At 67.4% G+C, this 57,671-nt stretch carries 45 protein-coding genes (2 of these 45 cut by a window edge); 28 read left to right on the top strand and 17 right to left on the bottom strand.

All coding sequences use genetic code 11. From position 1 onward, the window contains the following. Positions 1–778 carry the 5' portion of a TIGR01777 family oxidoreductase gene (locus tag DC347_RS19010; protein ID WP_109864056.1) on the bottom strand. 125 nt of this gene lie to the left of the window's left edge, so 778 of the gene's 903 nt are visible here — the first part of the coding sequence; the start codon lies at positions 776–778; its stop codon lies beyond the left edge, outside the window. A 73-nt stretch (positions 779–851) separates the two neighbouring features. Between DC347_RS19010 and DC347_RS19005 the strand changes: the two genes are divergently transcribed. Continuing rightward, positions 852–4,385 (top strand): S41 family peptidase, encoded by a 3,534-nt coding sequence (locus DC347_RS19005; protein ID WP_109864055.1) that lies wholly within the window; start codon positions 852–854, stop codon positions 4,383–4,385. An 83-nt stretch (positions 4,386–4,468) separates the two neighbouring features. On the opposite strand, the gene DC347_RS19000 is transcribed toward DC347_RS19005, so the two are convergent. From DC347_RS19000 to DC347_RS18980, 5 genes are all read right to left on the bottom strand, one after another. Next, positions 4,469–4,897: an OsmC family protein gene (locus DC347_RS19000; RefSeq protein WP_018761077.1), complete on the bottom strand. Its 429-nt coding sequence runs from the start codon at positions 4,895–4,897 to the stop codon at positions 4,469–4,471. Between the two features lie 151 nt (positions 4,898–5,048). Then, the gene (locus tag DC347_RS18995) at positions 5,049–5,402 is read right to left on the bottom strand and encodes a hypothetical protein (RefSeq protein WP_109864054.1); all 354 of its coding nucleotides are present in this window, start codon (positions 5,400–5,402) and stop codon (positions 5,049–5,051) included. Between the two features lie 155 nt (positions 5,403–5,557). Next, positions 5,558–7,306, bottom strand: a complete 1,749-nt coding sequence (gene sucB / locus DC347_RS18990) for a 2-oxoglutarate dehydrogenase, E2 component, dihydrolipoamide succinyltransferase (protein ID WP_109864053.1) — start codon at positions 7,304–7,306, stop codon at positions 5,558–5,560. Between the two features lie 114 nt (positions 7,307–7,420). Beyond that, on the bottom strand, positions 7,421–8,803 hold the full coding sequence (gene lpdA, locus DC347_RS18985) for a dihydrolipoyl dehydrogenase (protein WP_109864052.1): 1,383 nt from the start codon (positions 8,801–8,803) through the stop codon (positions 7,421–7,423). Positions 8,804–9,057: 254 nt separating this feature from the next. Beyond that, positions 9,058–10,581, bottom strand: coding sequence for a leucyl aminopeptidase (locus DC347_RS18980; protein WP_109864051.1), 1,524 nt, complete (start codon positions 10,579–10,581; stop codon positions 9,058–9,060). 255 nt (positions 10,582–10,836) lie between these two features. On the opposite strand from DC347_RS18980, the gene DC347_RS18975 reads away from it, so the two are divergent. The 4 genes from DC347_RS18975 to DC347_RS18960 all read left to right on the top strand — a co-directional run bounded on the left by DC347_RS18975 (position 10,837) and on the right by DC347_RS18960 (position 16,213). Further along, on the top strand, positions 10,837–11,775 hold the full coding sequence (locus DC347_RS18975; RefSeq protein WP_018761082.1) for a proteasome assembly chaperone family protein: 939 nt from the start codon (positions 10,837–10,839) through the stop codon (positions 11,773–11,775). Between the two features lie 51 nt (positions 11,776–11,826). After that, positions 11,827–13,173, top strand: a complete 1,347-nt coding sequence (locus DC347_RS18970) for a nitrate/nitrite transporter (RefSeq protein WP_018761083.1) — start codon at positions 11,827–11,829, stop codon at positions 13,171–13,173. A gap of 92 nt (positions 13,174–13,265) precedes the next feature. Next, entirely contained in the window at positions 13,266–14,594 is a 1,329-nt protein-coding gene (locus tag DC347_RS18965; RefSeq protein WP_043423779.1) for a DUF4192 family protein, read from the top strand. Positions 14,595–14,899: 305 nt separating this feature from the next. Next, the gene (locus DC347_RS18960) at positions 14,900–16,213 is read left to right on the top strand and encodes an RNA polymerase sigma factor (protein ID WP_018761085.1); all 1,314 of its coding nucleotides are present in this window, start codon (positions 14,900–14,902) and stop codon (positions 16,211–16,213) included. 163 nt (positions 16,214–16,376) lie between these two features. Here the strand turns inward: DC347_RS18960 and DC347_RS18955 are convergent, their stop codons facing one another. Continuing rightward, positions 16,377–16,598 carry a hypothetical protein gene (locus tag DC347_RS18955; RefSeq protein ID WP_018761086.1) on the bottom strand — a complete coding sequence of 74 codons (222 nt, stop codon included), beginning with the start codon at positions 16,596–16,598 and terminating at the stop codon, positions 16,377–16,379. Positions 16,599–16,853: 255 nt separating this feature from the next. Here DC347_RS18955 and DC347_RS18950 point away from each other — a divergent pair, with 255 nt between their 5' ends. Next, a complete protein-coding gene (locus tag DC347_RS18950) occupies positions 16,854–18,962 on the top strand; it encodes a type IIA DNA topoisomerase subunit B (protein ID WP_109864050.1) in 2,109 nt (702 codons plus the stop codon). A gap of 40 nt (positions 18,963–19,002) precedes the next feature. On the opposite strand, the gene DC347_RS18945 is transcribed toward DC347_RS18950, so the two are convergent. Both DC347_RS18945 and DC347_RS18940 read right to left on the bottom strand, forming a co-directional pair. Continuing rightward, positions 19,003–19,995 (bottom strand): M56 family metallopeptidase, encoded by a 993-nt coding sequence (locus DC347_RS18945; protein WP_018761088.1) that lies wholly within the window; start codon positions 19,993–19,995, stop codon positions 19,003–19,005. A gap of 6 nt (positions 19,996–20,001) precedes the next feature. Beyond that, positions 20,002–20,385: a BlaI/MecI/CopY family transcriptional regulator gene (locus tag DC347_RS18940; RefSeq protein ID WP_018761089.1), complete on the bottom strand. Its 384-nt coding sequence runs from the start codon at positions 20,383–20,385 to the stop codon at positions 20,002–20,004. A gap of 262 nt (positions 20,386–20,647) precedes the next feature. Here DC347_RS18940 and DC347_RS18935 point away from each other — a divergent pair, with 262 nt between their 5' ends. From DC347_RS18935 to cydD, 3 genes are read left to right on the top strand one after another with little or no spacing between them, the layout of a single operon-like run. Next, positions 20,648–22,252 carry a cytochrome ubiquinol oxidase subunit I gene (locus tag DC347_RS18935; RefSeq protein WP_109864049.1) on the top strand — a complete coding sequence of 535 codons (1,605 nt, stop codon included), beginning with the start codon at positions 20,648–20,650 and terminating at the stop codon, positions 22,250–22,252. A 44-nt stretch (positions 22,253–22,296) separates the two neighbouring features. Further along, positions 22,297–23,346, top strand: coding sequence for a cytochrome d ubiquinol oxidase subunit II (gene cydB / locus DC347_RS18930; protein ID WP_109864048.1), 1,050 nt, complete (start codon positions 22,297–22,299; stop codon positions 23,344–23,346). A gap of 1 nt (position 23,347) precedes the next feature. Next, positions 23,348–26,803, top strand: a complete 3,456-nt coding sequence (cydD, locus tag DC347_RS18925) for a thiol reductant ABC exporter subunit CydD (RefSeq protein ID WP_109864047.1) — start codon at positions 23,348–23,350, stop codon at positions 26,801–26,803. 41 nt (positions 26,804–26,844) lie between these two features. Here cydD and DC347_RS18920 read toward each other — a convergent pair whose 3' ends face one another. Continuing rightward, positions 26,845–27,363 (bottom strand): DinB family protein, encoded by a 519-nt coding sequence (locus tag DC347_RS18920; RefSeq protein ID WP_018761093.1) that lies wholly within the window; start codon positions 27,361–27,363, stop codon positions 26,845–26,847. A gap of 69 nt (positions 27,364–27,432) precedes the next feature. Between DC347_RS18920 and DC347_RS18915 the strand changes: the two genes are divergently transcribed. Both DC347_RS18915 and DC347_RS18910 read left to right on the top strand, forming a co-directional pair. Then, the gene (locus DC347_RS18915; RefSeq protein ID WP_109864046.1) at positions 27,433–28,419 is read left to right on the top strand and encodes an ABC transporter ATP-binding protein; all 987 of its coding nucleotides are present in this window, start codon (positions 27,433–27,435) and stop codon (positions 28,417–28,419) included. Beyond that, positions 28,409–29,209, top strand: a complete 801-nt coding sequence (locus DC347_RS18910; protein ID WP_109864045.1) for an ABC transporter permease subunit — start codon at positions 28,409–28,411, stop codon at positions 29,207–29,209. The genes DC347_RS18915 and DC347_RS18910 overlap by 11 nt, the downstream gene beginning before the upstream one ends. 40 nt (positions 29,210–29,249) lie before the next feature. Here DC347_RS18910 and DC347_RS18905 read toward each other — a convergent pair whose 3' ends face one another. Continuing rightward, a complete protein-coding gene (locus DC347_RS18905; protein WP_109864044.1) occupies positions 29,250–31,763 on the bottom strand; it encodes a DNA topoisomerase (ATP-hydrolyzing) subunit A in 2,514 nt (837 codons plus the stop codon). A gap of 76 nt (positions 31,764–31,839) precedes the next feature. On the opposite strand from DC347_RS18905, the gene DC347_RS18900 reads away from it, so the two are divergent. From DC347_RS18900 to DC347_RS18885, 4 genes are read left to right on the top strand one after another with little or no spacing between them, the layout of a single operon-like run. Then, positions 31,840–34,524 carry a bifunctional GNAT family N-acetyltransferase/acetate--CoA ligase family protein gene (locus DC347_RS18900; protein ID WP_109864043.1) on the top strand — a complete coding sequence of 895 codons (2,685 nt, stop codon included), beginning with the start codon at positions 31,840–31,842 and terminating at the stop codon, positions 34,522–34,524. A 41-nt stretch (positions 34,525–34,565) separates the two neighbouring features. After that, entirely contained in the window at positions 34,566–35,309 is a 744-nt protein-coding gene (locus DC347_RS18895; RefSeq protein WP_018761098.1) for a DUF5998 family protein, read from the top strand. A 1-nt stretch (position 35,310) separates the two neighbouring features. After that, positions 35,311–36,543, top strand: a complete 1,233-nt coding sequence (locus DC347_RS18890; RefSeq protein ID WP_109864042.1) for an alkaline phosphatase family protein — start codon at positions 35,311–35,313, stop codon at positions 36,541–36,543. Next, a complete protein-coding gene (locus DC347_RS18885; RefSeq protein ID WP_109864041.1) occupies positions 36,536–37,288 on the top strand; it encodes a thymidine kinase in 753 nt (250 codons plus the stop codon). The genes DC347_RS18890 and DC347_RS18885 overlap by 8 nt, the downstream gene beginning before the upstream one ends. A gap of 20 nt (positions 37,289–37,308) precedes the next feature. Here DC347_RS18885 and DC347_RS18880 read toward each other — a convergent pair whose 3' ends face one another. Further along, positions 37,309–38,268, bottom strand: coding sequence for a DMT family transporter (locus tag DC347_RS18880; protein WP_109864040.1), 960 nt, complete (start codon positions 38,266–38,268; stop codon positions 37,309–37,311). A 32-nt stretch (positions 38,269–38,300) separates the two neighbouring features. Between DC347_RS18880 and DC347_RS18875 the strand changes: the two genes are divergently transcribed. Continuing rightward, positions 38,301–38,855, top strand: coding sequence for a helix-turn-helix domain-containing protein (locus DC347_RS18875; RefSeq protein ID WP_109864039.1), 555 nt, complete (start codon positions 38,301–38,303; stop codon positions 38,853–38,855). A gap of 100 nt (positions 38,856–38,955) precedes the next feature. After that, a complete protein-coding gene (locus DC347_RS18870; protein ID WP_109864038.1) occupies positions 38,956–40,422 on the top strand; it encodes an HNH endonuclease signature motif containing protein in 1,467 nt (488 codons plus the stop codon). Here DC347_RS18870 and DC347_RS18865 read toward each other — a convergent pair. The 3 genes from DC347_RS18865 to DC347_RS18855 form a co-directional block, all read right to left on the bottom strand. Beyond that, on the bottom strand, positions 40,404–41,009 hold the full coding sequence (locus DC347_RS18865) for a dihydrofolate reductase family protein (RefSeq protein WP_109864037.1): 606 nt from the start codon (positions 41,007–41,009) through the stop codon (positions 40,404–40,406). The genes DC347_RS18870 and DC347_RS18865 overlap by 19 nt on opposite strands. 92 nt (positions 41,010–41,101) lie before the next feature. Beyond that, positions 41,102–42,409, bottom strand: a complete 1,308-nt coding sequence (gene sepH, locus DC347_RS18860; protein ID WP_109864036.1) for a septation protein SepH — start codon at positions 42,407–42,409, stop codon at positions 41,102–41,104. Between the two features lie 182 nt (positions 42,410–42,591). Continuing rightward, on the bottom strand, positions 42,592–43,080 hold the full coding sequence (locus tag DC347_RS18855) for a DUF3093 domain-containing protein (protein ID WP_018761103.1): 489 nt from the start codon (positions 43,078–43,080) through the stop codon (positions 42,592–42,594). Between the two features lie 104 nt (positions 43,081–43,184). Here DC347_RS18855 and dut point away from each other — a divergent pair, with 104 nt between their 5' ends. From dut to DC347_RS18835, 4 genes are all read left to right on the top strand, one after another. Next, positions 43,185–43,697: a dUTP diphosphatase gene (gene dut, locus DC347_RS18850; protein WP_018761104.1), complete on the top strand. Its 513-nt coding sequence runs from the start codon at positions 43,185–43,187 to the stop codon at positions 43,695–43,697. Positions 43,698–43,803: 106 nt separating this feature from the next. Continuing rightward, positions 43,804–44,517, top strand: coding sequence for a DUF3710 domain-containing protein (locus tag DC347_RS18845; RefSeq protein ID WP_018761105.1), 714 nt, complete (start codon positions 43,804–43,806; stop codon positions 44,515–44,517). 46 nt (positions 44,518–44,563) lie between these two features. Beyond that, positions 44,564–44,872 carry an OB-fold nucleic acid binding domain-containing protein gene (locus DC347_RS18840; RefSeq protein WP_109864035.1) on the top strand — a complete coding sequence of 103 codons (309 nt, stop codon included), beginning with the start codon at positions 44,564–44,566 and terminating at the stop codon, positions 44,870–44,872. Further along, the gene (locus DC347_RS18835; RefSeq protein WP_109864034.1) at positions 44,869–45,645 is read left to right on the top strand and encodes a DUF3159 domain-containing protein; all 777 of its coding nucleotides are present in this window, start codon (positions 44,869–44,871) and stop codon (positions 45,643–45,645) included. Before DC347_RS18840 ends, DC347_RS18835 begins: the two co-directional genes overlap by 4 nt. 37 nt (positions 45,646–45,682) lie before the next feature. On the opposite strand, the gene DC347_RS18830 is transcribed toward DC347_RS18835, so the two are convergent. Continuing rightward, positions 45,683–46,444, bottom strand: coding sequence for a TrkA family potassium uptake protein (locus tag DC347_RS18830; RefSeq protein ID WP_018761108.1), 762 nt, complete (start codon positions 46,442–46,444; stop codon positions 45,683–45,685). Continuing rightward, the gene (locus tag DC347_RS18825) at positions 46,441–47,115 is read right to left on the bottom strand and encodes a TrkA family potassium uptake protein (RefSeq protein WP_018761109.1); all 675 of its coding nucleotides are present in this window, start codon (positions 47,113–47,115) and stop codon (positions 46,441–46,443) included. The genes DC347_RS18830 and DC347_RS18825 overlap by 4 nt, the downstream gene beginning before the upstream one ends. Before the next feature lie 118 nt (positions 47,116–47,233). Between DC347_RS18825 and DC347_RS18820 the strand changes: the two genes are divergently transcribed. The 7 genes from DC347_RS18820 to DC347_RS18790 form a co-directional block, all read left to right on the top strand. Continuing rightward, entirely contained in the window at positions 47,234–49,210 is a 1,977-nt protein-coding gene (locus DC347_RS18820) for an APC family permease (protein WP_043423783.1), read from the top strand. Next, positions 49,207–50,595 carry a class I SAM-dependent RNA methyltransferase gene (locus DC347_RS18815; protein WP_109864033.1) on the top strand — a complete coding sequence of 463 codons (1,389 nt, stop codon included), beginning with the start codon at positions 49,207–49,209 and terminating at the stop codon, positions 50,593–50,595. Before DC347_RS18820 ends, DC347_RS18815 begins: the two co-directional genes overlap by 4 nt. Positions 50,596–50,760: 165 nt before the next feature. Beyond that, complete coding sequence (locus DC347_RS18810) at positions 50,761–53,574, top strand: aconitate hydratase (protein WP_018761112.1); 2,814 nt, start codon at positions 50,761–50,763, stop codon at positions 53,572–53,574. 129 nt (positions 53,575–53,703) lie between these two features. After that, positions 53,704–55,677, top strand: coding sequence for a 1-deoxy-D-xylulose-5-phosphate synthase (gene dxs / locus DC347_RS18805; RefSeq protein WP_109864032.1), 1,974 nt, complete (start codon positions 53,704–53,706; stop codon positions 55,675–55,677). After that, positions 55,674–56,291 (top strand): DUF402 domain-containing protein, encoded by a 618-nt coding sequence (locus DC347_RS18800; RefSeq protein WP_018761114.1) that lies wholly within the window; start codon positions 55,674–55,676, stop codon positions 56,289–56,291. The genes dxs and DC347_RS18800 overlap by 4 nt, the downstream gene beginning before the upstream one ends. Then, positions 56,288–56,848, top strand: coding sequence for a hypothetical protein (locus DC347_RS18795; RefSeq protein WP_018761115.1), 561 nt, complete (start codon positions 56,288–56,290; stop codon positions 56,846–56,848). Before DC347_RS18800 ends, DC347_RS18795 begins: the two co-directional genes overlap by 4 nt. Positions 56,849–56,857: 9 nt before the next feature. Beyond that, a protein-coding gene (locus DC347_RS18790) for an aldo/keto reductase (protein WP_109864031.1) crosses the window boundary here: on the top strand, positions 56,858–57,671 show its 5' portion. The gene runs 164 nt beyond the window's last position; only the first 814 of its 978 coding nucleotides appear in the window; its start codon is at positions 56,858–56,860; its stop codon lies off the right edge, out of view.

Raw genomic sequence — 57,671 nt, 5'->3', positions numbered from 1 at the left:
CAGCGAGCCCGGGCATCACGGTCCGCAGCACGGGCGCCGGAACCCGCAGCACGGCAGGCCGGTGCAGGGCGCGCGCCAGCGCCGCAACGATCGCATTGACGTCCGCCTGCCCGGGGGCCGCGACATTCACCGGCCCCGCCACCTGGGATTCGAGGAGGAACAGGAAGGCGGCCGAGACATCCGGAAGCGTCACCCACGGCCAGAACTGCCGGCCGTTTCCGAACGGGCCGCCCACGCCCAGCCGCAACAGCGGGAGCAGCTTGCCCAGTGCTCCGCCGGAACGGCTGAACACCACCCCGGTGCGGGGCGTCACGACGCGAACACCCTCGGGCGCCAGGTTGGCTTCGCGTTCCCACTCGATGCAGATCTGTGCCAACGTGCCTGAACCGGCAGGTGCGTCCTCGCGCAGGACCGTATTGCCGGCGTCGCCGTAATAGCCTGACGCTGATTGGCTGATGAAGGTGGCAGGCGGGGTTTCAAGCTGCGCCATGGCCTGCACCAGGGTCCTGGTGGGCGCCAGCCGCGAACTGAACAGTTCCTCGACCCTGCGCCGCGTCCAGGGCTTGTCGCCGATGCCGGCGCCGGCCAGGTTGACGACGGCGTCGGCGCCGGCAAGGGCGCCGGGGTCCAGGACGCCGGCCGCCGGATCCCACCTGATCTCTGATGCTCCCGCAGGTTGTCGGCGGACCAGTGTCACCACCGAGTGGCCGGCGTCGCGGAAGGCTGCGGACATGGAGGTGCCGATGAGCCCGGAGGCGCCGGCCATGACGATGTGCATGGTCCATCTCACCACGCCAGCGCGGCTCCGGCACCTCCCGCGGGGGCAGGCGGTGGTTGACTATGATCGAACGATGACTTCCTCGAGCTACTTCCGTTTCCCGCATCTGCACGGCGACCTGGTCACATTCGTGGCCGAGGACGACGTCTGGATCGCGCCCCTGGACGGCGGCCGGGCCTGGCGCGTCTCGTCCCTCCAATTACCCGCCCGCAACCCGCGGTTCACCCCGGACGGCAAGCGGCTGGTGTGGACGGTGGTGCAGGGCACGGCACCGGAGGTTGTCTCGGCACAGGTCGACGGCGGCGGATACCGGCAGCTCACCTACTTCGGGCACAGCAGCACCAGGGTCAAGGGGTTCACCGCCGGCGGTTCCGTGTTGGTCACCAGCGCATTCCGGCAGGCCGAAAGCCGGCACACCTACGCCTACAGTGTCCCGTTGGACGGCGGGTGGGCGCAGGAACTGCCGTACGGCCCGGTTGAATCGGTTGCGTTCGGCCCCGAGGTGGGCGACGAACGTCCGGTGGTGCTGGGGACCGTGCTGTCCCGCGAACCGGCATGGTGGAAGCGGTACCGCGGCGGTACCGCCGGAAAGCTGTGGATCGACAACGACGGCAACGGCGAATTCGAACGGCTGCTGCCCGACCTGGACGGCAATCTCGCCGACCCCCTGTGGGTGGCTGGCCGGATCGCCTTCCTCTCCGACCATGAGGGCTACGGCAACCTCTACTCGGTGCTGCCCAACGGACAGGACCTGCGCCGGCACACCGACCACCAGGACTTCTACGTCCGGCACGCCGCCACCGACGGCAAACGGGTCATCTTCGAATCCGCCGGTGAACTTTGGGTCTTGAGTGACCTCGAAGCGGAGGCGGTCAAGCTGGAGATCTCCCTGGGCTCTGCCTCGCAGACCAGGCGTCCGGCCCTCCTCGACCCGGCAAAACACCTCGGCGCCGTGGCACCAGATACCACCGGAGCCGCCAGCGCCGTCGAATCGCACGGAACCATCCACTGGGTGCGCCACAAGGACGGGCCCTCCCGCATCATCGAGGCAACCCCGGGTGTCCGCGGGCGCCTGCCCCGGCCCCTGGGCGACGGCCGCATCGCCTACATCGCCGACCACGACGGCGTCGAGGCGCTGCACATCAAGGACATCGCCGCACCTGTCCCGCACAGTGCCCAGCAGGCGACGGCACCGGGCCAGGAACCTACGGCGGACCACTCCGCCGACGCCGGACAAACGGGCACGGAGGGCCCCGAAACGCCCAACCTGCCGCAACCGGTCCCGGCCTCCGGCGCCGCAGTCCTTGCGGGCGGAAACCAACATGTTCCCGCCGACGACGACCAGCAGGCAGACGTCGCCCCGCAGGACTCGACGGCCGCCGCGGAAAACAGGGAGGACACGGCGCCCACCGGCATCACCGTCCCCACGCCGTCGCGGGCCAGTTCGCTCGAAGCCAGCCCGGACGGCCGGTGGATAGCACTGGGCACCTCGTTCGGCGACGTCCACGTGGCCGACACCCGAACCGGTAACCTCACGCGCGTTGCCAGCATCGGCGAAGGCAGCATCTCCGAGCTGGCCTGGTCCGCCGACTCGCGCTGGCTGGCGTGGTCGGAACCGGTCACGTCCTTCGGCTCACGCAGCCGCCTGCGCCTGGCCACCGTGGACCGCCTCGACGCCGATCCCGTGGAGGTCACTGACGGCCGTTTCCGCGACGCCTCGCCGTCGTTCACCCCTGACGGCAAGTTCCTGGCGTTCCTGTCCAACCGCAGCTTCGATCCGGTCTACGACGGGCACTCGTTCGACCTTTCCTTCCCCAGCCCCATCAAGCCCTACCTGGTGGCACTCGCAGCTGACACGCCGTCGCCCTTTGGCCCGTCGGTGGATCCCGCCGGCGGGGAGACCGCACCCGAAACCGTAAAGGACGGCGCGGACGCAAGCGAAGGGCAGCAAGACAGCGCGGCAGCTGTCCACGTCGACCCGGAAGGCCTGGCGCACCGCGTCATCGGGGTTCCCGTACCCCAGGGCAACTACAGCTCACTGAAGGCCGTGGACGGCGGACTCCTGTGGCTCGACTCCGTCCTGGCCGGCGTGACCGGCGACGGCAAGGCCAGCCAGGAGGACAAGGACGCCCGCCCCAGCCTGGTCCGCTACGACGTCGCCCGCCGCAAGCAAGCCACGCTGGTGGACGCCGTTGACAGCTACCGCCTGTCCGGGGACCGCAGCAAGGTGGTCCTGGTCTCGGACAAGCAGGTCACTGCCGTTCCATCCGATGCCAAGGCGGATGAGGAATCCGGCAAAGCCGTCAAAGTGGACCTGGGCAGGATCAGGGTCCTGCTGGACCCGCTTAGCGTCTGGGGACAGGCGTTCGATGAAGCCTGGCGCCTGCAGCGCGACTTCTTCTGGACCGAAGACATGGCCGGCCAGGACTGGGAATCCATCCGCGCCCGGTACCGTCCGCTGGTGGACCGCCTCGGCTCGCACGATGACCTGGTTGACCTGCTGTGGGAGCTGCACGGCGAACTCGGCACATCCCACGCCTACGTGCGCCCGGCCGCAGTGACCGAGCGGGGCAGCCGCGGGCAGGGCCGCCTCGGCGCCGACCTCACCCACACACCGCAGGGCTGGGAGATCACCCGCATCCTGGCCGGTGAGTCCTCCGATCCGCTCGCCACGTCGCCGCTAACCCGGCCGGGTGTCAGCGCCAAGGCAGGGGACATCCTCCTTGCCATCGATGGTGTCCCCTTGTCACAGGCCGTCACCCCGGCCATGCAGCTGGTGGGTGCGGCCGGACGCGCAGTGGAGCTGACCCTGCTCAACGGCCCGGGACATGGCGGCGCTGCAGGGACCCAGCGGCGGGTCGCCGTCGTGCCTGTCAAGGACGAGGAACGGCTGCGGTACCAGGAATGGGTCGCCGGCAACCGGCGCACCGTCCGCGAGGCCTCGGACGGAACATTCGGCTACCTCCACATTCCGGACATGATGGCCAACGGCTGGGCCCAGCTGCACCGGGACCTGGACACCGAAACCGCGCTGGACGGACTCATTGTCGATGTGCGCCGGAACCGTGGCGGACACACGTCCCAGCTGGTCGCTGAGCTGATCGGCCGCAAGGTCACCGGCTGGAGCATGCCGCGCGGGGAGAAGCCCCGGACGTATCCGCACCACGCTCCGCGCGGGCCGGTGATCATTCTCGCCGACGAATTCGCGGGCTCGGACGGTGACATCATCACCCAGGTCTCCAAACTGCGGGGGATCGGGCCGGTCATCGGAACGCGGACCTGGGGCGGCGTGGTGGGCATCGACAACCGCTTCTCCCTGGCCGACGGCACGGGAGTCACCCAGCCCAGGTACGCCACCTGGTTCGGCGGCGGTGTTGGGTGGAGCGTTGAAAACTACGGCGTGGACCCGGACATCGAAGTGACCTACCCGCCGCACGCCTACGCCGCCGGCCGCGATCCCCAGCTTGAGTACGGCATCGGCGCGCTCAAGGAAATGATCCAGGAACTGCCCACCGACCGTCCGCCGGCCCGCTCCGGATACCGCCGCCTGAAGCCTGCGCCGCTGCCCGCCCGCCGGCAGGCCAGCCAGGCGGAGACGCCTGCCTAGGTTTTTCCGGGTAAACCAAAAGGCCCTGCTCCGCCGGACATCCGGCGGGACAGGGCCTTTTTGGTGCTCTATGCCGGCAAGGCTCAGGCCTGAAGCGTGGCATCCAGGGTGATCTCGATCCCGGCGAGGGCCTGGGAGACCGGGCAGCCCTTCTTCGCGGCCTCGGCGATCCGCTGGAAGTCCTCCTCCGAAATGCCGGGGATGCGGGCATTCAGGGTCAGGTGGCTGCCCGTGATGCCGGTCCCCGGCTGGAAGCCGACCTCGGACTTGGTGTTGACTTCCTCAGGCGTGAAGCCGGCCTGGCTCAGTTCGTGGCTGAACGCCATGGAGAAGCATGCCGAGTGGGCGGCGGCGATCAGCTCTTCCGGGCTGGTCTTTCCGCCGGCGGCCTCGGTGCGCGCCTTCCAGGTGACATCGAAGGTGCCAAGGCCGGAGCTGTCCAGGGTGGTGTTGCCCGAACCCTCCGTCAGGCTTCCGGTCCATACAGTGTGCGCATTGCGTGTTGTCGCCATGTCTCTCCTCAGCGTCGGTTCGAATCCGGGCCGGCCACCCGCGGCCGGGCCCGCCGTTTCCCATCCTAGGGACCACGTCCGTCCGGTGCACGGGTTGTCCGCTCTCAGAGGATTATGACCGGACAGACGTTTACGGCCGGCTGGTGCGGGGCTACTGCCAGATGGTGGCGATGGCCACGTTCACCAGTGCCAGGCCGCCCACGCCGTGGGCCAGGCCGGTGGAGACAGGCTGCCCGTTCTTGACCTTGCGTGTCCCGGTGACGGCCAGGACTGCCACGACGACGGCAATGACGAATTTGATGCCCAGCTTGGCGTAGTTCGGATCCTTGTCCGGGAGGAACGGCAGGATGCCCATCATGGCAATGCCGGTGAGGAGCTGCAGGAACGCGCCATCGCGCTGGCGCGGGTGGACGGTGGGGGTCCGCATCGTGGCAATCCAGTAGCCTACGATCATGGCGGCTCCCACGACGTGCAGGAAGACCAGGATGTTGAAGAGAATAGTCATGGCACCAGCTTAGCCAGTCAGTTCTACGGCCCGTAGCAAAGCCACGCCACGGCGGTCCCGGGAGCGGCTGCGTTGGTTAAACCGCGACGGCGGCGCCGGCCGCGGGCGGTTTCCCACCTGCGCCGGCACCGCCGTCGCTGTCTTTGCTGCGGAGGCTAGAGCCCCAGATCAGCTTCGAAAGCGCCCTCTTCGAGGCGTGCCTTCAAGGTCTGGAGGAAGCGGCCGGCGTCCGCACCGTCCACCAGGCGGTGGTCGTACGTCAGGGACAGGTACATCATGGAGCGGATGGCGATCGAGTCGTCACCGTTTTCGTCAGCAACCACGACGGGCCGCTTGACGATGGCGCCGGTGCCCAGGATGCCCACCTGCGGCTGGTTGATGATCGGGGTGTCGAACAGGGCACCAACGGAACCAATGTTGGTGATACTGAAGGTGCCGCCGGAGAGTTCGTCCGGACCGATCTTGCCGTCGCGGGTGCGGGATGCGACGTCGGCGATCTTGCCGGCGAGGCCGGCAAGGTTCAGGTTGCCGGCGTCGGCGATGACTGGAACCAGCAGGCCCTTGTCGGTGTCGACGGCGATCGCCAGGTGCTCGGCGTTGTGGTAGGTGATTTCCTGCTTGTCTTCGTCGTAGGCAGCGTTGAGCTTCGGGTGCTGCTTGAGGGCCTCGGCCACAGCCTTGGCGATGAAGGGCAGGAAGGTCAGCTTGGTGCCGTTCTGGGCCTGGAAGGAGTTCTTGGCCCGGGCGCGCAGCTTGGCGACCTTGGTCATGTCCACCTCGTGGACCTGCGTCAGCTGCGTGGAGACCTCGAGGGATTCGCGCATGCGGCGGGCGATGACCTGGCGGATGCGGGGAGCCTTCTGGGTGGTGCCGCGCAGGGAGGAGGCAGCAGCGCCGGAAGCGGCCGGAGCGGACGCGGCAGGCGCTGCAGCCGGAGCTGCGGCGGGAGCGGCTTTTGCCTCTGCCGCGGCGATGACATCCTGCTTGCGGATGCGGCCGCCGACGCCGGTGCCGGACAGCGAGGAGATGTCAACGCCGTGCTGGTTGGCGAGCTTGCGGACCAGGGGAGTGACGTAGCCGGACTCGGAACCGCCGGCCGGGGCTGCCTCCTGGGCTGCGGGTGCAGCGGGTGCTGCAGCCGGGACGGGAGCCGCCGCAGGTGCCGGGGCGGGAGCCGCGGCAGGGGCAGGAGCTTCCTGCTTGGGGGCTTCCCGCTTCGGTGCCTCCTGCTTGGGGGCCTCGGGAGCAGGTGCGGCAGCCGGAGCCGGAGCCGCAGCAGCGGGAGCGCCGGAGCCAATAACGGCGAGCACGGAGCCGACCTCGGCGGTTTCGTCCTCGTTGACCCGGATTTCCTGCAGGGTGCCTGCCACCGGAGACGGAATTTCGGTGTCCACCTTGTCAGTGGAAACCTCGAGCAGCGGCTCGTCCACCTCAACGGAGTCGCCTACGGCCTTCAGCCAGCGGGTGACGGTGCCTTCGGTGACGCTTTCGCCGAGCGCGGGCAGGGTGACGTCGTGGCTTTCGCCGCCGGCCGCCGGTGCCTGCTGGGCACGAGCTTCCTGGGCCGGTGCTTCCTGGGCGGGAGCAGCCTCAGCCGGTGCGGGTGCTTCCCGGGCCGGTGCTTCCTGCGCAGGGGCTTCTTCGGCGGGTGCGGAACCGCCGCCGGAGCCGTCGCCGATGCGCACCAGGGGTGCGCCTACCTCGGCGGTCTCATCTTCAGCGACCAGGATTTCTTCAATCACGCCAGCTACGGGAGAGGGGATTTCAGTGTCTACTTTGTCGGTGGAGACTTCGAGCAGCGGCTCGTCCACCTCTACCCGGTCACCTACCTGCTTGAGCCAGCGGGTGACGGTTCCTTCGGTGACACTCTCACCGAGGGCGGGCAAGTTAACGGATTCAGACATGTCGTCCCCGTTCTCCTTATTGATCTTTAGTGCGAATGATTGCTGCCATGGTGGAAGCCTAGTGCACCCGGCCTGCGCGGCCGGGTGCACCAGGCCTGGTAATACTGTGGAAAATCAGCCGTGCAGCGGCTTGCCGGCCAGCGCCAGGTGGGCTTCGCCGAGGGCCTCGTTCTGGGTGGGGTGGGCGTGCACCAGCTGGGCGACGTCCTCCGGGTAGGCTTCCCAGTTCACGATCAGCTGGGCCTCGCCCACCTGCTCGCCCATGCGGGCTCCGATCATGTGGACGCCAACCACGGGGCCGTCCTTCTGGCGGACCAGCTTGACCAGTCCGGAGGTGCCCAGGATGGAGCTCTTGCCGTTGCCGGCCAGGTTGTACTCCTGGGTCTGGACCTGGTCGTCGCCGAACTTTTCCTTGGCAGCCTTCTCGGTGTAGCCAACCGTGGCGATTTCGGGTTCGGAGTAGGTGACCTTGGGGATGTTGATGTCCTCGACAACCACCGGCTTCAGGCCGGCGATTTCCTCGGCAACGAAGATGCCCTGCTGGTAACCACGGTGCGCCAGCTGCACGCCGGGAACGATGTCGCCCACCGCGTAGATGTTGCCGACGCCGGTGTGCAGGCGCTCATTGGTGATGACGAAGCCGCGGTCAATGGTGATCCCCGCGTCCTCGTAGCCCAGGTTGGCGGTGACGGGGCCGCGGCCAACGGCAACCAGCAGCAGGTCGGCTTCGAAGGTCTTGCCGTCCACGAGGGTGACCTTGACGCCGTCGTCATTCTGCTCGACACCCTGGAAGAACACGCCGGTGGAGAACTTGATGCCGCGCTTCTTGAAGGCACGCTCGAAGTTCTTGACGATCGTCGCGTCCTCGTTGGGAACGAGGGAGGGGAGGCCTTCGACGATGGTGACGTCCACGCCGAACGACTTCCAGACCGAGGCGAACTCGACGCCGATGACGCCGCCGCCGAGGATGATGGCGCTCTTGGGGATGTAATCCATGGTGAGGGCCTGGTCCGACGTGATGACCTTGCCGCCGATTTCCAGGCCGGGCAGGGTGCGGGAGTAGGAGCCGGTTGCCAGGACGATGTTCTTGCCCTTGTAGGCGGTGCCGTTCACGACGACGGTGTCGGTGCCCTGCAGCTTGCCTTCACCCTCGATGACGGTGATGCCCTTGGACTTGATGAGTCCCTGCAGGCCCTTGTACTTGCCGGCGATGATGCCGTCCTTGTAGGCGTTGACAGCGTTGATGTCGATGCTGTCGAGGGTGACGTTCACGCCGTACTTGGCGGAGTCACGGGCGTGGTCGGCCAGCTCAGCAGAGTGCAGCAGGGCCTTGGTGGGGATGCAGCCGTTGTGGAGGCAGGTGCCGCCCAGCTTGCCCTTCTCCACGAGGCCGACGGTAAGGCCCAGCTGTACCGCCCGCAGCGCCGCGGCGTATCCGCCGCTGCCGCCACCGAGTACCAGGATGTCGAATTCTTGCGCAGTTGCCTGATCGGCCACTAAAACGCTCCCTCGCGTGAACGATGACGCGATCAGCGCGCATCATCTGGTCTTGGAACTTGCACTGCCGTGATTATGTCAGCAGGGCAACTCTCTTGCATTTGTGACTACCGTGGTTCACCTTAGCGAACCACCTATCCATGCTCCACCTTGGCGGCACGTTTGTGGAGCGCTTGTGGCCAGTGTCACGCGGCTTTGTGGCGGAGGGATCACCCCCGCCGCAAAGCCGCGCGGCACGGCCCGTCAAGCCTTGATCAGGCCGCGGCGAGGATGTCCTCGACGTACGCGACCAGGGTCCGGACGGTGCAGCCGGTGCCCTGCTTGTGTGTGTAGCCGTACGGGCTGCCGTTGTTGAATGACGGCCCGGCAATGTCGATGTGCGCCCACGGGATCTGCGCGCCCGCCTTATCCTTACCCACGAACTCGCGCAGGAAAACGGCAGCGGTCATCATGCCGCCGTGCCGCTCTCCGATATTGGCAAGGTCCGCCACCTGGGAGTCCAGGCTGGGGCGCAGTTCTTCCGGCAGGGGCATCGGCCAGACCAGCTCGCCGGCGCGGTCCGCGGCAACCTTGAGCGCGCCGGTGACGCTGTCCGAGCCCATGATGCCCGCGGTGCGGTTGCCCAGTGCGATAAGCTGCGCGCCGGTAAGGGTGGCGACGTCAATGATGGCGTCCGGGTATTCGCCGCTCGCTGCGACGATGCCGTCCGCCATGACCAGCCGGCCTTCGGCATCCGTATTAAGTACTTCCACGGTCTTGCCGCCGTACATGGTCAGGACATCGGCGGGGCGGGAGGCGGCACCGCCGGGCATGTTTTCGGCGATGCACAGCCAGGCCGTGGCCTTGACGGGCAGGCCCAGCCCGGCGATGGCCAGGACAGTGTTAAGGACGACGGCGGCGCCCGCCATATCGCTCTTCATGTCACCCATGTTCAGGGCCGGCTTGAGGGAAATTCCGCCGGTGTCGAACGTGATGCCCTTTCCGACGAGGGCGATCTTCGACGTCGCCTTGGCGGGGGAGTATTCGACCTTCACCAGGCGCGGCTGCCGCGAGGAGCCCTTGCCAACGCCCATGATGCCGCCGAAGCCTTCCTTCTCCAGGCGCTTCTCGTCCCAAACGGTCACCTTCACCGGAAGGCCCTTGGCGAGATCCTTGGCGGCCTCTGCGAAGGATTCCGGGTACAGGTGGCTGGGCGGGGTGTTGACGAGGGACCGGGTCGCATTCACGGCCTTGGCCACCAGGCCTGCGCGCTTCAGCGCGGAGTCCACCCCGGCGGTGCCGGCCAGTTCGGTGAAGATCACGGCGTTCCGGACCGGGTCCTTCAGCCCGTCAGTCGAGGACCGGAACTCGGTGAAGGAGTAGGCGCCCAGCGCCGCGCCCTCGGCGACGGCAGCGACGTCCTGCACGGTCGCCGTCGGAAACGCCAGGGTGACTGTGGCCAGGCCCGCAAGCTGGCGGACCGCCGAGCCTGCGGCGCGGCGAAGCGACTCGCCTGCCAGCGGTTCGCCGGCCGCGACCTTGCCAACCCCGGCCAGGGCCAGGATCCCGGCTCCGGTTTCGGGCAGCCCCGGCAGGCGTACAAGCTGGTCTGCCGCGCCGGTAACGCCCAGCGCCTTGAGGGATTCCGTGAGGGCTTCCGCGGACTTTGCCGTCAACGGGTTGTCCAGGAGAACGGGCCCGTCGGTTCCCTGCCCCACCCCGATGACCACTGCCTCGCTGGCGCTCTTCTTCAAGTCCCGCGAGACGGTACTAAGGTTGATTTCAGTATTCTTGACCACAGGGATGAGTCCTCAATTCTCGAAACGTTCGGGCAGGAATGCATGTTGGGCGCTCTGCCATGGTGGCCCGGCTCCGGCCGTCGTGGACCGCTCCGGGTGCGTGCCAGCCCGCCTGGCAGGCCAGTTCCGATCGTAGCCCTTCCGTGCCACGGCGGGAGAATTTCCTGAGATGTGCGCCACACGGGGTGCCGGAATGCCCGGCCCGTCCGCCGCGTTATGCAAGATGTCCACCCGAACCCCTGAAAGGAACACGCCGTGCTTGAACGGATTTCCGGCTCCCTGCTGGACCCCGACGCGCTCTACGCCAGCAACATCGAGCTGTTCCACAGCCCCGATCTGCGGGGGTTGAACCTGGTCATGGGTTTCACCGGTTTCGCCGACGCCGGCCACGTGGTGAAGCAGATCAACGCCGAACTGCTGGACACCCTCGATGCCCAGCCGGTGGCGGTCTTCGACGCCGACCAGCTGATCGACTACCGGTCCCGCCGCCCGCACCTGAGCTTTGTGGAAGACCACATCCAGGACTACCAGGAGCCGCGGCTGGCCCTGTACCGCCTCGTCGACGGCCTCGGCAAACCGTTCCTCCTCCTGGCTGGATTCGAACCCGACCTGCAGTGGGAGCGGTTTGCCCGCGCCGTGGTCAACATCGTGGAGAAACTCGATGTCAACCTGGTCACGTGGATCCACTCGATCCCCATGCCGGTCCCGCACACCCGTCCCGTGGGCGTCACGGTGCACGGAAACCGGCCTGAGCTGATTGAAGGCATTTCGGTGTGGAAGCCCACCGTGGAAGTTCCAGCCGCCGTCGGCCACATCCTGGAATTGCGCCTCGTCGAAGCCGGACGCAATGTCGCCGGCTACGTCATCCACGTGCCGCACTACCTTGCGGAGGCAGAGTACCCCACGGCCGCCGTCGCCGGCCTCGAATACCTCGGTGCTGCGACGTCGCTCATGCTGCCCACCGACCGGCTGCGTGAATCGGGCCGTGACGTCAGCCGCCAGATCGCCGAGCAGATCGAGGCGTCCGAGGAAGTCCAGCAGGTGGTGGCCCGCCTCGAAACGCGCTACGACGAGAAGGCCGACGGCATGGTGCGGCGCTCGCTCCTGGCCAATGAAAATGACGAGCTTCCCGACGCCGACGACCTCGGCGCCGCCGTGGAGGCATACCTGGCCAGGGAGAATCCGAAGCCGTAGCGGCGCGTCACGGCTTCGGGGGAGCCTGCCGGGGCCGGGCATAATGAACTAGTGACTGCTCCCCGCGCCTGGCTGATTTGGACCGTTGGAATTTTCGGGTACCTGGTGGCCGTGGCGCAACGCACCTCCTTCGGGGTAGTGGGCCTTGAGGCCACCGAGCGCTTCCATGCCACGGCCTCGGCCATATCCTTTTTCACGGTCCTGCAACTGCTGGTCTACGCCGGGTTGCAGATCCCGGTCGGATTGCTGGTGGACAGGTTCGGCTCCCGGGCAATGATCGCCGGCGGTGCCGTGCTGATGGGGCTGGGCCAGTTGCAGCTTGCCTTTGCCGAGAGCATCCCGGGCGGGGTCCTGGGCCGCGTGCTGGTGGGAGCCGGCGATGCCATGACCTTCATCTCGGTGATCCGGCTCATCCCGCTGTGGTTTGCTCCGGTCCGCGTCCCCCTGGTGACCCAGCTGACCGGCATGTCCGGCCAGCTGGGGCAGCTGTTCAGCGTCCTTCCCTTCGCGCTCGTCCTGCACCTGTCGGGCTGGACTCCCGCCTTCCTGATGCTGGCCGGGATGTCGGCCCTCGCCGTCGTGCTGGTCCTCCTGCTGCTGCAGGACGTTCCGCCGGGCACCGAACGCCCGGACGCCCGGCAGGGGCTGAAAGCAACCGGCGTCTCGCTGGCGCGCGCCTGGCGCCAGCCCGGAACCAGGCTGGGAATGTGGAGCCACTTCACCATCCAGTTCAGCGGCACCGTGTTCGCGATGACCTGGGGCTACCCGTTCCTGATCTCCGGTCAGGGCCTGGACGCCGGTACCGTTGCAGCTCTGATGGCGCTGTATGTTGCCGCTGCCATGGCCGTGGGCCCTTTCATTGGCCGCTTCGTTTCCCGCCACCCGCTGAGACGCTCCACGATGGTCCTGCTCATTGCCGGTTTCACGGCCGCCGCCTGGGCCGCGGTGCTGTTGTTGCCCGGCAGGTCTCCGCTGTGGCTGCTGGCCATGCTGGTGGTCGTCCTCGCCATCGGCGGCCCGGGGTCGATGATCGGTTTTGACTTCGCGCGGACTTTCAACCCCGCGCACCGGATCGGGACGGCCACCGGCATCGTCAATGTTGGCGGTTTCATTGCCGCCCTGGTGTCCATCTTCCTGATCGGCCTGGTGTTGGACCTGCTCTATGCCACCGGATTCTCGCAGGGTGTCCTGTATGGCCTGGACCCGTTCCGGCTGGCCCTCAGCGTCCAGTTCCTGCTGCTCGCGATTGGATCGGCAGCGATCGTTGCCTCCAGGCGAAAGGTGCGCCGGCAGATGGCGGCGCAGGGAATCGTCGTGCCGCCCCTGCGCAGTGCCTTGGCGCGGCAGCGCCGGGAGAGCCTGGCCCGCCGCCGGCAGCCTGCACCTACCGACGACTAAGGGCGCAGGCCACTGGTCCTCCACCGCTCGGGTTTCCCACATAGCCGAACGGCCCGGTGCGCGCTGCGCGGCAGGGGGCCAATGCTGGAGCCATGACAGCTCCGGAACGATTGACAGTCCACGGCCCCGAAGACATCCTCGGCTTCATCCCGCATTCGCTGGGATACTGGCCGGCATCGAGTCTCGTGGCCATGACCTTGCGCGGCACCACGCTGGGAGCCACGCTGCGGCTTGACCTTCCCGACCTGGAGACACAGGTGGACCCGTCGGGGTTCGCCCGCGCCGTCCGCCGCTACCTGCAGTCTGACGTTGAGGCCGACGGCTCGCTGCTGGCGATTTTTACCACCGACGCCGGGGCGGCGCCGCCTACCGCCTACGACCAACTGGTCCGCGACGTGCAGGCTGTCCTGGACCAGGCGGGCATGCCTGTCCGTCACGCGTGGTTCGTGGGCGACGCGTATTGGCGGGACGCCCTGTGCCGGGACTCGTCGTGTTGCCCACCGCCCGGCCGCCCGGTCCAGCAGATCAGGGACAGCACGCTTAATGCCGAGATGGTGTACCGGGGCAGCAGCATCGAGGCAGCGCCGGGATCGGGCACTGCGCACGTGCCGGCGCTGCCGGGCAAATATGTGGCCTCCGTCCTGGCGCGGGAGGACGGCTGGATGGAAGAACTGGCCGGGCGGACCCGGAGCAGGGCCCAGTTCAGCTCCGTGCTGGACTTCTGGGAGAGGATCCTGGGCCAGCCGGCCGCGACGCCGTGGCAACCGGACGCCGAGCGCGATGCGTTCCTTCGCGCCACCATCTTCGTGCCGACTTGGCGCGATGCCGTTCTGGTCATGGCAGCAGCGGGCAGGAGTGCCGCGGAGGCAGGAGCTGAGCTTTTCGGGGCCCTTGACGATGTGGGTGCGTCTGAGGTTGCCGGCGACTCCGCCGTGTTCGCGCCGTTAGCCTCGCCGGCCGCATGCCTGGACACGGCGCCGCGGTTGCGGACGCCGGGGTTCGGGGCTGCAACAGCGCCTGCGCGGCTGGGCCGGGACCGCCGGCCACGTTTACTGAACCCCGCCGGACCTCCGGTTGCCGGTTACGGCGAGATCCTGATGGGAGTGGCGCCTGAGGTGCCCTGCTGGGCGGCCCTGGACATGTTGGACCGCGTCCTTGAACACTTGGCAGCGCCGGGCGGACGGGCCGGGGCTGCAGCCTTGGCCGGCAGGGGATGGATAGCCTGGTGCCGCGGCCGCGGATCGTACGCGGCCGCCTACCTGGGCGAGGCGCTCCGGCTTGAGCCCGGGTACAGGCTGGCGGAATTGTTGCTGGACATTGTCGCGCGGGGTGCGCTCTGCGGCTGGGCGGCGCGGAAGGACGCTGCCTGGCAGAAATTCGGGCCGGATCCCTTTGGGCCGGAGCGCGGAGGTGTGGTCTGACGCCCGGCCGTGGTGGCCCCGGGCCACGCCTCTCAGGGGCGCCGGAAGCGCTGGGGTGGTAATGGATGCCGGCAGGAGAGGCCGGATTCGGCCAAATCATGAGACAATGGATGCCGAGACCCGGTTGGGTCCGTGTATCGAGTGCTTGTAACCGTGCCCGCAAGGGAACATTACAGCCGCTCCGGGAGTTGTCTTAAGTGACTCTGCCGGCCGTGGTGGCGCTTGGTTTCCACCACGGACTTGACAGGGTCATAGTGGTGTTGCCCGTATGGTGATTCCACAGACCACCGCTAGAAAGGTTTTCTGTGACCCCGTCTTCCACGAAGAAGGATTCCGCCGCCCAGGATGTCTTGTCCCCTGAGGAGAAGCAGGCCGCGACCAACGCCAAGCGGGCAGCTACGCGGGCAGCCAACAAGGCTTCGTCCGGTGAGGCTGCAGCGGACGGCAAGCGCGAGCCGAAGAAGCGCGGGCCCAAACCGGGCGCCAAAGCTGCAGCAGAGGCTGCCGGCAAGTCCACCGGTGACGTTGACCCGGACGACGTCGAGGAGGTCGAGGAGGACATCGACGACATCGTCCTCGAAGGCCCCGACGCGGTCGAGGATGCCGACGCCGATCCCGTCAAGGGTGCCGCCGGCAGCGGCAAGGGCTTCGTCTACTCCGACGCCGACGACGACGACGCCCCGGTCCAGCAGGTCATGTCCGCCGGCGCCACCGCCGACCCCGTCAAGGACTACCTGAAGCAGATCGGCAAGGTGGCACTGCTCAACGCCGAGCAGGAAGTCGACCTGGCTCTCCGGATCGAAGCCGGACTGTTCGCCGAAGAAAAGATCGCTGCCGACGGGGACACCATGGACCCCAAGTACAAGCGCGAACTCGAATTCATCATCCACGACGGCAAGCGCGCCAAGAACCACCTCCTGGAGGCCAACCTCCGCCTCGTGGTTTCCCTGGCCAAGCGCTACACAGGCCGCGGCATGCTCTTCCTGGACCTCATCCAGGAAGGCAACCTGGGCCTGATCCGCGCCGTGGAGAAGTTCGACTACACCAAGGGCTTCAAGTTCTCCACGTACGCCACCTGGTGGATCCGGCAGGCGATCACCCGCGCCATGGCCGACCAGGCCCGTACCATCCGTATTCCGGTGCACATGGTTGAGGTCATCAACAAGCTGGCCCGTGTCCAGCGCCAGATGCTGCAGGACCTCGGCCGCGAACCCACGCCCGAGGAACTGGCGCTGGAACTGGACATGACCCCGGAAAAGGTTGTCGAGGTCCAGAAATACGGCCGCGAACCAATCTCGCTGCACACTCCCCTGGGTGAGGATGGCGATTCCGAGTTCGGTGACCTGATCGAGGACTCCGAGGCGGTGGTCCCTGCCGACGCAGTGAGCTTCACCCTGCTGCAGGAACAGCTGCACTCGGTACTGGATACCCTCTCCGAGCGCGAAGCAGGCGTCGTTGCCATGCGGTTCGGCCTCACCGACGGGCAGCCGAAGACTTTAGACGAAATCGGCAAGGTCTACGGCGTCACCCGCGAGCGGATCCGGCAGATCGAATCGAAGACGATGTCCAAGCTCCGCCACCCGTCACGGTCGCAGGTGCTGCGCGACTACCTGGACTAGATCTCCAGCGCAAAAGCCAGGCCGCCCCGACCCCACCCTGCGGTGGGCCCGGGGCGGCCTGGCTTCTTAACCCCCGTGAGGTTCCCCCTAAGGACGGTTAAACGCCGGTGGGACCCATCCATTCGGACAGGTCCCACCGGGTTCGTTGTTACCGATGCCTCATCTAGTCGATCTCGACGGGAGCCTTCTCGTGAAGCTTTCCCGTCTCGTCGTGCCAGTCGGAGCTCAACGGCTTAAGCGTCGCCTCCACTGCACGGGCGTGGTGGCCACAGAACAGCAGCTCACCGCCGGAGGACTCGAGTACAACCCGGACATATGCCTGAGCTCCGCAACGGTCGCACCGGTCCAGTGCGTTGAGCGTGCGGTCTGCCACTGCTGTTGTCATGTCGGCCTCCTTAGTAGATCAGTACATCTATATAACCAGCATTCGTATCCAATCCATCGCAAGGATGGGGCAAGTTCGCTGTGCGCGTATCCGCAAGGTTGGGTCAAGAATGTCCCACCGACTGCCGGGACCCTGCCCGTGGCGCGCCGCACAGCGGCCGGCGGGTGTGGCAGCAGGCTCCTGTCGCTGCCGCCGACTACCCTAGAGGGAGCGGTTCCAGTGCCGCTCCCACGTCCCTGAAGGAGTTCATCACCAGTGGCACCAAGCTCTGAGTACACCGCCCGGCACCTTTCCGTCCTGGAAGGGCTCGAAGCTGTCCGCAAGCGCCCGGGCATGTACATCGGCTCAACCGACTCGCGCGGCCTTATGCACTGCCTCTGGGAAATCATCGACAACTCGGTGGACGAGGCCCTGGCAGGCTTCGGCCACGACATCCGCATCATCCTTCACGCGGACAATTCCGTCGAAATCCACGACGACGGCCGCGGCATTCCCATCGACAAGGAGCCCAAGACGGGGCTCACCGGCGTCGAGGTGGTATTCACCAAGCTGCACGCAGGCGGCAAGTTCGGCGGTGGCTCCTACACCGCGTCCGGCGGCCTCCACGGCGTTGGCGCCTCAGTGGTCAACGCCCTCTCCTCACGCCTCGACGTTGAGGTGGACCGCGGCGGGAAGACCTACCGGATGTCGTTCCGCCGCGGCGAACCCGGCCGGTTCAAGGACACCGGGTCCAAGCCCGATCCGGCAGCGCCCTTCACGCCGTTCGTCAACGACTCTGTCCTGGACGTCACGGGCAAGGCCAAGCGCGGAGTAACGGGGACCCGCATCCGCTACTGGGCGGACCGGCAGATCTTCACGCCGGACGCGAAGTTCTCCTACGAGGACCTCGCAGCCCGTGCCCGGCAGACCTCGTTCCTGGTTCCCGGGCTCAAGCTCACCGTGCGCGACGAACGCAAGCTCCCGGGAACCCCCGGTGAGGCAGGCCCGCACGAAGAAATCTTCCACCACGACGGCGGCATCTCGGAGTTCGTCGAATTCCTGGCCGCCGATCCGGCCGTCACCGATGTGTGGCGGCTGCACGGTTCCGGCAAGTTCAAGGAAACCGTCCCTGTCCTGGACGAACGGGGCCACAGCCAGCTGGCGGAGGTCGAACGGGACTGCGAAGTGGACGTGGCCCTGCGCTGGGGCATTGGTTACGACAGCACCGTCCGCAGCTTCGTGAACATCATTGCCACCCCGAAAGGCGGCACCCACCAGTCCGGCTTCGAGCAAGCCCTGGTCAAGACGTTCCGCAAAGCCGTGGAAACCAATGCCCGCAAGCTCAAGGCCGGCAACGACAAGATCGACAAGGACGACATCTTCGCCGGCCTGACCGCAGTCCTGACCGTCCGGCTCGCCGAGCCGCAGTTCGAGGGGCAAACCAAGGAGATCCTCGGCACCAGCGCCGTCCGCGCCATCGTGGCGCGGGTGGTGGAACGGGAGATCACCGCCAAGCTCACCTCCAGCAACCGGAACGACAAAGCGCAGTCGGCCCTGCTGCTGGAAAAGATCGTCAACGAGATGAAGTCCCGCATCTCGGCCCGCGTGCACAAGGAGACGCAGCGGCGCAAGAATGCCCTGGAAACGTCCTCGATGCCCACCAAGCTCGCTGACTGCCGCACGGACGACGTCGAACGCTCCGAACTCTTCATCGTGGAAGGCGACTCCGCCCTCGGCACCGCCAAGCTGGCCCGCTCGTCCGATTTCCAGGCCCTGCTGCCCATCCGCGGCAAGATCCTGAACGTGCAGAAGGCATCGGTGGGGGACATGCTCTCCAACGCCGAATGCGCGGCCCTCATCCAGGTGGTGGGCGCCGGCTCCGGCCGCAGCTTTGACATCAGCGCCGCCCGGTACGGCAAGGTCATCCTCATGACGGACGCCGACGTGGACGGCGCCCACATCCGGACCCTGCTGCTGACCCTGTTCTTCCGCTACATGCGGCCCATGATCCTCGAAGGCCGGGTCTTCGCGGCGGTTCCCCCGCTGCACCGGGTGGAGGTTATCAACGCCGGCCAGAAGGCCAACGAGATGATCTACACCTACTCCGAAGCCGAGCTCCACGTGCTGCTGGCGCGCCTGGCCAAGGAGGGGAAGCGGTACAAGGAACCCATCCAGCGGTACAAGGGCTTGGGGGAGATGGACGCCGAGCAACTGGCCGAGACCACCATGGACCCACGCCACCGGACCCTTCGGAAGGTGGGCATCGAGAATGCCCAGCAGGCGGAGGAGATCTTCGACCTCCTGATGGGTTCGGATGTCTCCCCGCGCAAGGACTTCATCATCGCCGGGGCGTCCAGCCTTGACCGGGAGCGCATCGACGCCTGAGGGTGCCGGCCTTCGGCAGGTCAACCACCGCGGCGGCAGGTCAGCCGAGCAGCCCCGGAACCACGAGCAAAGCGGTTGGCAGCGCGAGCAGCAGGATGCAGCCGGCCAGGACGGCACTGCGGGCCGCGGCCGGCAGTTGGGGCTGGGGTGTCAGCAGGCGGCTGACCCTGGACGCTGCAGTCCGGACCGCGTCCGAGCCCGGTCCCATGGAGGCCGCCTCCAGCCCTGAAAGCGCCAGGCTGGGTGAGGACGGCCGGATGCCACCAGCTTCGGGGTTCGCTGCCGAGCCGCTGGCGACGATGGCGATGGCCTTGATCAGGGTCGCCTTGCTCTCGGTCCGCAGGGCGACGTCGTCAGCCAGCATCTCGATGAGTGAGTTGACCGATTCCTGGGCAAGGCGGGTGGTGGGCAGCCAGGGCAGCGCCTGCCGCCAGGCGGCAAACGCCCAGAGCAGCAGGTGGTGCCGTTGGCTCAGGTGGGCGTTCTCATGGATGAGGACGGCGCGGAGTTCAGCCGGCTCGAGGGCGGCCATCAGGCCGTCCGACAGGACGGTCACAGAGCGGGCCCCACCCGGCAGGCAGTAGGCCACCGGGGAATCATGGCTGATGACCAGGGTTCCGGTGTCCTGTCCGGACGGTGAGGCCAGCAGGGCCAGGAGTTCACGGTGCCGCCGCCGCTGCCGCTGGATCTTGTAGTAGGTGAGCAGCAGGGTGAAGACCAGGTGAGCGGTCAGCAGGGCCGCGGCGGACAGGGCGAAGATGTGCCAGAACCCCAATGCCGTGGTGGGAGCGCTGAAAAGTACCATGCCGGCGAGGGCCCGAAGGCCGGCCACCAGGTTGTCGCCAATCGGCTCCAGGCCATAGACCAGCATGGCGCCGATCATGGACAAGCCACCTGCGAGGGCGATCGCCTGCCAGAGCAGCATCGCGGTGAAGGGCGACCTGGCCGGCCATTGTGCCTTCGAAAGGAGGATCGGCACCGGCCACGCAAGGACTATCGCAAGGACCGCCAGCAGGTACGAGGCCCAGAACATGGTTTGCTAGAGGTGGCCAAGCAGTTTGCGCAGCGTAGCGGCTTCACCTTCGGAGACCGATCCTATGAAGCGGGCGAGGACTGCCTCGCGGTCGGGTGCTGACCCGAGGACCTCATGCATGAGTTCGGCAGTGTGGTCGGCGCGGCTGGAAACAGCCTGGTAGCGGTGCGGGCGGGTGCCCCGTTCGCGTTCCACCAGCCCTTTTTTCTCCAGCCGGGAGAGCACGGTAAGTACAGTCGTGACAGCCAGTTCCTTGCCCTCGTGGCCCGCCCCGCCCTGTGCAGCCGACGAGCGCGCCAACTGGTCCCTCAGGGTGTTGGCCGTAGCCGCTTCCTGGCCCGCCCAGAGCAGGTCCATGACCGCCCGTTCCAGTTCACCAAGACTAGCCATTTCACTTTTCCTTTATTTCCCCGCACCGTGCGCTTTTCGCTGCGCCGATGACGTCACGCGGCTGTTCAACTACAGAACTAAATTTACCCCGAAACCCTGCTTCTTTCTACATATGGTAGAACATCTGGCGTGGCGGGCCGGGACGCGCCATCCTAGGGGTGTGGCGGATGGTTTTTTGCAGCCACCGACAATGTTCTACACTGTGTAGAAGTTAGAGTTCTACGAAGCGTAGAAAACTGCACTGCTAACAGTAGGGACTGCCATGGACGCCTTGGAAATCGCACGCTGGCAATTCGGTATCACCACCGTCTACCACTTCATGATGGTGCCGCTGACCATCGGCCTGGGCCTCGTGGTAGCGGTGATCCAGACCGCTTGGTACCGCACCGGCAAGCCGGAATACCTGCGGATGACCAAGTTCTGGGGGAAGCTGTTCCTCATCAACTTCATCATGGGCGTCGCCACCGGCATCGTGCAGGAGTTCCAGTTCGGCATGGCCTGGAGTGAGTACAGCCGGTTCGTGGGCGATGTCTTTGGCGCCCCGCTGGCGCTGGAAGCCCTCCTGGCCTTCTTCGTGGAGTCCACCTTCCTGGGCCTGTGGATCTTCGGCTGGAAACAGCTCAAGCCGGCCATCCACCTCGCCTGCCTCTGGGTGGCCGTCATCGGCTCAGCCCTCTCTGCCTACTTCATCATTGTGGCCAACAGCTGGATGCAGCACCCGGTGGGCGTGGAAATGGTGAACGGCCGGCCCGTGATGACCGACGCCTGGGCAGTCTTCACCAACAACACTGCCCTGGTGGCCGTCCCGCACACCCTGTTCGGCGCCCTCGCCGTAGCCGGCGGCTTCCTCCTCGGCATCGCCTGGTACCACCTGTGGCGGAGGCGGCACGACGGCGTCGACACCGTGGGTGCCGACGGCCGGGCCATCCCCGGTGAGGACGCCCGCATCCCCGGCCGGGACCGCGCCGACTACAGCGTGTGGATCCGGTCCCTGCGCATCGGCGCCGTGGTGGCCATGATCTCGTTCGCAGGCACAGCGGTCACCGGTGACCTCCAGGGCAAGCTTATGTTCCAGCAGCAGCCCATGAAGATGGCCGCCGCCGAAGCTGCCTGCCACGACGGCACGGGCTTCTCCGTCCTGAGCGTCGGCAACGTGGGATCGAAGAACTGCGACGACGTCGTGGCAGTCATCGAGGTCCCCGGCATCCTGTCCTTCCTGGCCAAGGGTGACTTCACCACCGAGGTGAAGGGCGTCAACAGCCTGCTGCCCGAGTACAAGGAGAAATACGGAACCAACCTGCCGGACAACCCGATTTACGGTGACCGCGCCGGCCAGGAGATCCAGTACGTACCCGTCATGGAAGTCACGTACTGGGGCTTCCGGATGATGATCGGCTTTGGCGGCCTTGCCGCCCTGGCCGCGCTGGTGGCACTCTGGATCACCCGCAAGGGGACGGTACCGGAATCCCGCTGGCTGATGCGCCTGGCAGTGTTCGGCATCCTGGCACCCTTCGGCGCCAACGCCGTCGGCTGGATCTTCACCGAAATGGGCCGCCAGCCGTTCGTTGTGGCCCCCAACCCGGACCCCAGCGGCATCGACCAGGTGTTCATGTTCACCGCCGCCGCCGTTTCCCCCGGGGTCTCCGCGGGCGAGCTGATCGCTTCCCTGGTGGCACTGACCGCCGTCTACGCCGTCCTGCTGGTGGTGGAAGTGAAACTGCTGGTGAAGTACATCCGCGGCGGCGTGGTCTCCGCGATGCCCGAACTTGCCCACGCACCGGCCGATGAGAATGAGGACCGGACCCCGGGCGACGACGGCACCGGGGAAGCCAGGGCCGCCGACGACGTCCTGGCCTTCGCCTACTAGCCGCACCGGACCCAACAGGCTCCAACGAGCAGAGGAAACGAACAATGGAACTGCTTCCCACCATCTGGTTCATCGCCATCGCGGTGCTCTGGACCGGCTACCTCTTCCTGGAGGGCTTCGACCTGGGCGTCGGGATGCTGATGAAGATCTTCGCCCGCAACGACACCGAGCGCCGGGTGCTCCTGAACACCGTCGGACCCGTATGGGACGGCAACGAGGTGTGGCTCCTGACCGCCGGCGGCGCAACGTTCGCGGCCTTCCCGCTCTGGTACGCCTCCCTGTTCTCCGCGCTTTACCTGCCGCTCCTGGTGGTTTTGTTGGCCCTGATCTTCCGTGCCGTGGCCTTCGAATACCGAGGCAAGGTGGATACCGACAGCTGGCGGAGCCGCTGGGACTGGGCCATTGCCCTGGGCTCCTTCTTCGCGGCCTTCGGCGTTGGAGCCGCCCTGGCCCTGACCACCACCGGCCTGCCGCTGAACGCCAACGGCGACCGGGAAGGTGGCCCCATGGCATGGTTCAGCGGCTTCGCCCTGCTGGGGGGTGCGGCCGTGGTGGGATTCTCCCTGCTGCACGCCCTGGCCTTCCTGGCCCTGAAGACCGACGGCGACGTGCGGCACCGTGCGCGCCGGTGGTTCGTGCGGCTCCTGCCGGTCCTGCTCCTGCCGATTGCCGCATGGGCCCTTGCCATCCAGTTCATGGACGGCAAGCCCTGGACCTGGGCCGCCGTCGTCCTCGCCGTGGGCGCTGCCGCAACGGCTTGGCTGCTGGCCCGGAAGGGCTCCGAGGGACGGGCATTCCTCGCATTGGGCGCCTTCCTGGTGCTGGGCACCACTGCCATCTTCGGGGCGGTGTTTCCGGTGGTGCTGCCTTCCACGCTGGACAGTGCCTTTGACCTGACCATCTCCAACGCCTCTTCCTCGGATTACACCCTGGGCCTGATGAGCATTGTCGCAGCCGTTGGCCTTCCCCTGGTGATCGCGTACCAGGCCTGGACCTACTGGGTGTTCCGCCGCCGCGTCAGCGCCGCCCACATCCCGGAAGCCCACAGCTTCCTGCCGGCCGTGGCCGCCAAGGCGTTCACCATCAAGGGCTGACGTGCGGCCTACGTTCCCCGCAGGCCCGTCCACCCGGTCAGCAATCTACTGGCTGGGGGTCCTGGCGGCGCTCAAGGCACTCTCGCTCGTCCTGATCGGCCAGGCGGTGGCAGCCGTCCTGGCCGGACTGGTGGCCGGCAACCCCGCGTGGGGAACCCACATCACCGCCGGACTTGCCGGCGTGGTGCTAAGGTCCCTGACCGTCTGGGGACAGGCCGTCGCGGCCCGCCGCGCCGCCCTGGGGGTCAAGGAGGAGCTGCGCGCCGGGCTGCTGGAGCATGCCCTCCGCACCGGCGTCCGCGGATCCGGGCCCGGCGACGGAGGCCTGGCGGTGCTGGCAACCCGCGGACTGGACGCACTGGACAACTACTACACCCAGTTCCTGCCCGCCCTGGTCAACTGCGCGGCCATCCCGCTGCTCCTGGGGGCGCGGATCCTCTTCGCGGACTGGGTGAGCGCCGTGGTCATCGTCTTCACGGTCCCGCTGATCCCGGTCTTCATGGTGCTGATAGGCCGCTACACCCAGGACAGCGTGCGCCAGGCCCAGGCGTCGCTGGCACGGTTGTCAGCGCACATGCTCGAACTCGCCAAGGGCCTGCCGGTCCTGGTGGGCCTGGGCCGTGCCACCGAGCAGCGCAAAGCCCTGGAAGAGATTTCCGAGGAATACCGCTCCCGCACGATGGGCACCCTTCGCACCGCATTCCTCTCCGCGCTGGCCCTGGAACTCATCGCCACCATCTCGGTGGCGGTGGTGGCGGTCTTCATCGGCGTCCGCCTGGTCCACGGGGACATGCCGCTGGAGGCAGGCCTGCTGGCGCTGCTCCTGGCACCGGACTGCTACCTCCCGCTCCGGGAGTTGGGCACCGCCCACCACGCCAGTGACGATGGCCGCGTGGCCCTGGCGGAAGCGGCAGCGGTGACCGGCGCCCCCGAGGCGGCACCGCTGCCCGCCGCCAAAGCCGGCCGGCCGGGCGCCCCCCTCGAAGTGACCGGGCTGACGGTGCGCTATGCCGGGCGGTCCGACACCGTCGTCGGGCCCCTCACCTTCACCGCACCGGTGGACAGGATCACCGCCCTTGACGGCCCCAGCGGTGCGGGCAAAAGCACCATCCTCGGCGTCCTGGCCGGCACAGTCGGCGCGGGCAACGGCACCAGTATCTCGGGCTCGATCAGGGGACTGGACCGCGCTGCCATTGCCTGGGTGCCGCAACACCCCGTCATGGTGGCGCCGACGGTCCTGGACGAGGTGCTGCTGTACCTGACACGGGACCCGGGCCACGGCCCGGACCGGTTCGCCGCCGAAGATGCCGCCCGGAGCTGCCTCGAGCGGGCAGGCGCCGGCCACCTGGCGGCCAAACACCAGGCGGAGCTGAGCCCCGGGGAACTGCGCCGGGTGGCGCTGGCCCGCGGACTGGCCAGGATTGATGCCGGGGCGTCGATCCTGCTGCTCGATGAACCCACCGCGCACCTGGACGACGCGTCCGCCGCCGTCGTCGAAGATGCCATCCGCCGACTCCGCGGCCAGGTGACCGTGATCCTGGTGGCCCACAACCACCGCACCCGGCACCTTGCGGACCAGCTGGTTCCGGTGGCAGGTCCCGGGCAGGCCGTGGAACCGCACGAGCCCCCGCATGCCCCGGTCCTGGCCGCTTACGCCGGCACGGGCAATCCGCCGTCCGAAGACCCCGCCTCCCTTGATGCCGCGTCGAGCGCACCCGGCACTGACCCCAGCGGCCCCAACCGTACTGCCCGGTCCACCTCGGGCGCGGCCGGACTCCTCGCGGCGCTCCTGGAACCGGTGCGCGGCAAATTCGCGGCCGCAGCCGTGGTGGGCACCTTGGCGGCCATGTTCGCCGTCGCCTTGTCGGGCCTCTCCGGGTGGCTCATCATCCGGGCCAGCGAACAGCCGCCCATCCTCTACCTGCTGACCGCTATTGTGGGCGTCCGGTTCTTTGGCATCGGCCGCGCGGTGCTCCGCTACTGGGAACGGTTACTGCTCCACGATGCCGTCTTCGCCGCCCTCACCCGCCTGCGCGGCAGGCTCTGGGAATCCCTCAGCCGCAGGGCCCTGTCGCTGCGCCGGCTCCTGCAGGGCGGCAACGTGCTGGGAACGGTGATTGACGACGTCGACACCATCCGCGACCTCCTGCCACGCGTGGTCCTGCCGCCCGTCACAGCGGTCGCAGTGTCCGCCCTGGCCCTGGCTGCCACGGGAATCCTGGTGCCCGCCGCGCTGCCTGCCGTGATCGGCGCAGCTGCCGGTGGCCTGTTGCTCGCGCCGGCGGCCGCCCTGTGGGGGGACCGGCGGTCGGCCACTGCCGAGCAGTCCCTGCGCTCCGGTGTGCTGCGGCGGACAGCGGCGGCGCTGGACGCCCGGGCAGACCTGCACGCGAACGGCCTGGCAGCACCCGTGCTCGAGTCGCTCCGGGCCGAGGACCGGGAGGCGACGGACGCCTCGCGGCGCTCCGCCTGGGCGGACGGGCTGGGACACGCCATTGCCACCATCGGATGCGGTGCCGCGGCCCTGGCCGCTGCCTGGCTTGCCGGCCCCGACGTACTGGCTGCCCGGGTTGCCCCGGCCACGGCAGCCGTGGTGGTGCTGCTTCTGCTCGCGCTCGTGGAACCCTACGCAGCCATGACGACGGCGGTGCGCCAGTTCCCTGCCCTGCGTGAGGTCCTGCAGCGGGTGGGGGAGTCCGGGGCCCTGGACGGCGGTCCGTCCGGCAGCGGCGCGGGCGTGGCCTCTCCGGACGGGGATACCTCCGGGCTGCACGCCCTCCCGGCCCGCGACGGCGGCGCCCCGGGCATAGCGCTGACGGAGCTGGCCGCAGCATGGCCGGATGGGCCCCCGGTCTTCACGGGGCTGGATGCCGTGGCGGAGCCCGGCCGCTGGCTGGTAGTCACCGGGCCGTCCGGTTCGGGGAAATCAACCCTGCTCTCCGTCCTGCTCGGCTTCCTGGCGCCGGCGGCGGGCCGGGCCCAGGTGTCCGGCCGCGCGGCCTGGTGCCCGCAGGAGGCCCACCTCTTCGATTCCACCATCCGGGGCAACCTGCTGCTGGGGCGTGCCGCCGGAACTGGTGGGCCGCCGGTTTCCGATGATGACCTGGGCGTGGTGCTGGCCGCCGTGGGACTTGACGGGCTGGTGGAGAGGCTGCCTGCCGGCCTGGATACCAGGATCGGCCCCGGCGGCGCCTTCCTCAGCGGTGGCGAACGGCAGCGCCTGGCCGTGGCGCGGACTCTGCTGACCGGCGCGGACGTGATCCTGCTGGACGAACCCACCGCCCACCTGGATGCGGAAGCTGCCGCAGCCATGCTGGCGGACCTTCGCAGAGGGCTGCGGGACCGTACCGTAGTCCTGGTAACCCACAACGGGGCGGATATCGCCGGGACGGATGCCCGGCTGGAACTTCCGGCCGTGTCAGGCGTGCCCGGGGACCGCGTGGCAGCGTCGCGCTGAGCCTGCTCCCCGCGCCGCTGCTAGCTCGGCTGCCCGCGCTGCTAGCCGTCGACGTCGTGCAGGTGGTGGACGACGTCGTGCAGGAAGTATTGGGCCAGGGTCAGGACCGTGAATTCGGATCCATTGCTGCGCAGGCCCTTCCGTGCCCAGTCTTCTTCGCGGACACCGGCGAAGGCATCCGCGGCCTGGTGCCCTTCGGCGGCCAGTTCGGCGCTCACCTCGGCTGGATCGGAATTGGCGTAGTCCTTTTCCTCCGCGGTCAGGTCCTGGTCCCAGTTCTCGAAGCGGGCGCCGTCCTCGGCGAGCATCAGGTTGAGCCGGTGGTCGAAGAGGCTGAAGACGTCCCGTACATGGCAGGCATACTCCAGTGCGGACCACGTCCGGTCGTCCGGGCGCTCGGCCGCATCCGGCCGGCGCAGGACGGCCCGCCACCGGGGCAGCATGCTTTCGATGATGCCGGGAACGGTTGCCGGGGTCGCGGTGGAAGCGTCGAAGGAACATTCCGGGCAGGTGCGGGACAGGACCCAGGTCCAGTCCTTTTCATCAGGAACGATAGGCATGAGAGCAGTCTAGGGGGTCCGGGCCGAAAGACTCTGGGACGCCAGGGGACGCCTGCCTAGCCTTGCAGCATGAGTGCGGATGGCCGCCGGGATGCGGGAGCACCAGTGGATGCGGACAGCATGGTGCAGCTGTCCGGCCTGACCAAGCGGTTCGGCCGGAACACAGCGCTCGACGACGTGACCCTCACCATCGGGCCGGGAGAGGTCTTCGGGTACCTGGGCCCCAACGGGGCGGGCAAGACCACCACCATCCGGCTCCTGATGGGCATGCTGCGGCCCACGTCCGGCACAGCGGCGGTGCTGGGGTTGGACGCCTGGCGGCAGGCCCGGGACGTCCACCGGCTGGTGGGCTATGTACCGGGAGAGCCGGCGCTCTACGACCGCCTGACCGGCCACCAGCATGTGGCGTACTGCGCCCACCTGCGGAACCGGGACGATGCCCCGCGCGCCGCCGAGCTGGCGGACCGGCTCGACCTGGACCTGAACCGGCAGGCCCGCACCCTCTCGCGCGGAAACCGGCAGAAGCTTGCCGTTGTCCTCGCGGTGATGTCCAGTCCACGGCTGCTGGTGCTGGACGAGCCCACCAGCGGGATCGACCCCCTGGTGCAGCAGGTATTCCACTCGATCCTCCGCGAGCACACGGCCGGCGGCGGGTCCGCGCTCTTCTCCTCGCACGTCCTGGGGGAGGTGGAACGCGTCGCGGACAGGATCGGAGTGGTCCGGGCGGGGAAGCTCGTGGCGGTGGAGCGGCTGCAGGATCTCGCTGCGCGGTCCCTGCACCGGGTGCGGGCCCGGTTCACCACCACGGTGTCCGCGGCAGGGTTCGCGGGTGTCCCGGGCGTACGGGACCTGACGGTGGATGGCCGCTCGCTCAGCTGCAACGCCCCGCAGTCGGCCCTGGATGCACTCCTGAAGCTGGTGAGCGCCCGGGACGTGGAGGACTTTGAGTGCTCCGAGGCTCCGCTGGAGGAAACCTTCCTGACCTACTACGGCTCGGACCAGGGCGGCGCCGATACCCTGGACACAGCGGGGACAGGGCCGCGCCATGCTGGCTAACGTCCTGGTGAAAACGCTCCGCGACCAAAGCAGGACGCTGCTGGCCTGGGCCGTCTCCCTGGCCCTGATCGTCGCCATGTACGCTGCTGTGTGGCCGGCGGTCCAGTCCCAACCGTCCATCAGCGGCTTCATCGACCAGATGCCCGAGGCGTTTCGCTCCTTGTTCGCCACCTCCAGCGCGGATATGTCCACCCCCACGGGATACATCCAAGTGGAGCTGATGTCCTTCATGGGACCCATCGCCGTCTTGATCTACGCCGTCAGCGCCGGCGCGGGCGCCATCGGCGGGGAAGAGGACCGGCACACCATGGACCTGCTGCTCTCCAACCCGGTGGGCCGCGGCAAGGTGGTAGTGGACAAGTTCGCGGCCATGGCCCTGGGCACCTTCCTGCTGGCCGCCGTCATGGGCGTTTCGCTGGTGCTGGAGGGCCGCCTGGTGGATATGGTCCTGCCGGCCGACAAAGTGGCCGCCGCCATGCTGCACCTGGCCTTGCTGGGTGTTGTCTTTGGCAGCCTTGCCCTGGCGCTGTCGGCCGGCACCGGACGGACCGGGCTCAGCCGCGGCATACCCGCCGTCCTGGCGGTGCTCGCCTACATCGTCAACGCGCTCGCCCCGCTGGTGGATGCCTTCGACCGGATCCACCAGGTGTCACCGTTCTTCCAGTACATCGGCCACGATCCGCTGCGGCAGGGCACCGCCTGGGACAGCGTCCTGGTGTCGGCAGCCACCATCGCCGTGCTCGTGGCGCTCGCCGTCGCCGGTTTCCGCCGCCGTGACGTGGCCGGGTAACCCCCGGGTTGAACGCCGGGTGGGTCCCCGGCAGCGGCTGCTAGTCTCCGGCGGCCGGTTCCGGCTCCCACGCCATGGCAGGTCCCACGACCTCCACAGCCTGGGACAGGGGGACACCCGAGCCGTCGCGCCGGCCATGCTCCTGCGGTAGTGACCGTGCCACGCCGGCCGCGGACGACGCCTTGGCCGGCCCATGTCCTGCCCAGCCCAGCAGGAGCGTGTCCTCGCCCTTCAGGAACCGGTGTGCCCGGACGCCCGCGGTGGCGCGTCCCTTGGCAGGATATTCATCGAAGGCGGTGACCTTGGCGGTCCCGGGCGCAGTGCCGGGAAGGGCGCCGTTGGTCCCCGCGATGGTGACCACGACGGCGGCGGCATCGTTCGGCTGGACCGCGCCGAAGAAGATCACCTGGTCACCCGCAGCCAGTTTGATGCCGGCCATGCCACCTGCGGTGCGCCCCTGGGGGCGGACGACGGCGGCGGGGAACTTCAGCAGTTGTGCCTGCCTGGTCACGAAGACCAGCTCGGCGTCATCCGTGCCGGCGGGAGCCACACCCACCACGAAATCCTTGTCCTTGAGGGTGATGACTTCCCAGTCTTCGCGGTTCAGCGGGTAGTCCGGCTGCACGCGCTTCACCACGCCTTGGGCGGTGCCGATGGCCAGGACCTCATCCAACCGGACGAATGCCACCAGGGACTCACCCTTGACCAGGGTGAGGAATTCCTTGGCCGGCACGCCGCCGGCCAGGTTGGGCAGCCCGGATACCGGCGGCAGGACGGGCATGTCCATGACCTGCAGCCGGAGCATGCGGCCCAGCGAGGTGACGGCCGCGATCTCGCCGCGTGCCGACGTCTTGACCACCGATGCGTACACGTCGTGCTTGTTCCGGGGCCCTGCTTCGGCGAGGGGCTCCTGGTTGCTGGTCCGCGCCACCTGCCCTGACGCGGTGAGGATCGCCCAGCAGGGGTCGTCGGCGATTTCCAGCGCCAGCGGGGCTGCCTTGCCCTTCCCGGGGGCCGCTGCGAGCTCGGCGGCGACGGTGGGGGACACGGCCTCGGATTCCAGCAGCACGGTCCGGCGCGGGGTGCCGTGTTCCTCGGCGATCGCGCCGAGTTCGTCGGAAACCACCGTGCGGAGCAGTTCCTGGGAGTCCAGGATGGCCTGCAGTTCCGCGATCTCGCGGCGGAGCTCGTCCTGCTCCTTTTCAAGCTCGATCCGGGAGTATTTGGTCAGCTGGCGCAGGCGCAGTTCCAGGATGTAGTTGGCCTGGACCTCGGTGAGGTCATAGATGGACATCAGCCGTTCGCGGGCGGCGGCGGCCTCGTCCGAGGACCTGATGATCTGGATGACTTCATCGATGTCCACAATGGCGATAAGCAGGCCCTCCACCAAGTGCAGGCGGTCCTTCTTCTTGCCCAGCCGGAAGACGGTGCGGCGGCGCACCACGTTGATGCGGTGGTTGACGTAGACCGAGAGGAGGTCCACCAGGCCCAGGGTTTGCGGCTGGCCGTCCACCAGGGTGACGTTGTTGATGCCGAAGGAGTCCTCCATCGGCGTGTAGCGGTACAGCTGCTGCAGGACGGCGTTGGGGTTGAAGCCGTTCTTCAGTTCGATGACCAGCCGCAGCCCATGTTTGCGGTCCGTGAGGTCCACGATGTCGCTGATGCCGGTCAGCTTCTTGGCGTTGACCGCGTCCTTGATCTTCTCGATGACCTTTTCCGGGCCCACCATGTACGGCAGTTCGGTGACCACCAGGCCGGTGCGGCGTGCCGTGAGCTGCTCGATCTCCACCTTGGCCCGGGTCTTGAAGGAGCCGCGGCCGGTGGCGTACGCGTCCCGGATGCCGTCCAGGCCCACGATCCTGCCGCCGCTTGGCAGGTCAGGGCCCGGCACGAACCGCATGAGGTCCTCCAGCGTGGCGTCCGGGTGGGCGATCAGGTGCCGGGCGGCCGCGATCACTTCCACCAGGTTGTGCGGGGCCATGTTGGTGGCCATGCCGACGGCGATGCCGGTGGCCCCGTTCACCAGCAGGTTGGGGAAGGCTGCCGGCAGGACGTCCGGCTGCGTCAACTGGTTGTCGTAGTTCGGGACGAAGTCCACCACGTCTTCATCGAGGTGGTTGGTGAGTGTGAGGGCCGCCGCCGCCATCCGTGCCTCGGTGTACCGCGGCGCGGCCGGGCCGTCGTCGAGCGAGCCGAAGTTGCCGTGCCCGTCAATCAGCGGCAGCCGCAAGGAGAAGTCCTGGGCCATGCGCACCATGGCGTCATAGATGGCTGCGTCCCCGTGCGGGTGCAGCTTGCCCATCACCTCGCCCACCACGCGGGCACTTTTGACGTGGCCGCGGTCCGGGCGCAGGCCCATGTCGCTCATCATGTACAGAATGCGGCGCTGCACCGGCTTGAGCCCGTCGCGGGCGTCCGGGAGTGCCCTGGAGTAGATCACCGAGTACGCGTACTCCAGGAAGGAGCCCTGCATTTCGGACGTGACATCGATATCGACGATGTTCTCCGTGTAGGTGTCTTCCACGATGGGTTTTGAACTTTGGCGGCGGGCCATGGGGTTTGGTGGATCCTTCTGGGGGTGCTTGCAGCTTTTCGGGCATGCTGCGGGAGTTCTTGGCTAGGCTAAGCCTATGGTGGATCAGCCCGGGGACGGCGAATATCCGGAACATTGGGAGGCCGATGTCGTCCTGCGTGACGGCGGAACGGCGCACCTGCGGCCCATCCACCCGTCGGATGCCGACGCTGTCCAGGCCTTCCATACCCGGCAGTCGCAGAATTCAATCTACATGCGCTTCTTTGCGTTCAAGGCCAGGCTGTCCGCCAAGGAACTCAAGCGCTTCACTGAGGTCGACTACAAGGACCGGGTGGCGTTCGTCATCACCATCCACGGCGAGATCATCGGTATCGGCCGCTACGACCGCCTCGCCGACCCCACCGAGGCAGAAGTGGCCTTCAACATCGCCGACGCCCACCAGGGCAGGGGCATCGGCTCCATCCTGCTGGAGCACCTGGCCGCCGCCGCGCACGAAAACGGGATCCGCAAGTTCACCGCCGAGGTGCTGCCGGAAAACCGCAAGATGCTGATGGTGTTCTCCGACGCCGGTTACGACGTCAAGCGGCATTTCGATGACGGCGTCGTCAGCCTTGAGTTCAACGTGGAGCCTACCGAGAAATCGCGTGCCGTCATGGAATCCCGCGAACACCGCGCTGAGGCGAGGAGCGTCCGGGGCCTGCTGGCGCCGTCGTCCGTTGCCGTCATCGGTGCCAGCCGCAAGTGGGGCACCGTGGGGTACCAGTTGCTGGAGCACATCATCGAGGGCGGCTTCCACGGGTCCGTATACGCGATCAACCCGGAGGCGCTGGAACTGGCGGGAATGATGTCCTACGGAAGGCTCTCCGAAGTTCCCGAACCCGTCCAGCTGGCCATCGTCGCCGTTCCTTACGAGGAGGTGGCCGGCGTCATGGAAGACTGCGCAGCCGCCGGGGTCAAGGGCGTGGTGATGGCCACGGCAGGCTTCGCGGACGACGGCGAACGCGGCCTCCTGCGGCAGCGCGCCATGGTGCGCCAGGCCAGGGCCAACGGGATGCGCGTGATCGGCCCGGCGTCGCTGGGCATCGCCAACACGCACCCGGACGTGTCGCTGAATGCGTCGATGGCTCCCACCATGCCGCTGCGTGGCGGGCTGGGCCTGTTCAGCCAGTCAGCGGCGATCGGCGTCTCGCTGTACGCGGCGTCCAGCCGGCGCCGCCTGGGGCTCTCCAGCCTGCTCTCGGCCGGCAACCGGGCAGACGTTTCGGGCAACGACATGATGCAGTACTGGGAGGACGACGGCGATACCACCGCCGTGGGCCTGTACCTGGAGTCCATTGGGAACCCGCGCAAGTTCTCCAGGATCGCCCGGCGCCTGGCCCGCACCAAGCCGGTGATCGTTGCCAAGTCGGACACCATGGGATTGCGGCTGCCGCCCGGGCACGCCGTTCGGACCACGCAGGCACCGGCCGGTGCCCTGGACGCCATGCTGCGCCAGTCGGGCGTGATCCGCGTGGAAACCGTGGAAGAGCTCGTGGACGTTGCCCAGGTGGTGTCGGGCCAGGTGCTTCCGGCCGGGCCCGACGTCGCCATCTTCAGCAACTCCCAGGCCCTCGGCAACGTGGTGGCGGACAGCGCAGTGGCGCACGGGCTGGGCGTTGCCCAGGTGGTCTCCGGCCTCGACCTGGACACGGGCCAATCGGTGGCGCTGCCAGCGCTGCGGAAGGCACTCCTTGACGCCCTGGCCTCGGATACCGTGCACGCCGCCGTCGCAGCCCTGCTGCCCGCAAGGGGCTTGACCGTAGACGCCGTGGCCCGGGTCCTGGCGGAGTGTGCGGCCGCGGCGGGGAAACCGGTGGTGGCTGCCTTCACCGGCATCCTGGACCCCGCCATCAACGTGGAGGGCCTGGTGGGCGCCGACGGGTCCACTGTTCCCTGCTTCTCCAACCCCGGCGCCGCCGTTGCTGCCCTTGCTGCCGTGGTGCGGTATGCGGAGTGGGCTGCCCGCGACCAAGGACACTTCGTGGAACCGGCCGGCTGCGATCCCCGCAAGGCCGAGGCCGAACTCGACGAGCTGCTGCGGGACGTCACCGGTGAACAGCTCAAGCAACTGGAACCGGCAGCAGCGGCGTCCCTCTTGGGGCACTACGGCATCACCGTCCTGCCGTCGACAGCCTTCAACACACCGGATGAGGCCGTGCAGGCCGCGGAAGCCCTCGGCTGGCCCGTCGTACTGAAGACCACGGACCCGGCCCTCCGGCACCGGCTGGACCTGGGCGGGGTACGCCTCGGCATCGAGGACGCCGAGTCGCTGCGCCAGAACGTGGCGCAGATGCGGCGGGCGCTCGCGGCCTACGGTGACCCGGCCCTTGAGGTCCAGTCCATGGCACCGGTGGGCCAGGCCTGCACTTTCCGGGCCATCGAAGACCCGTTGCTTGGCCCGGTGATCTCGTTCGGCCTCGCCGGTGACGCCGTCAACCTGCTCGACGACTGGGCGCACCGGGTTCCGCCGCTGTCCGCCGCCGACGTCCACGACTTCATCCGTGCCCCCAGGGCATCAAGGAAACTGTTCGGGTACCAAGGGCTGCCGGCCGTTGGTGTGCCGGCCCTTGAGGACCTGGCCGCCAGGCTGGCCTGGATGAAGGACAACCACCCGGAGATCGCGCTCGTGGAATTCAACCCCGTCCTGTGCGGCACGTCCGCGGCCACGATCCTCGCCGCTGACGTGCGGATTGGCAACGCGGCGCAGCGGACAGACAGTGCCCGCAGGGCAATGCTGGGCTGAGGCGGTTAGCAAGTGACCGGCCGATCTGTGAAAATGGGGGCATGAGCTTCCAGCCTCCCGCGTCGGCGCCCGAAACGCCCGGCAATGAAAACCAGGCACTCCGCCAGCACAGCTCACACCACCACGGACTCCAGGGCCAGAGCCTCGAAGACGCGCTGCAGAAGGCCGGCTTCTACCCGCGACTGGTCTCCGACGTCGTTGACGACGCCCTGGATGGTCGGGACTGCGTAGCGCACCTGGTGCACCTGGAAACCCATTTTGACCGGGCGGAGGTGCGGCGCCACATCACGGTGCTGGTGCTCACCGCGGACATGCTGGTCATCACCCACGTGGACGACCAGCAGCTGGACGAGGCGGGGGAGCAGATCGTCGCGCAGATCTCCACCGAATCAGTTCCCGTGGCCCAGATCCGCTCCGTGGTCCTGAGCTACATGTACGCCCAGCCGCAGAACTACAAGCCCTCGGATCCCGTCCGCGAATTGACCCTGTCGATTGCGTGGTCCGGCGGGCAACGCCTGGACATGGGTCCCGCCAGCTGCGGGGACCCGCAGTGCGAAGCGGACCACGGCTACACGGGCACCATCGCGCAGGAAGACATCGTGCTCCGCATCAGCGCCGAGGCCGACGGGCTGCAGGCCGTGCAGGACGCCAAGCTTTTTGCCCGGGCCCTGCGCGCCGTCAACACCGCATCGGCAGCGCCCGTGCCCCACGTGCAGTCCATGGCTCCCCGTCCGCGGTCCGGGGTGTTCGGAAACCGGCTCAGCCGCGGGCACCAGCAGCGCTGAGATGCCGGAAGCCAGCCACCAAGCCGAACAAACTCCCGCTTCCGGATACACCCCCGATCTTCCGCCCGCTCCTGCCTACGGGCACCGTTCCGTCGCCGAAGTCCTGACCAGTGCTGCGGCGAGCCTGGGGATGGAAGGCTTCGACAACACCTTGGGCCTCCCCGCCGCCAGCCGTGTCTGCGTGGTCCTCGCCGACGGCCTGGGCAGGAACCTGCTGAAGCAGAAAGCCGCCCACACCCCCTTCCTGCGTTCGGTGGTCCAGGCAGGCCAGGGCGACGTCCCTGTATGGCTGGACTCGGCGTTTCCTTCCACCACGGCCGCAGCGTTGGCCAGCTTCGGGACCGGGCTCCCCGCCGGCCAGCACGGCATGGTGGGGTACGACGTCCTGGACCCAGGGCAGGACAAGGTAGTCAACCTCCTGGGCAACTGGGACCCCGGCGTCGATCCGGCCACCTGGCAGCCGTTCCCCACGGTCTTTGAGCGGGTGGCCGGGCAGGCGGATGTCAGCACCGTCAGCCTCGCCCAGTTCAACGGTTCGCCCATGACCCGGGCCGCCCTGCGCGGCGGCAGGTTCATCTCCGGAACCACCGCCCATGCCCGCACCGGCGCTGCCGCCGACGCCATGGCGGGCGCCGGTCCATCCCTGATGTACTTCTACGTGAATGAGCTGGATAAAGCCGGCCACCGCTACGGCTGCCGGTCGGAACAGTGGGAACACCAGTTGGAGGAGCTCGACGCCACGGTCAAGCGGCTCAATTCCTCACTGCCCGCCGGGACCACGATCCTGCTCACCGCAGACCACGGCATGCTCGACATTCCCGAGTCCCAGCGGATCGACTTCTCCGCCGACTCTGCGCTGGTTGACGGCGTCCGTCATACTGCCGGCGAACCCCGGATGGTCCACCTGTACCTCGAAGAGACGCACCTGGACCGCTCTGCCGGCCGGGAACGGCTGGTGGCTGCCTGGAAATCAAGGTTTGGCGACCGGGTATGGGCCTTCACCCGGGAAGAAGCAATCGCCGGGGGACTTTTTGGTGACGTCCGGCCTGCCGTGGAGGGCAGGATCGGTGACGTCATGATCGCGGCGCGGGACGCCGTCGCCCTCTATGACGGGCGGCGCATGCGGCCCACCGCCATGGAAGTGGTAGGCCAGCACGGCTCCCTGACCAAAGCCGAGCGTGAGGTCCCGCTGCTCTGTTTTGCAGCCGACGGAAGGAGCCGCCGGCGTGGCTGAACTCATTTTCTTTTCCGGCACCATGGACTGCGGAAAATCCACGCTGGCCCTGCAGATGGACTACAACCACCGGGCACGCGGCCGCGGCGGTGTGCGGTTCAGCCGCAACGACCGCGCCGGCGAATCCCGCATCTCCAGCCGGCTGGGCCTGGAGACGGACGCCGTGGAGGTGCTGGACAGCACGGACTTCTGGGAGGAAGTCATGGTCCGGCGCACCCAGGGCAGGCGGGTGGATTACCTTATCTGCGATGAAGCCCAGTTCTACACCCCCGTGCAGGTGGAGCAACTGGCCAAGGTGGTGGACGAGATCGACGTCGACGTCTTCGCATTCGGCATCACTGCCGACTTCCGCACCCGTTTGTTCCCCGGGTCCCAACGCCTTATTGAGCTGGCTGACCGGGTGCAGGTGCTCCAAGTGGAGGCGCTGTGCTGGTGCGGCCGCCGGGCCACGCACAACGCCAGAACGGTCGACGGCGTCATGGTCACCGAGGGTGCGCAGGTGGTGGTCGGCGACGTGGACATGGTGGCCGACGCCGCCACCGCGCAGGCTGCCGAACACGTCCCCGTGGTGGGTTACGAGACGCTGTGCCGCCGGCATTTCATGCGCAGGGTGACGGCGCACGGCGCCAAACTGATGGCCCAGCAGGACGAATTGCTGCCGTTCGAAGTGGACGCCTGCCTCTGGCGCGGTTCAGGTGGACCAGGGGAGCCCCGCGGGGAGGGCAGCCCGCACAGCGAGGCCTGACACCGTGGGGTTAGGAGCTGTCAATCAGTCCCGTTGCCGTGCTGGTGCACCAGGCCGGCAGTGCCCTCGATTCCCGCGAGTGGCAGGGTGGCCGCCCGGGCCCGCCTGCGACTGCGCAGCCTGAGTTCGCTGACCAGCGCCCCCACCACGATGCAGCCGGCGCCAACGAGCGCTGCCGGTGGCAGCCGCTCACCCGCTGCCCGCCCGATTACCGCAGCCCACACGGGCTCGGCTGCGTAGATGATCGTTGCCTTGGTCGGGGATACCGATTTCTGCGCCCAGTTCATCGTGAGCTGGATGACGCAGCTTGCGGCCCCGAGGGCAACAGCCGCTCCCACGCCAACCCACGAGAAGGCCGGCACCGTCTCCCCGGCCAGCGGCATGGCCAGGAAGCCCAGCGCCCCCGCAACGAGCAACTGCAGGACGGTGACCCGGCCGAGGTCCACCTTGCCGGCAAACCAACCGATAAGGATGATCTCCGCGGCGATCGGAACGGTGCTCACCAGGGTCTCGATTTCCCCGGGGCCGAAGGCCAATCCAGCGCTTCCTGGGCCGGCGAGCAGCACGAGGCCCGCGAAGGCCAACCCGGCACCGATCCAGGTGAGGAACCGCGGCGGTTTCCTGAACACGATCCACTGCAGGACCGGAACCAGCGGCACGTAGAGGGCGGTAATGAACGCTGACGTGCTGCTGCTGATCGTCTGAAGACCAACGGTCTGGAGCCCGTACCCGAGGAAAATCATCACGCCGATGGCTGAGCCGGCCACGATATCCAGCGGCCTGATGCCGCGCAGGACGCGCGCAAAAACGACCGCGCTGATGAAACCGGCAGTCAGGAATCGCATGCCCACAAAGAACCAGGGCCCGCTGTACTGCACGGCGATGTGGACGGCGAGGAAGGTGCCACCCCATACCGCCGTTATCAAGACAAGGGCAACCTCCTGCCGGGAGAACAGCGCCCGGGGGTCAATGTGCAACATAATGCTCCATCCTATGGTGCAGAATAGTGCACATGCAAGCTGAGGAAACACCCGGAGTCCTAACCAACGTAAGTGAGAACGTGCGCCGGTTTCGGACGGCGGCCGGGCTCAGCCAGGTCGCCTTGGCTGATCGCGCCGGCGTCAGCCGCCGTACGGTGGTCAAACTCGAAGCTGGCGAGGCCAACATCAGCCTGACCGGACTGGACCACCTTGCCGATGCTCTGGGCGTCACATTCGTCGATCTCGTGGCCGCCCCGGCAGCACCACGTGCTGACATCCGCGAAGTTGCGTGGCGCGGAGAGCGGAAAGGCAGCCTGGCGGTGTTGCTGGCTTCCGTGCCCGCCAGCAGGGAAGCGCAATTGTGGGCCTGGACCCTGGAACCAGGCGAGCGATACGACGCGGAGCCTGATCCGGTGGGGTGGTCCGAGATGCTCCTCGTCTCTGAGGGAGCACTCCGCGTAGAACTGGAAAGCGGTGCCACCGAGCTCCGTCCTGGCGAGCACCTTGCCTTTCCCAGTTCGCAGATCTACGCCTACGCGAACACCGGTCACACCCGGGCACGCTTTGTGCGCGTTGTCGTTAGCTAATTCTCCTGCCCTGTTCCCCGCCGTGTTTTGCCGCATGCCGGTGCCTGTCCGGCCGATCTGACCAGCACTGAATGTCGTACCCCCTTGTGATGATGGGGGTATGGGGAAATCGGCGGTGGTTCGGGCTTTTGTGGAGATGCGTGCTGCCCTTGCCGTGTTGGTTGCTGAGGTGGATGGGTGTGGTGCGGAGCCGTTTTCGGTGGCTGATCCGTTGGCTGGGTTGGCGGATGGGTGCCTGGACATTCTCGCCGGGGTCCGCGAAGTTGAAGCTGGGATCGCGGGGTTGATAGCGCGGGCTGCGGTGGCGTATGAGGAGAGCGCCTCCGGTGTTGGAGGGCCGGGGGTGCCGGTGGTGGCGCAGGAGTTGGCGGTCGCGGCCGAGATCGGCTGTGTGCTGGCGCTGGGTCCGCGGGCGGCGGGATCGTTCCTGGCCACGGCGCACGCCGTCGTTGCCTCGTTGCCGTTGACGCTGGCGGGGTTGCAGGCGGGGACCCTGTCGTGGGGCCACGCTGTGGTGATGGCGGCAGAGGCCGCGGCCATGGATACGGCGGGTGCCGTGGAGCTGGAGGCGCACTTCCTGGACACGGACGCCCAGGACACGGCTCGGGGGTGTCCGGTGGGGGAGTTGCCGGCGCACCGGTTCCGCGCGAAGGCCCGGTCGTGGCGGGAGCGTCATCATGCGGAGTCGATCGAGACATGGCATGCCGGGTCCGTGGTGGACCGGCGGGTGGAGTTCCGGCCGGACCGGGACGGGATGGCTTGGCTGGGTGCGTATCTGCCCGCGGACCAGGCGGCAGCGGGCTGGAACCGGCTCACCGCCATCTCGCGTGGCCTGCAGGGACCCGGGGAGACCCGCACCCTCGCCCAACTTCGCGCCGACACTTTCGCGGCGAGTGTGGTGGGTGGCGGCAGCGCGGCCGCCGACTGTACTGCCAGCGGGGCTGTTGACGGAGCCGACCTGCCGCGTTCGCCCATCCGGGCGCAGGTGTTGGTGACCGTGCCGGTGTTCGCGCTGCTGGGGTTGACGGATGAGGCGGCGGTGCTGGGTGGGTATGGGCCGATCCCGGCTTCGATGGCGCGCCGGTTGGTCGCTGAGGGGGCGGGCTCGTTTTACCGGGTGCTCGTGGATCCGAGGGGCGGGGCACCGTTGGAGATCGGCCGGAAGAGTTACCGGGTGGGCAAGGCGATGCGGAACTGGCTCCGGCTCCGGGATGGTAAGTGCCCGTTCCCCGGCTGCAGCAACAGCTCACTGGACACGGAGGCCGATCACATCCTGGCCTGGGCCAACGGTGGGACCACCGGAGTCAGCAACCTGGGACAGCCCTGCCCGAAACACCACCGGCTCCGGCACACCACCGGTTGGAAACCCACCCCGGCCAGCAAGACCGAACCACCGGGCTGGACCTCACCGGCCGGCCGCCAGTACCACAGCGAACACCAGGACTGGGAACCCACAAAGTGGCCCAGGGGATGGCCGGGAGGGATACCTGCACACCCACGCGTGAACGCTCTCGCTGGGACAGGCGGAGCCAACGCCACCAGGCGGATCTACTGCCTGCGCCGGTAGCGGATGTGGGTTGCCAACGGCGAGTGGAGCACCTCGGCGGGTTCGAAGTCGAAAGACTCAATGCCGTCGAAGATACGTTCGCCCGAACCGAGAAGCACCGGGGCGATGTCGAGCGTCAATTCGTCCACGACGCCGGCAGCCAGTGCTTGGCGGACGGTCGAGGCTCCACCTGCGATGTCCACGCCCTTGTCTCCGGCGGCTTGGGACGCGGCAGCATAGGCGGCGTCGAATCCCTCGGTGACGAAGTGGAACGTGGTCCCGCCCTCCATCTGGATCGGGTCATGCTCATAGTGGGTGAGGACGAAAACGGGTGCGTGATAAGGCGGTTCCGGGCCCCACCAGCCGTTCCATTCACCACTCCACTCACCGCGGATGGGACCGAACATGTTCCGGCCCATCACATAGGCGCCGCGAGGCCGCATGAGCCAATTGGCGGCGACCTGGTTGGTTTCGGTGGCCCGGGGGTCGCCGATATGCCAGCCATGCAGCTCGAGCCCGCGTTTACCCAGCGGGTTTTCGCGGCTCTGGTCCGGTCCGGCGACAAAGCCGTCCAGCGAAATGGACATATGGCAGGTTGTGTCCGGCACCGAGAACCTCCTGGTAATTGCGCTTTACACGCGGCCGCGTGCTGGGGATCCTAGCACGTGCCCAAGTCCATCAGGGGCTGCGAGAAAAGCTCCTAGTCGCTTCGGGTTCCAAAAACGATCTCATCCCAGGAGGGGACGCTGGATCGCTTTGGCTTAGCCGACCGTTCCGGCGCCTCGGCCTCCGGAAGTTGGCCGGTGGCGGGGGGAGCGTCGTCCGGCTTCGCCGTGGTGCGGCGGGCGTTCCCGCCAAGCAACTCATCCAGCCCGGCGCCTGGTGCTGCACCTTGGCTGCCGCCCGAAGGTTTCTGCGGGGACGCGGCAATCGTGATTTCCCTCGTGTCCGTGCTGACGCCGTCGTGAAGCCGCAAAGCATCGTCCTGGATGTCGCGGTGCGGCGGGATAAGGCTGAGCCTGGACAGCATGGACGGCCTGGCATCCCTGCGGCGGATAAACGAATCACCTTGGGCTGCCGGTCCGTCACGCTGGTCGTCCTGGGGCTCCGGTTCGTTTGACTCTGGTTCGGGAACCACCTCGGACGGGCGGGGATGGGCCGCCGGTACCCCATGGGTCAGCAGCAGCGCCAAGGCGTCATCAGAATCTTCGTCGACGCCTATCCGCTGGCCACGCCGCGACCGCAGCATATCCAGGAGGCCGTCGGACTCCTTGCCTGACTCCTGGGCCGGGGCGCCCTGGCTGCCGGACGCCTTGGACGAATCCGCGTCGGTTTCAAAGTCGAAGGGGCGGTCCGATACAGCGGTGAGGCGGCGGGCCGGAACAGGTCCGTCCAGCGGCTCAAGCTCACTCAATTGCTGTGCCCACCGGTTGGTGTTCTGCAGCGACTTGCGTGCCGGACTGAACGTCCACAGGGCCGGAGGCTCCTCGCCAATGCCGGAGGTCCCGCCCGGTTTGGCCTCAAAACTCGCGGATACCGTCCAGGTGCCGTCCTGGCGCCGCCACGAATCCCATTCCACCGTCGCGGGATCAATGCCGTGTGCGGACAACCGGTGGGAAACCATGTCGTCCAGGGTGGCCGGGGAATCGCCGAACGCGGACCGGTAGATGTCGTGGCCGGGAGAGGGCGCCGCTACTTCGACTTTCCGCGCCTGCTGCGCAACGTATTCGCGCTCGGCGAGGACCGGACCTTCGTAACGCTCCACCTTGGCCAGCGGCATGCCGGACAACTCGGCCACGTCGGCAGCGGTGGCACCGGCGCGGATCCGGGCCTGGATATCCCTCGGGGACATCGGAACGGCCGGCCGCTCCGCCCGCGGTTTGGCCGCTGACCGGCTGGCCGTCCTGAGGGCCTCATCGATCGGCAGCTGGAACATCTCGCCGCCGGCCCCGCTCAACAGGAGATGCGTCCCGTCGTCGTGCACGCCTACAAGCCGTAGATCCTGCATACAAATCCTCCACCCTGGCATTACTATCAATCGAAACTCTGCCACCCGGTGGCGCGGAATTGGCTCAAGGGGCAGGGCGCGCCGTGATTTTCCGCCTGATTCCGGCTCGAAGAGTCAGGGACCGCCCTGCGCGGAGGAGGAGAACCCGCAGGCGGGGGAGGCTGCCGCGGATACTTGTTTGCTCAGCCCCGGGTCAGGGCGGCGGTCAGCTTGTCAGGATGCCGGGTGGAGGCGAGCCAGTACGGAGTGCGGTCGGCCGGGTCGGTGATCTCGATCTTCACGACGGGGTCGATCCAGCCCCTGATGCAGAGGTAGGCGAGCCCGTTGAGCCTCGTGCCCCGCTCTGCCGTGGCCTCCCCGGAGGTGAACGGCTCAACGCTGCCGACGAATTTGCGGTCGATGCTGGCCCGTCCGACCGTCAGTGCGTCGCTGGTAACGGTGATGGTGGGCGTGGACAGGACCAGGAGCACGCTGATGATGGCAAGGAGCACCACCGCCGCGGTATACCCGGCCGCCATGCTGATGGGTGCGAAGACCAGGATGCCGGCCGCGGAGACGCCCACGGCAATGACCCAAATCCAGGCGTTGGGCCAGAGCTTCTCCTGGTACGTGACAGGTGTCCCGGCCGAGGGGGTGCTGGGAACGGACGCTGGCGTGCTTGATTCGGGCATATGCCAAGCTTTCCACCTTTGGTCCGCTATTTCATCTTGGGTGCCGCGGCTCCGGATCCTGCCATCTGGGACTGGTGCGGGGGCGCGGGTTAGAGTGAGTGACTGTGACTGAACATCCCACCGCAGCAGACCTCGTCCCGGACACGGCATCCCCGGCCGCACCTACCGTGCAGGTCCAGTTGAAGATGCTGGATCCGGACCTGGAAGCTCCTTCCTACGCACACCCGGGCGACGCCGGAGCGGACCTTCGCGCGCGCGAAGACGTGGTCCTGCTGCCGGGGGAGCGCAAACTGGTCCCCACGGGTGTGGCCATTGCCCTGCCCTACGGGTTCGTCGCCCTGATCCACCCGCGCTCCGGACTCGCCACCAAGCACGGGCTGACAATCGTAAACGCACCCGGCACCGTGGATGCCGGCTACCGCGGAGAGATATCGGTTACCCTGCTGAACACCGACTCGTCCCAGCCGATCGAGCTGCGCCGCGGCGATAGAATTGCCCAGATGGTTATCCAGCGGGTGGAACACGCGCACTTCATTCCTGTCAGCGAATTGAGCGGTTCCGTGCGCGGCGCGGGAGGCTTCGGCTCCACCGGCGGGTTCAACGTTCCCGGAGCCTGACACCTCCACCCACAACCGCTGCCACGCCAGCGCGAACGACGGCGGGACCTGGTCCCGGCCGGCAGATTTTGAGAACTGGCACATTCTAGGAACGAAGGAGTCACCCATGGTCTTTGGGCTCGGCAGGAAAGCCAAGAAGGAAGAGCCGGCGCAACCGGCCGAAGAGCTGACGGCAGCGGAATCCGAAGAAGGCCCAACCGCCGCTTCAACGCGCAGCCAGGATGGCCCCTTCGACGAATCCGAGGTAGGCAGCCGGGACGGCTTCGTGGACCTCGGTGCCCTGCTGATCACGCCCAGCGAGGGACTCCAGCTCCGCCTCGAGGTTGAAGAGGCGACGCAGCGGGTGGTGGCCGTAACCCTTGACCTGAACGGATCCAGCCTTCAACTGCAGGCGTTCGCCGCCCCCAAGACAGAAACGCTGTGGGACGAAATCCGCGAACAGATCGGCCAGTCGGTCGGCGCCCAGGGCGGCCAGGTCGAGGAGGTGGAGGGCGCGTTTGGCACGGAGCTGGTTGCCAAACTCCCAGCCGGGCTTCCGGACGGCAGCCAGGGCTACCGCGTGGCCCGTTTCATCGGCGTCGATGGTCCGCGCTGGTTCCTGCGCGGCGTCCTGGGTGGACCCGCAGCCTTGGAGCGACCCGCCGCCGAACCGTTGGAGACCCTGTTCCGGAAGGTGGTGGTGGTCCGGGGCGACAGCCCCATGCCGCCGCGGGATCTCCTGCAGCTGCGGCTGCCCAAGGATGCCTCCGCTACTCCTCCGCCCGCCGGTCCCACATTGGAGGAACCAGAACGTGGTCCCGAAATCACCCAAATCGGCTGAGGCCGCACATGGCGGACCCGCCCAGGCGTCCGGTGGGCTGACCCCATTGGCCCAACTCCCGGACAAGGGACGCGTGCTGTGCCAGGGGCACATCGAATCTGTGACTTTCGTACCCGCGGACCGGACGGCAGAGTTCATTGCCATCGTCTCCGAGACCGGAACCGGACGGCCGGGCCTCGGCCCCGGACGGAACAAGCCCGCACGGCTTCGCATCGTGTGGCTGGGCCGACGACGGGTGCCGGGCATCGAAGCGGGCGCCGAGATCCGGGTCGAAGGAATGCTTGCCCGCGGCAAGGACATGCCCACCATCTTTAATCCCCGTTACGAGATCATGTCCCGCCAGGAGCACGAATGACCGAGCAGCAGCCCGAACAGTCCTCCGAAAACGCCGCCCCGGGCCGGCGGCAGGGTACGGACCCGTCACCGGCAGCCGCGCCGTCGCCGGTAGCCGGGCTGGCCGCGGAGTACGCGGCCAAGGCGGGGCTCCACCGCACCCACGACGGCAGGGTGGACGTCCTGCGAAGCGCCGGGGGAGTCCAGGGCATTGCGGAAAGCATTGTTCCCGGGTTGGTTTTCCTCGTGGCGTTCACCGTGACACGGGAGCTCACACTCTCCCTGGTTGCTGCCTTGGCATCGGCAGCTGCGTTCACCATCGCCAGGCTGGCACAACGGCGCCCCCTGACCCAGGCCTTGGCGGGCGTGGTGGGCGTCGGCATTTCGGCATGGCTGGCCAACACCACCGGGAAGGCTGAGGATTTCTACCTGCCCGGCTTCTTCACCAACGCCGCCTACATCCTGGCGATGGTGGTTTCAATCATCGTTAAATGGCCGGTCGCCGGGCTCCTCTTCGGTTTCATCCGCAACGAGGGAGTGGAATGGCGCAAAGACCCGGACCGGGTCAAGGCCTACCGGCTGGGCACCTGGATCATCGTTGCGGTCTTGGCGCTCCGGCTCATCGTGCAGGTTCCCCTGTACCTGATGGGCTCAGACGGCCTGGCCGCCCTCGCCACGACGCGCCTGATCATGGGCGCGCCCCTGTACATTCTTGGAGTGTGGGTGGCGTGGCTCGTCACCCGCCCGGCTCCGGCCGAAGCCGAAGACCGGGCAGGCGCCGGCCAGGACACCTGATGCCCCCAGCCGCCTGAGGACCCAGGGCCCGGGGCACCTAGCCGTCGAAGCCGTCGTCGTCCGGCACCGGACCGTATTCGCTTGCGGCATGCTGGACGCCGACGGCGGGCTGCGGCGGGGTGCCGGCGTCGATGCTGCCGGGAGCCGAGGAGAGAAGCTCACGCAACCTGTCCTCGGCGGCGATCGTGGTGACGAAGAAGAGTTCGTCGCCGCCGTCAATGACATCGTCCCGGCTCGGGGTGATGGGGGCCTGGTCGCGGAGGATTGCCACCAGGGTGGCGTCTTCCGGCCAGTGGATGTCCCCAACGGTCATGCCGATAACGTGCGAGTCGTGCGGCACTGTGAACTCCACCAGCGATGCAACGCCGGTCTGGAGCGTCAGAAGCCGGACAAGGTCGCCGATCTCAACGGCTTCCTCCACCAGGGCAGTCATCAGCTGCGGGGTGTTGACCGCGACGTCCACGCCCCAGGAGTCGTTGAACATCCAGTCGTTCTTGGGGTTGTTGACCCGGCCAACGGTACGGCCCACGCCGAACTCCGTCTTCGCCAGCAGCGACACCACCAGGTTGACCTTGTCATCACCCGTAGCGGAAACCACGACGTCGGCATCTTCCACCTTGGCGCCCTGGAGCGTCGAGAGCTCACATGCATCACCCACCAGCCAATGGGCACCGCGCAGGCCGCTGCGCCCGATCACTTCCGGCTTCAGGTCGATCAGGAGGATCTCATGCTTGTGCGCCAGCAACTCCCGGGCAATGGATGATCCGACGCTGCCGGCGCCGACGATGACTACTTTCACTGATACTCCTTGGCAGGGGCTTTGGCGAGGATCTGGGCGATCAGGGCGCTGCGGTCCACCTGCAGCATGGCGTGCACGGTATCGCCGTCCTGGTACGCGGTGCCCGCGTCCGGCAGCAGGCCTTCGCCGAACCGCGTGAGATAGGCCACGCGGACACCGGCTGCCTTCTCGATGCTGCTGATCCGGTGCCCGATCCAGCCACCGTCCAGGTCCAGCTCAGCCAGGACCAGGCGCCCGGAGGGTTCGCGGAAATCGCCGGCGAGGTGCTGCTCCGGCAGGATCCGACGCAATACCTGGTCCGCGCTCCAGCGGACGGCTGCCACGGTGGGAATGCCCAGGCGCTGGTAAATCTCGGCACGTCCCGGATCGTAGATCCTGGCAACCACGTGCGGGACATGGAACGTCTCGCGGGCCACGCGGGTGGCCAGGATGTTCGAATTGTCGCCGCTGGACACCGCCGCGAAGGCATAGGCTTCACCGACGCCGGCCTGCTTCAGGGTGTCCCGGTCGAATCCCACCCCCGTGACCTTCCGGCCCGTGAACCCCTGGCGGAGCCGGCGGAACGCTCGGTCGTCCTGGTCGATGATGGCCACGGAATGGCCGGCATCCTCCAGCGTGTGCGCCAGCGTTGCCCCCACCCGGCCACATCCCATGATCACGAAATGCGCCACCGTATCTCCTCTGTATGTACGTCACGATCGTGCAGCTAGAACTCTACCGGCACGTCCGCGGTTCGGCCCGGCCCGGCTCCGTCATGACATCGTCCGCGATTCCGACTAGCTTTGTGGGGTGTTGACAATACTGAACGCCGTCAAACGCGTGCTGGTGGGCAGGCCTTTCCGGAATGACCGCCTTGCCCATACCCTGCTGCCGAAAAAGATCGCACTGCCGATCTTCGCGTCGGACGCGTTGTCGTCCGTTGCCTATGCCCCGGATGAGATCCTGCTGACCCTTGCCTTGGCCGGCGTCAGTGCGGTGGCGATTTCACCGCTGGTGGGTCTGGCCGTGATGGTGGTCCTGCTGACCGTCGTTGCCTCCTACCGGCAGAACGTCCACGCCTATCCCTCCGGCGGAGGCGACTATGAGATTGCCAACGTGAACATGGGAAAGTACGCGGGCCTGACTGTTGCCTCCGCGCTGCTGGTGGACTACGTCCTGACGGTTGCCGTGTCCATGTCCTCGGCCGCGGCGTACCTCACCACAGCTGTACCGTCGCTGCACGGCCAGCAGGCAATCATTGCCACCATCGGCGTCGTCATCCTTGCCTTGGTGAACCTGCGCGGCATCAAGGAAGCGGGCAGCGTCTTCGCGGTCCCCACGTACATCTTCATGGCCTCCATCCTGGGCATGACCGCGGTAGGCATCTTCCAGGCGGCCACCGGGCAGCTTGGCCAGGCGCCGTCTGCAGCCTTCACCATCGTCCCGACCGAAGGCTTCGACCAGGGCCTCGTGGGCCTCGCCGGTGCCTTCCTGCTCCTGCGGGCTTTCTCCTCCGGCGCCGCGGCACTGACGGGTGTCGAAGCGATCAGCAACGGCGTTCCCAACTTCCGGCACCCCAAAAGCAAGAACGCGGCAACCACCCTGCTGCTCCTGGGCATCATCGGTGCCGCGATGCTCGCAGGCATCATCTACTTGGCGAACGCCACGAAGGTCCACATCGTGCTGGACCCGGCCAAGGAGTTCCTGCTCGACGGCAAGCCGCTGCCCGAGGGCTACATCCAGAACCCCGCCATCAGCCAGATCGCACAGACCATCTTCGGCCCCGGTTCCATCCCGTTCTACATCGTGGTGGCAGCCACCGGCGTCATCCTGGTGTTCGCCTCAAACACCGCCTTCAACGGCTTCCCAGTGCTGGGCTCCATCCTGGCGCAGGACGGCTACCTGCCCCGGCAGCTGCGCACCCGCGGCGACAGGCTCGCCTTCAGCAACGGCGTGCTGGCCCTTGCCGCCGGCGCCCTGGTGCTGATCATCTCCTTCGACGCCGACGTCACCAAGCTGATCCAGCTCTACATCGTGGGCGTCTTCATCTCCTTCACCCTCAGCCAGCTGGGCATGATCAGGCACTGGGGCCGCGAACTCAAACTCGTCAAGGACAAGGCCGTCCGGCGCCGGATGCTGAAATCCCGCACCATCAACACCATCGGGTTCGGCATGACCGGCCTGGTGCTGGTCATCGTCCTCATCACCAAGTTCCAGCAAGGCGCCTGGATCGCACTGCTGGCCATGTTCATCCTCTTCCTGATCATGTGGAGCATCCGGGCGCACTACGACAATGTGGCCAAGGAACTTGCCGTGGACGAGGACTCCTCGCCGCGCGCGCTGCCCACCCGGGTCCACGCCGTGCTGCTGGTCTCGCACGTCCGCAAGCCCGTGCTGCGTGCCCTTGCCTACGCCCGCGCGTCCAGGCCGTCGCGGCTGGACGCCATCACCGTGGACATCGACCCGGAAGAGACCGCGCACACCATTACCGACTGGGAGAAGCTCGAAATCCCGGTCCCGCTGACGGTCCTTGCCAGCCCGTACCGCGAGACGGTCACGCCCATCATGGACTACGTCAAGCAAATGCGCCTTGACTCCCCGCGGGACCTCATCGTGGTCTACATTCCGGAATACGTCGTGGGCAAATGGTGGGAGCAGCTGGTGCACAACCAGACCGCGCTGCGGATCAAGACCCGGCTGCACTTCGAGCCCGGCGTCATGGTGGCCAGCGTTCCCTGGCAGCTCAAATCATCCGAAGAAGCCAAGAACCTGCAGGACGTCCAGTGACCGCAAGAACCTCGCCCACGGCAGTGTCGGCATCCGACCAGGCCGGCCACGCCGGCGAAGAGGCCGTGCTCGACGTCGGGCCGGTTGCCCACGGCGGGCACTGCGTGGCCCGCCACGAAGGCCGGGTGGTCTTTGTCCGGCACGCCATCCCCGGCGAAAAGGTCCGTGTCCGGCTGACCGATGCCGGCGACCACGCCAAGTTCTGGCGGGCGGACGCCGTGGAGATCCTCGAAGCGTCCCCGGACCGGGTGGAGCACTTCTGGCACCTCGCCGATTCAGCCCGGGCCTGGGGCCACGGCCATCCGCCGGTGGGCGGCGCCGAATTCGGGCACATCACGCTGGCCCGGCAGCGGCAACTCAAAGCGGACGTCCTGGCCGAGCAGCTCACCCGGCTCGCCGGCGTTGACCCTGCACCGTCCGTGTGGGCCGGCAGCGTCGAAGCCGTGGGGGAGGCGCACGACGACGGCTCCGGCCTCGGGTGGCGGACGCGGGCGAGCTTTTCGGTCACCCCCGGCGGCAAGCTGGGGATGCACGCGCACCGTTCCGGGCATATCGTTCCGGTGCGGGATATGCCGCTGGCCACGGAAGCGGTCAACGCCCTCCGCCTGTGGGAGCTGGACCTGCAGGGCATCGAACGCGTTGAGGTGGCGGCTCCGGCGAACGGCTCCCGCCCACTGGTGCTCCTGGCTCCGGCGCCGGGAACCAAGGACAAGCGGCTGCGGGCCATTGCCGCCGGACTGCCGGCGGAGGTATCCGTGGCGGCGTTCGATCCGGTCAGCGGCGACGCGACCCAGGTCCGGGGACGGACGTGGGTGCAGGAAACGGCGGCCGGCCACGATTACCGCGTGTCGGGCGCGGGCTTCTGGCAGATCCACCGCGACGCGCCCGGGACACTTGTGGGCGCCGTCACGGAATTCCTGCGCGGCGGCGGCTTCCTGCACCCCGGGGCGGTGGTGGCGGATCTGTACGCCGGGGCCGGATTGTTCACTGCCGTGCTGGCCGATGCCGTGGGGGAGACCGGGTCCGTCCTGTCGGTCGAAGGTGCACCCGGCTCCAGCCGCGATGCACGCAAGAACCTCCATTCCGCTCCGCAGGTGGAGGTGGTCCAGGGCCGCGTGGAGCGCGTGCTCCGCCAGAAACCGCGGAATTTCGACGCTCTTGTCCTCGATCCGCCCCGTGCGGGGGCTGGGAAAGCCGTCGTCGGGCAACTCATTGCCTCGCAGCCCCGTGCCGTTGCCTATGTGTCCTGCGATCCGGCGTCGTTTGCCCGTGACCTCGGTTACTTTCGGCGCTCGGGCTGGGAACTCGCCGGGCTCCGTGCCTTCGACTTGTACCCCCACACCCACCACCTGGAGACCGTGGCACTGCTGGCTCCCGGTCCGTGATGCCACCGGCGTTTTGGACTACGATGGCCGTAGTAGTCCCACGTCGCGCCCGAATTCTCGGCCGGCCGTGTGCAATTTTCGGGCCCTCGAACTACTTAGGGCATCCTAACTAGCAGGCGGTCAACCGCGCGACAAAGATGAAACTGTTGCGAGAGGAGTCCTGCGATGAGCACTGTGGACAGCTTCGGTTCAAAAGGCAAACTTAATGTAGCCGGAACCGATTACGAAATTTTCCGGTTGAACTCCGTTGAAGGTGCAGAAAACCTTCCGTTCAGCCTCAAGGTATTGCTTGAAAACCTGTTGAGGACCGAGGACGGCGCGAACATCACGGCCGACCACGTCCGCGCACTGGCCGGTTGGGATCCCAACGCCGAGCCCGACACTGAAATCCAGTTCACGCCGGCGCGCGTGATCATGCAGGACTTCACTGGCGTGCCCTGCGTTGTGGACCTCGCCACCATGCGTGAAGCCGTCAAGGAACTCGGCGGCGACCCCAAGCGGGTCAACCCGCTGGCACCGGCGGAAATGGTCATCGACCACTCCGTGCAGATCGACGCCTTCGGTAACTCCGGCGCACTGGAGCGCAACATGGAGATCGAGTACCAGCGCAACGGCGAGCGGTACCAGTTCCTCCGGTGGGGCCAGACCGCGTTCGACGACTTCAAGGTCGTCCCGCCGGGAACCGGCATCGTGCACCAGGTCAACATCGAATACCTGGCCCGCACCGTCATGACCCGCGAGGTTGACGGTGCCCTGCGCGCCTACCCCGACACCTGCGTCGGCACCGACTCGCACACCACCATGGTCAACGGCCTGGGCGTGCTCGGCTGGGGCGTCGGCGGCATCGAGGCCGAGGCTGCCATGCTGGGCCAGCCCGTCTCCATGCTGATCCCGCGCGTCGTCGGCTTCAAGCTGACCGGATCCATCCCGGCCGGTGCCACCGCCACCGACGTCGTCCTCACCATCACCGAACAGCTGCGCCAGCACGGCGTGGTGGGCAAGTTCGTCGAGTTCTACGGCGAAGGCGTCGCGGCTGTGCCGCTGGCCAACCGCGCCACCATCGGCAACATGAGCCCCGAATTCGGTTCCACCGCCGCCATGTTCCCGATCGACGACGTCACCCTCGACTACCTGCGCCTCACCGGCCGGTCAGACGAGAACGTCGCCCTGGTCGAGGCCTACGCCAAGGAGCAGGGCCTCTGGCACGACCCCTCCCGTGAGATCAAGTTCTCCGAGTACCTCGAGCTGGACCTGTCCACCGTCGTTCCGTCGATCTCCGGACCGAAGCGCCCGCAGGACCGCATCATCCTCACCGAATCCAAGGCCCAGTTCCGCGAGGACCTCCGCAACTACGTCAAGGTGGACCTCGCCGACGGCAGCCTGGACGAAGCGATCGACGAGAGCTTCCCGGCTTCCGACTCGCCGTCCTTCACCGCCTCGGCGACCCACCTTACCGAGCAGGCCCCGCACGCCCACGGTCCCAAGTCCAACGGACGTCCGTCCAAGAAGGTGGCTGTCACCACCGCCGACGGCCGCGAGTTCGAACTGGACCACGGAGCCGTGTCGATCGCCTCGATCACCTCCTGCACCAACACGTCCAACCCCTCCGTGATGCTGGCCGCCGCACTGCTGGCCCGCAACGCCGTGGAAAAGGGTCTGGCCGCGAAGCCTTGGGTCAAGACCTCCGTGGCTCCCGGCTCCAAGGTGGTCACCGACTACTACAACAAGTCGGGCCTGACTCCGTACCTTGAGAAGCTCGGCTTCTACATCGTGGGCTACGGCTGCGCCACCTGCATCGGCAACTCCGGCCCGCTCGACCCCGAGATCTCCGAGGCCATCCAGGCCAACGACCTCTCCGTCACCGCCGTCCTCTCCGGCAACCGCAACTTCGAAGGCCGGATCAACCCGGACGTCAAGATGAACTACCTGGCCTCCCCGCCGCTGGTCATCGCGTACGCCCTGGCCGGAACCATGGACTTCGACTTCGAAAACGATGCCCTGGGCCAGGACGAGGCCGGCAACGATGTCTTCCTCAAGGACATCTGGCCGAATCCGGTCGAGGTCCAGCAGGTCATCGACTCCTCGATCGACAAAGGCATGTTCGCCCGCGGCTACGAGGGCGTCTTCGAAGGCGACGACCGCTGGAAGGCCCTGGACACCCCCGCCGGCGACACCTTCGCCTGGGACGAGAAGTCCACCTACGTCCGGAAGCCCCCGTACTTCGAGGGCATGCAGGCCCAGCCGGAGCCGGTCAAGGACATCACCGGTGCGCGCGTGCTGCTGAAGCTTGGCGACTCCGTCACCACCGACCACATCTCCCCGGCCGGTTCCTTCAAGTCCGACACCCCGGCGGGCCAGTACCTCCTGGCCAACGGCGTGGAGCGCAAGGACTTCAACTCCTACGGTTCGCGCCGTGGCAACCACGAGGTCATGATCCGCGGCACGTTCGCCAACATCCGGATCAAGAACCAGCTGCTCGACGGCGTCGAAGGCGGCTTCACCCGCGACTTCACCCAGGCAGACGGCCCCCAGGCCTACGTCTACGACGCCGCGCAGAACTACCAGGCAGCCGGTACCCCGCTGGTGGTCCTGGCAGGCAAGGAGTACGGCTCCGGTTCGTCCCGCGACTGGGCCGCCAAGGGCACGGCGCTGCTGGGCGTCAAGGCCGTCATCGCCGAAAGCTACGAGCGCATCCACCGCTCCAACCTGATCGGCATGGGCGTCCTTCCGCTGCAGTACCCGGCCGGCCAGAACGCCGCCAGCCTGGGCCTGACCGGCACGGAAACCTTCGCGGTTGAGGGCGTCACCGCCCTGAACGAAGGCACCACGCCGAAGACCCTGAAGGTCACCGCGACGGCCGAAGACGGCACCACCACGAGCTTCGACGCGGTCCTGCGCATCGATACCCCGGGTGAAGCCGACTACTACCGCAACGGCGGCATCCTGCAGTACGTGCTGCGGCAGATCTCCGCGAACTAGCGGAACAGCTGCGCAGCCAGCATCCTCCCCGAAGCCCCGGCCGGTCCCCGACCAGCCGGGGCTTCGGCTTTGCAACCAAGCCAAGGCGTTAGAGTTAAACGGCACGTCTACCACCCGAAGGAGGGGTCATTGGGAATCTTGGACACCATCCGGAATCCGCAGGACCTGAACGAGTTGACCGAGGAACAGCTGGAGCAGCTGGCTTCGGAGATCAGGGAGTTCCTGATCACGAACGTCTCACAGACGGGCGGACACCTCGGACCCAACCTTGGCGTGGTGGAACTGACGCTGGCCGTCCACCGCACCTTCGATTCCCCCCGCGACAGCATCGTCTTTGACACGGGCCACCAGTCCTACGTCCACAAACTCCTGACCGGACGCCAGGACTTCAGTACCCTCCGGCAGGAAGGCGGCCTCTCCGGCTACCCCTCACGCGCGGAGTCCGGACACGACATCGTGGAAAGCTCGCACGCATCCTCATCCTTGTCCTGGGCGGACGGCATCTCCCGGGCCCGCCAGCTCACCGGCAAAGGCGACCGGCACGTGGTGGCCATCGTGGGCGACGGCGCCCTGACCGGTGGCATGGCCTGGGAAGCCATCAACAACATCGCCGCGGACAAGAAACGCCGGGTTGTCATCGTAGTCAACGACAACGGCCGTTCCTACGCCCCGACCGTGGGCGGATTTGCCGACTACCTCGCGTCCCTGCGCCCCACCATCGACTCCTTCCGCGCCGCACCCGCCTATGAAGGCGCCCTGGACTGGTGGAAGAAGAAGCTCCAGAACGGCGGCCCCGCAGGACAGTTCACCTACAAGAGCCTGCACGCCATGAAAAAAGGCATCAAGGATTGGTGGGCTCCGCAGGGCATGTTCGAGGACCTCGGCATGAAGTACATCGGACCGGTGGACGGCCACAACCTCCAGGCCATGGAGCATGCGCTCTCCACCGCCAGGAACTACGGCGGCCCGGTCATCGTCCACGCCATGACCGAAAAGGGCCATGGCTACGCGCCGGCCCGCGCCCATGAAGCGGACCAGTTCCATGCGGTAGGCATCATCGATCCCGAAACCGGCGAACCAACGGGCACCGGCGGCGCGCAGTCCTGGACGTCCGTCTTCGCCGACGAGATCGCCGCCATCGCCGACGAACGCGAAGACATCGTCGGCATCACCGGCGCCATGCTGATCCCGGTGGGCCTGCACAAGTTCGCGGCCAAGCACCCGAAACGCGTCGTCGACGTCGGCATCGCAGAGCAGCACGCCCTCACCGCTGCTGCCGGCATGGCGTTCGGCGGCCTCCACCCCGTCGTCGCCGTCTACGCCACCTTCCTGAACCGGGCCTTCGACCAGTTGCTGATGGACGTCGCCCTCCACAAGGCCGGCGTCACCATCGTGCTGGACCGCGCCGGCGTGACCGGCCCGGACGGCGCCAGCCACCACGGCATGTGGGACATGGCCATGGTCCAGATCGTTCCTGGCCTCCACCTCGCCGCACCACGCGACGCCAGCCGCCTCCGGGAAGAACTGCGGGAAGCGGTGGCCATCAGCGACGCGCCCAGTGTGGTCCGCTTCTCCAAGGGATCCGTGGGTCCCGAAGTGGACGCCCTCGAACGGCTCAGCGACGGCGTTGACATCCTGGCCCGCCGACCCTCCGGATCCACCGAGAACGACGTCCTGATCGTCAGCGTGGGTGCCATGTCCGAGCTCGCCCTCGATGTCGCCAACCGGCTCGGTGCCCAAGGCATCAGCAGCACAGTGGTGGATCCGCGCTGGGTGCTCCCGGTCCGCCGCTCCATCATCGCGCTGGCCTCGCACCACCGCCTGGTGGTCTGCATCGAGGACGGCGTCCGGGCCGGCGGAGTCGGCTCCCGCATCCGGCAGGAAATGCGCGCGGCAGGGGTGGACACCGCCCTGAACGAGGTTGGCCTGCCCGTCGAGTTCCTCGACCACGGCACCCGCGCCCAGGTCATGGAGCGCGTGGGGCTCACCGCCCAGCAAATAACGCACGACATCGTCGCGCAGGTTTTGGGTACAAAGGTCCCGTTCGCGCGTCCCCTGCCCGGGCAGCAGCACCCCACCACTGGCAGCCTCCCGATCCTGTGAGGGACGAAGACGCACTGAAATACCCGGGGGCCGTGGGGGAGTCGGGGCCGGTTCTGCATACCACCACCACCCGCGTGCCCGGCAAACTCCAGCCCGGGCAGCTGGTGGTCTCCCGCAACCGGAAATGGAACGGCAAGGCGCACTGGGTGGTCCCCGGCCGGTACCTTGGCGAAGACCGGCATGGCTGGTGGATCTTCCAGGGCACCAACGAGTTCTGTTCGCGCCCCGGCGCCGCGTTCTATACGCGCTCGGACGCCGTGCTCCTGGTGCCGCGGCAGGGCGACTGGGTGGCCACGTTCTACGATTCTGCCCATCCCGCCGGCGTGCGGCTCTACATCGACCTCGCCGTGGGCCACGAATGGACGGACATCCGGCCCGCCGTTACGGAGTTCCATGTGATCGACATGGACCTGGACGTGATCCGCACCGAATCTCGCGGCGTCTTCATCGACGACCAGGACGAATTCGCCGAGCACAGCGTGTCCATGCGCTACCCCCAACGGCTGGTCGAGGACATCCAGGCGGCCGCGGATGAGCTTTTCCATGCCGTGAAGGCGCAGCAGGCGCCTTTCGACGGTACCGACGTTGAATGGTTTACAAAGGGACGCATATGAGCGGCATAGTCAGGGTCTACAAGCGCGACGACGAGGGCACCCTCCACTTCCGGGAAGCCTGGTTCGATGAGGAGTACTCCCAGTTCGTCATGAATTTCGGCGTCGTGGGGCACCAGAGCAAGACCGAGGAAACCGACGTCAGCGACGCCGAGGGTGCCGAGAGCCTGCTGGATGCCTTCGCAGCCCAGTGCCAGGAGGACGGCTACGCCGAAATCCCCAACGAGGAGCAGTCCTGGGTGGTGGCCCAGTTCGCCCTCAAGACCAGGGAGGGCACGGAGCGGGACCGCTACCTGGAGCAGAAGGCCAAAGATGCGCTCATCAGCCACCTTGCCTGGCGGGGCCTTGGAACGGTGGAAAGGTCTGAGTTCACGGATTACAAACTCAACATTTTCTGCCTCTGCCCGGAGGTGAACAAGGCCGTTAATGCCATCAAGGTGTGCGCCCGCGGCGAGGACCTTGACTTCACCAAGCTCAGCATTGGTGCCGCCCCCTATACCGAACCCGGGCAGTTCAAACTCAAGCACTCAGCCAAGCCCGCCAACAGCTTCAGCCTCTAGGAGTCGTCCGTGACCAGTTACCGCCGCGTTGGAAAATCAGGCCTCACCGTCTCCACGGTGGGCCTCGGATGCAACAACCTGGGCCGCGCCAACACCGCCACTGAGTCGCAGGAAGGCACGGACGCCGTCGTCTCCGCAGCCCTGGAGGCCGGGATCACGCTGTTCGACGTCGCGGACAACTACGGCCGGGAACCGGGACTGAGCGAGACCATGCTGGGAAAGGCGCTGGGAAACCGGCGGGACCAGGCTGTGGTGGCCACCAAGTTCGGGATGGACGCCAAGGGCGCGAACGGCCCCGACTTCGGTGACCGGGGCTCGCGCCGCTACATCATCCAGTCCGTCGAAGCGTCACTGCGGCGGCTCGGCACCGACTGGATCGACCTCTACCAGTTCCATACCCCGGACCCGCTGACGCCCATCGACGAGACCCTCGCCGCTCTCGACGACCTCGTCCGCAGCGGCAAGGTACGGTACATCGGCCACTCCAACCGGGCCGGATGGCAGATCGCCCAGGCCGAGTACGTGGCCCGGGAACTCGGCGGCGCACGCTTCGTTTCCACCCAGAACCACTACAACCTCCTGGACCGCCGGGCAGAGCAGGAAGTCACCCCCGCCGCCGAAGCCCTTGGCCTGGGCGTCCTGCCCTATTTCCCGCTGGCCAACGGCCTGCTCACGGGCAAGTACGCGCCCGGCCACGCGCCCGACGGTTCCCGCCTCAGCCACACACGCACCAACATGGTGGAGGACGCCGACTGGGACCAGCTGGGCCGGTTCAGCCTGTTTGCCAAGGAACGCGGCCTGACCGAGGTGGAGGTGGCCTTCT

The sequence above is a fragment of the Pseudarthrobacter sp. AG30 genome (assembly GCF_003116525.1).
Lineage (GTDB): Bacteria > Actinomycetota > Actinomycetes > Actinomycetales > Micrococcaceae > Arthrobacter.
This window is presented reverse-complemented; position numbering and strand designations above follow the sequence as displayed.

Bases quoted from the DNA above. Each gene is read 5' to 3' on its own strand.
- DC347_RS18810 (WP_018761112.1), top strand. From the start codon at position 50,761: ATGAGCACTGTGGACAGCTTCGGTTCAAAAGGCAAACTTAATGTAGCC.
- DC347_RS18875 (WP_109864039.1), top strand. From the start codon at position 38,301: ATGCAAGCTGAGGAAACACCCGGAGTCCTAACCAACGTAAGTGAGAAC.
- DC347_RS18845 (WP_018761105.1), top strand. From the start codon at position 43,804: ATGGTCTTTGGGCTCGGCAGGAAAGCCAAGAAGGAAGAGCCGGCGCAA.
- sucB (WP_109864053.1), bottom strand. From the start codon at position 7,306: ATGTCTGAATCCGTTAACTTGCCCGCCCTCGGTGAGAGTGTCACCGAA.
- DC347_RS18920 (WP_018761093.1), bottom strand. From the start codon at position 27,363: ATGCCTATCGTTCCTGATGAAAAGGACTGGACCTGGGTCCTGTCCCGC.
- DC347_RS18880 (WP_109864040.1), bottom strand. From the start codon at position 38,268: ATGTTGCACATTGACCCCCGGGCGCTGTTCTCCCGGCAGGAGGTTGCC.
- DC347_RS18945 (WP_018761088.1), bottom strand. From the start codon at position 19,995: ATGTTCTGGGCCTCGTACCTGCTGGCGGTCCTTGCGATAGTCCTTGCG.
- DC347_RS19000 (WP_018761077.1), bottom strand. From the start codon at position 4,897: ATGGCGACAACACGCAATGCGCACACTGTATGGACCGGAAGCCTGACG.
- DC347_RS18895 (WP_018761098.1), top strand. From the start codon at position 34,566: ATGAGCTTCCAGCCTCCCGCGTCGGCGCCCGAAACGCCCGGCAATGAA.
- DC347_RS18870 (WP_109864038.1), top strand. From the start codon at position 38,956: ATGGGGAAATCGGCGGTGGTTCGGGCTTTTGTGGAGATGCGTGCTGCC.
- DC347_RS18935 (WP_109864049.1), top strand. From the start codon at position 20,648: ATGGACGCCTTGGAAATCGCACGCTGGCAATTCGGTATCACCACCGTC.
- DC347_RS18890 (WP_109864042.1), top strand. From the start codon at position 35,311: ATGCCGGAAGCCAGCCACCAAGCCGAACAAACTCCCGCTTCCGGATAC.
- DC347_RS18915 (WP_109864046.1), top strand. From the start codon at position 27,433: ATGAGTGCGGATGGCCGCCGGGATGCGGGAGCACCAGTGGATGCGGAC.
- cydB (WP_109864048.1), top strand. From the start codon at position 22,297: ATGGAACTGCTTCCCACCATCTGGTTCATCGCCATCGCGGTGCTCTGG.
- DC347_RS18955 (WP_018761086.1), bottom strand. From the start codon at position 16,598: ATGACAACAGCAGTGGCAGACCGCACGCTCAACGCACTGGACCGGTGC.
- DC347_RS18795 (WP_018761115.1), top strand. From the start codon at position 56,288: ATGAGCGGCATAGTCAGGGTCTACAAGCGCGACGACGAGGGCACCCTC.
- DC347_RS18905 (WP_109864044.1), bottom strand. From the start codon at position 31,763: ATGGCCCGCCGCCAAAGTTCAAAACCCATCGTGGAAGACACCTACACG.
- DC347_RS18910 (WP_109864045.1), top strand. From the start codon at position 28,409: ATGCTGGCTAACGTCCTGGTGAAAACGCTCCGCGACCAAAGCAGGACG.
- DC347_RS18855 (WP_018761103.1), bottom strand. From the start codon at position 43,080: ATGCCCGAATCAAGCACGCCAGCGTCCGTTCCCAGCACCCCCTCGGCC.
- DC347_RS19005 (WP_109864055.1), top strand. From the start codon at position 852: ATGACTTCCTCGAGCTACTTCCGTTTCCCGCATCTGCACGGCGACCTG.
- sepH (WP_109864036.1), bottom strand. From the start codon at position 42,409: ATGCAGGATCTACGGCTTGTAGGCGTGCACGACGACGGGACGCATCTC.
- DC347_RS18995 (WP_109864054.1), bottom strand. From the start codon at position 5,402: ATGACTATTCTCTTCAACATCCTGGTCTTCCTGCACGTCGTGGGAGCC.
- DC347_RS18900 (WP_109864043.1), top strand. From the start codon at position 31,840: ATGGTGGATCAGCCCGGGGACGGCGAATATCCGGAACATTGGGAGGCC.
- DC347_RS18835 (WP_109864034.1), top strand. From the start codon at position 44,869: ATGACCGAGCAGCAGCCCGAACAGTCCTCCGAAAACGCCGCCCCGGGC.
- DC347_RS18940 (WP_018761089.1), bottom strand. From the start codon at position 20,385: ATGGCTAGTCTTGGTGAACTGGAACGGGCGGTCATGGACCTGCTCTGG.
- DC347_RS18965 (WP_043423779.1), top strand. From the start codon at position 13,266: ATGACAGCTCCGGAACGATTGACAGTCCACGGCCCCGAAGACATCCTC.